Annotated in this window: 53 protein-coding genes, 1 tRNA gene, 2 rRNA genes and 1 pseudogene (1 of these 57 running past the window's edge); 24 read left to right on the plus strand and 33 right to left on the minus strand. The window is 65.6% G+C overall.

What is annotated here, in order from left to right; genetic code table 11:
- The first annotated feature begins 177 nt into the window (after nt 1–177).
- The 3 genes from H289_RS33085 (at nt 178) to H289_RS0118795 (ending at nt 3,546) form a co-directional block, all read left to right on the plus strand.
- Nucleotides 178–1,692: a DUF8370 family protein gene (locus H289_RS33085; protein ID WP_155944174.1), complete on the plus strand. Its 1,515-nt coding sequence runs from the start codon at nt 178–180 to the stop codon at nt 1,690–1,692.
- 610 nt (nt 1,693–2,302) lie between these two features.
- On the plus strand, nt 2,303–2,638 hold the full coding sequence (locus H289_RS0118790; RefSeq protein WP_020102362.1) for a hypothetical protein: 336 nt from the start codon (nt 2,303–2,305) through the stop codon (nt 2,636–2,638).
- An 8-nt stretch (nt 2,639–2,646) separates the two neighbouring features.
- Nucleotides 2,647–3,546: a hypothetical protein gene (locus tag H289_RS0118795; protein ID WP_020102363.1), complete on the plus strand. Its 900-nt coding sequence runs from the start codon at nt 2,647–2,649 to the stop codon at nt 3,544–3,546.
- A 27-nt stretch (nt 3,547–3,573) separates the two neighbouring features.
- Here the strand turns inward: H289_RS0118795 and H289_RS0118800 are convergent, their stop codons facing one another.
- Nucleotides 3,574–3,969 (minus strand): DUF4267 domain-containing protein, encoded by a 396-nt coding sequence (locus H289_RS0118800; protein WP_020102364.1) that lies wholly within the window; start codon nt 3,967–3,969, stop codon nt 3,574–3,576.
- Between the two features lie 211 nt (nt 3,970–4,180).
- Between H289_RS0118800 and H289_RS0118805 the strand changes: the two genes are divergently transcribed.
- Nucleotides 4,181–5,470: a DUF2786 domain-containing protein gene (locus tag H289_RS0118805; RefSeq protein ID WP_020102365.1), complete on the plus strand. Its 1,290-nt coding sequence runs from the start codon at nt 4,181–4,183 to the stop codon at nt 5,468–5,470.
- Between the two features lie 25 nt (nt 5,471–5,495).
- On the opposite strand, the gene H289_RS0118810 is transcribed toward H289_RS0118805, so the two are convergent.
- The gene (locus H289_RS0118810) at nt 5,496–6,914 is read right to left on the minus strand and encodes an SDR family NAD(P)-dependent oxidoreductase (RefSeq protein ID WP_020102366.1); all 1,419 of its coding nucleotides are present in this window, start codon (nt 6,912–6,914) and stop codon (nt 5,496–5,498) included.
- A gap of 99 nt (nt 6,915–7,013) precedes the next feature.
- Between H289_RS0118810 and H289_RS0118815 the strand changes: the two genes are divergently transcribed.
- Nucleotides 7,014–7,604, plus strand: a complete 591-nt coding sequence (locus H289_RS0118815; protein WP_020102367.1) for a TIGR03086 family metal-binding protein — start codon at nt 7,014–7,016, stop codon at nt 7,602–7,604.
- Nucleotides 7,605–7,653: 49 nt separating this feature from the next.
- On the opposite strand, the gene H289_RS0118820 is transcribed toward H289_RS0118815, so the two are convergent.
- From H289_RS0118820 to H289_RS0118845, 6 genes are all read right to left on the minus strand, one after another.
- Complete coding sequence (locus tag H289_RS0118820; RefSeq protein ID WP_020102368.1) at nt 7,654–7,854, minus strand: hypothetical protein; 201 nt, start codon at nt 7,852–7,854, stop codon at nt 7,654–7,656.
- A gap of 281 nt (nt 7,855–8,135) precedes the next feature.
- Entirely contained in the window at nt 8,136–8,798 is a 663-nt protein-coding gene (locus H289_RS0118825) for a DsbA family protein (RefSeq protein WP_020102369.1), read from the minus strand.
- 343 nt (nt 8,799–9,141) lie between these two features.
- The gene (locus H289_RS0118830) at nt 9,142–9,948 is read right to left on the minus strand and encodes a transglutaminase-like domain-containing protein (protein ID WP_029105432.1); all 807 of its coding nucleotides are present in this window, start codon (nt 9,946–9,948) and stop codon (nt 9,142–9,144) included.
- A 31-nt stretch (nt 9,949–9,979) separates the two neighbouring features.
- Entirely contained in the window at nt 9,980–10,699 is a 720-nt protein-coding gene (locus tag H289_RS0118835; protein ID WP_020102371.1) for an N-formylglutamate amidohydrolase, read from the minus strand.
- 7 nt (nt 10,700–10,706) lie between these two features.
- Entirely contained in the window at nt 10,707–11,435 is a 729-nt protein-coding gene (locus tag H289_RS33725; RefSeq protein ID WP_029105433.1) for a proteasome-type protease, read from the minus strand.
- Between the two features lie 330 nt (nt 11,436–11,765).
- On the minus strand, nt 11,766–12,641 hold the full coding sequence (locus H289_RS0118845) for a formylglycine-generating enzyme family protein (protein WP_020102373.1): 876 nt from the start codon (nt 12,639–12,641) through the stop codon (nt 11,766–11,768).
- Nucleotides 12,642–12,723: 82 nt separating this feature from the next.
- Between H289_RS0118845 and H289_RS0118850 the strand changes: the two genes are divergently transcribed.
- The gene (locus H289_RS0118850) at nt 12,724–13,587 is read left to right on the plus strand and encodes an NYN domain-containing protein (protein ID WP_020102374.1); all 864 of its coding nucleotides are present in this window, start codon (nt 12,724–12,726) and stop codon (nt 13,585–13,587) included.
- A 16-nt stretch (nt 13,588–13,603) separates the two neighbouring features.
- Here H289_RS0118850 and H289_RS0118855 read toward each other — a convergent pair whose 3' ends face one another.
- The 3 genes from H289_RS0118855 to H289_RS30830 are packed head-to-tail and all read right to left on the minus strand — an operon-like array spanning nt 13,604 to nt 17,237.
- Nucleotides 13,604–15,082 carry a glycoside hydrolase family 130 protein gene (locus H289_RS0118855; RefSeq protein ID WP_029105434.1) on the minus strand — a complete coding sequence of 493 codons (1,479 nt, stop codon included), beginning with the start codon at nt 15,080–15,082 and terminating at the stop codon, nt 13,604–13,606.
- The gene (locus tag H289_RS0118860; RefSeq protein ID WP_029105435.1) at nt 15,079–16,101 is read right to left on the minus strand and encodes a hypothetical protein; all 1,023 of its coding nucleotides are present in this window, start codon (nt 16,099–16,101) and stop codon (nt 15,079–15,081) included. The genes H289_RS0118855 and H289_RS0118860 overlap by 4 nt, the downstream gene beginning before the upstream one ends.
- Entirely contained in the window at nt 16,089–17,237 is a 1,149-nt protein-coding gene (locus H289_RS30830; RefSeq protein ID WP_231388059.1) for a glycosyltransferase, read from the minus strand. Before H289_RS30830 ends, H289_RS0118860 begins: the two co-directional genes overlap by 13 nt.
- Nucleotides 17,238–17,745: 508 nt before the next feature.
- On the opposite strand from H289_RS30830, the gene H289_RS33095 reads away from it, so the two are divergent.
- The gene (locus tag H289_RS33095; protein WP_155944176.1) at nt 17,746–17,910 is read left to right on the plus strand and encodes a hypothetical protein; all 165 of its coding nucleotides are present in this window, start codon (nt 17,746–17,748) and stop codon (nt 17,908–17,910) included.
- Between the two features lie 3 nt (nt 17,911–17,913).
- Here the strand turns inward: H289_RS33095 and H289_RS0118880 are convergent, their stop codons facing one another.
- Nucleotides 17,914–19,002 (minus strand): fatty acid desaturase family protein, encoded by a 1,089-nt coding sequence (locus H289_RS0118880; RefSeq protein WP_020102380.1) that lies wholly within the window; start codon nt 19,000–19,002, stop codon nt 17,914–17,916.
- A 230-nt stretch (nt 19,003–19,232) separates the two neighbouring features.
- Between H289_RS0118880 and H289_RS33900 the strand changes: the two genes are divergently transcribed.
- A complete protein-coding gene (locus H289_RS33900) occupies nt 19,233–19,364 on the plus strand; it encodes a hypothetical protein (RefSeq protein ID WP_110772214.1) in 132 nt (43 codons plus the stop codon).
- A gap of 507 nt (nt 19,365–19,871) precedes the next feature.
- Here the strand turns inward: H289_RS33900 and H289_RS0118895 are convergent.
- Nucleotides 19,872–19,954 (minus strand) — tRNA-Leu (locus tag H289_RS0118895).
- Between the two features lie 87 nt (nt 19,955–20,041).
- Between H289_RS0118895 and H289_RS0118900 the strand changes: the two genes are divergently transcribed.
- The 3 genes from H289_RS0118900 to H289_RS0118910 are packed head-to-tail and all read left to right on the plus strand — an operon-like array spanning nt 20,042 to nt 21,583.
- Complete coding sequence (locus H289_RS0118900) at nt 20,042–20,821, plus strand: helix-turn-helix domain-containing protein (protein WP_029105436.1); 780 nt, start codon at nt 20,042–20,044, stop codon at nt 20,819–20,821.
- Between the two features lie 46 nt (nt 20,822–20,867).
- Nucleotides 20,868–21,248 carry a hypothetical protein gene (locus H289_RS0118905; RefSeq protein WP_029105437.1) on the plus strand — a complete coding sequence of 127 codons (381 nt, stop codon included), beginning with the start codon at nt 20,868–20,870 and terminating at the stop codon, nt 21,246–21,248.
- Nucleotides 21,245–21,583 (plus strand): DUF3817 domain-containing protein, encoded by a 339-nt coding sequence (locus tag H289_RS0118910; RefSeq protein WP_020102385.1) that lies wholly within the window; start codon nt 21,245–21,247, stop codon nt 21,581–21,583. The genes H289_RS0118905 and H289_RS0118910 overlap by 4 nt, the downstream gene beginning before the upstream one ends.
- 83 nt (nt 21,584–21,666) lie before the next feature.
- Here the strand turns inward: H289_RS0118910 and H289_RS0118915 are convergent, their stop codons facing one another.
- Nucleotides 21,667–22,554 carry a haloalkane dehalogenase gene (locus H289_RS0118915; protein WP_020102386.1) on the minus strand — a complete coding sequence of 296 codons (888 nt, stop codon included), beginning with the start codon at nt 22,552–22,554 and terminating at the stop codon, nt 21,667–21,669.
- Between the two features lie 55 nt (nt 22,555–22,609).
- On the opposite strand from H289_RS0118915, the gene H289_RS0118920 reads away from it, so the two are divergent.
- Both H289_RS0118920 and H289_RS0118925 read left to right on the plus strand, forming a co-directional pair.
- Complete coding sequence (locus tag H289_RS0118920) at nt 22,610–23,206, plus strand: TetR/AcrR family transcriptional regulator (protein ID WP_020102387.1); 597 nt, start codon at nt 22,610–22,612, stop codon at nt 23,204–23,206.
- 98 nt (nt 23,207–23,304) lie between these two features.
- On the plus strand, nt 23,305–24,195 hold the full coding sequence (locus tag H289_RS0118925) for a sulfite exporter TauE/SafE family protein (protein WP_020102388.1): 891 nt from the start codon (nt 23,305–23,307) through the stop codon (nt 24,193–24,195).
- 8 nt (nt 24,196–24,203) lie between these two features.
- Here H289_RS0118925 and rdgB read toward each other — a convergent pair whose 3' ends face one another.
- The 7 genes from rdgB to clpS form a co-directional block, all read right to left on the minus strand.
- Complete coding sequence (gene rdgB, locus H289_RS0118930; protein WP_020102389.1) at nt 24,204–24,809, minus strand: RdgB/HAM1 family non-canonical purine NTP pyrophosphatase; 606 nt, start codon at nt 24,807–24,809, stop codon at nt 24,204–24,206.
- Nucleotides 24,802–25,584 (minus strand): ribonuclease PH, encoded by a 783-nt coding sequence (rph, locus tag H289_RS0118935; protein ID WP_029105438.1) that lies wholly within the window; start codon nt 25,582–25,584, stop codon nt 24,802–24,804. Before rph ends, rdgB begins: the two co-directional genes overlap by 8 nt.
- Nucleotides 25,585–25,623: 39 nt before the next feature.
- Nucleotides 25,624–26,391 carry a cyclic nucleotide-degrading phosphodiesterase gene (locus tag H289_RS0118940; protein WP_020102391.1) on the minus strand — a complete coding sequence of 256 codons (768 nt, stop codon included), beginning with the start codon at nt 26,389–26,391 and terminating at the stop codon, nt 25,624–25,626.
- 138 nt (nt 26,392–26,529) lie between these two features.
- Nucleotides 26,530–27,189: a rhomboid family intramembrane serine protease gene (locus H289_RS0118945; protein ID WP_020102392.1), complete on the minus strand. Its 660-nt coding sequence runs from the start codon at nt 27,187–27,189 to the stop codon at nt 26,530–26,532.
- A 57-nt stretch (nt 27,190–27,246) separates the two neighbouring features.
- Nucleotides 27,247–28,266 (minus strand): P1 family peptidase, encoded by a 1,020-nt coding sequence (locus H289_RS0118950; protein ID WP_020102393.1) that lies wholly within the window; start codon nt 28,264–28,266, stop codon nt 27,247–27,249.
- On the minus strand, nt 28,263–28,844 hold the full coding sequence (gene aosR / locus H289_RS0118955) for an oxidative stress transcriptional regulator AosR (RefSeq protein ID WP_020102394.1): 582 nt from the start codon (nt 28,842–28,844) through the stop codon (nt 28,263–28,265). The genes H289_RS0118950 and aosR overlap by 4 nt, the downstream gene beginning before the upstream one ends.
- A gap of 3 nt (nt 28,845–28,847) precedes the next feature.
- Nucleotides 28,848–29,159, minus strand: a complete 312-nt coding sequence (gene clpS, locus H289_RS30835) for an ATP-dependent Clp protease adapter ClpS (protein WP_020102395.1) — start codon at nt 29,157–29,159, stop codon at nt 28,848–28,850.
- 53 nt (nt 29,160–29,212) lie between these two features.
- On the opposite strand from clpS, the gene H289_RS0118965 reads away from it, so the two are divergent.
- Both H289_RS0118965 and H289_RS0118970 read left to right on the plus strand, forming a co-directional pair.
- Complete coding sequence (locus H289_RS0118965) at nt 29,213–30,490, plus strand: nicotinate phosphoribosyltransferase (protein WP_020102396.1); 1,278 nt, start codon at nt 29,213–29,215, stop codon at nt 30,488–30,490.
- Entirely contained in the window at nt 30,487–32,469 is a 1,983-nt protein-coding gene (locus tag H289_RS0118970; RefSeq protein WP_020102397.1) for an ATP-dependent DNA helicase, read from the plus strand. Before H289_RS0118965 ends, H289_RS0118970 begins: the two co-directional genes overlap by 4 nt.
- Nucleotides 32,470–32,616: 147 nt before the next feature.
- Here the strand turns inward: H289_RS0118970 and H289_RS0118975 are convergent, their stop codons facing one another.
- Complete coding sequence (locus H289_RS0118975) at nt 32,617–33,063, minus strand: MarR family winged helix-turn-helix transcriptional regulator (protein ID WP_020102398.1); 447 nt, start codon at nt 33,061–33,063, stop codon at nt 32,617–32,619.
- A 103-nt stretch (nt 33,064–33,166) separates the two neighbouring features.
- Here H289_RS0118975 and H289_RS0118980 point away from each other — a divergent pair, with 103 nt between their 5' ends.
- Nucleotides 33,167–34,381, plus strand: coding sequence for an FAD-dependent oxidoreductase (locus tag H289_RS0118980; protein WP_020102399.1), 1,215 nt, complete (start codon nt 33,167–33,169; stop codon nt 34,379–34,381).
- Here H289_RS0118980 and H289_RS0118985 read toward each other — a convergent pair.
- Together H289_RS0118985 and glgP are read right to left on the minus strand one after the other, a co-directional pair.
- Nucleotides 34,378–35,223, minus strand: coding sequence for a virginiamycin B lyase family protein (locus H289_RS0118985; RefSeq protein ID WP_020102400.1), 846 nt, complete (start codon nt 35,221–35,223; stop codon nt 34,378–34,380). The genes H289_RS0118980 and H289_RS0118985 overlap by 4 nt on opposite strands.
- On the minus strand, nt 35,220–37,838 hold the full coding sequence (gene glgP, locus H289_RS0118990; RefSeq protein WP_020102401.1) for an alpha-glucan family phosphorylase: 2,619 nt from the start codon (nt 37,836–37,838) through the stop codon (nt 35,220–35,222). The genes H289_RS0118985 and glgP overlap by 4 nt, the downstream gene beginning before the upstream one ends.
- Before the next feature lie 148 nt (nt 37,839–37,986).
- On the opposite strand from glgP, the gene H289_RS0118995 reads away from it, so the two are divergent.
- Together H289_RS0118995 and glgB are read left to right on the plus strand one after the other, a co-directional pair.
- The gene (locus tag H289_RS0118995) at nt 37,987–40,053 is read left to right on the plus strand and encodes an alpha-1,4-glucan--maltose-1-phosphate maltosyltransferase (RefSeq protein ID WP_020102402.1); all 2,067 of its coding nucleotides are present in this window, start codon (nt 37,987–37,989) and stop codon (nt 40,051–40,053) included.
- A complete protein-coding gene (gene glgB / locus H289_RS0119000) occupies nt 40,050–42,233 on the plus strand; it encodes a 1,4-alpha-glucan branching protein GlgB (RefSeq protein ID WP_020102403.1) in 2,184 nt (727 codons plus the stop codon). Before H289_RS0118995 ends, glgB begins: the two co-directional genes overlap by 4 nt.
- A gap of 74 nt (nt 42,234–42,307) precedes the next feature.
- Here the strand turns inward: glgB and H289_RS0119005 are convergent, their stop codons facing one another.
- Nucleotides 42,308–42,895 (minus strand): TetR/AcrR family transcriptional regulator, encoded by a 588-nt coding sequence (locus H289_RS0119005; protein WP_020102404.1) that lies wholly within the window; start codon nt 42,893–42,895, stop codon nt 42,308–42,310.
- A 43-nt stretch (nt 42,896–42,938) separates the two neighbouring features.
- Between H289_RS0119005 and H289_RS0119010 the strand changes: the two genes are divergently transcribed.
- Entirely contained in the window at nt 42,939–43,760 is an 822-nt protein-coding gene (locus H289_RS0119010; RefSeq protein ID WP_029105439.1) for an alpha/beta fold hydrolase, read from the plus strand.
- A 3-nt stretch (nt 43,761–43,763) separates the two neighbouring features.
- On the opposite strand, the gene H289_RS0119015 is transcribed toward H289_RS0119010, so the two are convergent.
- The 3 genes from H289_RS0119015 to H289_RS0119025 form a co-directional block, all read right to left on the minus strand.
- Nucleotides 43,764–44,651 carry a tetratricopeptide repeat protein gene (locus tag H289_RS0119015; protein ID WP_029105440.1) on the minus strand — a complete coding sequence of 296 codons (888 nt, stop codon included), beginning with the start codon at nt 44,649–44,651 and terminating at the stop codon, nt 43,764–43,766.
- Nucleotides 44,652–44,664: 13 nt separating this feature from the next.
- Complete coding sequence (locus H289_RS0119020) at nt 44,665–45,024, minus strand: DUF3817 domain-containing protein (protein WP_020102407.1); 360 nt, start codon at nt 45,022–45,024, stop codon at nt 44,665–44,667.
- A 63-nt stretch (nt 45,025–45,087) separates the two neighbouring features.
- Entirely contained in the window at nt 45,088–46,269 is a 1,182-nt protein-coding gene (locus H289_RS0119025) for an acetyl-CoA C-acetyltransferase (protein ID WP_029105441.1), read from the minus strand.
- Between the two features lie 83 nt (nt 46,270–46,352).
- Between H289_RS0119025 and mce the strand changes: the two genes are divergently transcribed.
- Nucleotides 46,353–46,826, plus strand: coding sequence for a methylmalonyl-CoA epimerase (mce, locus tag H289_RS0119030; RefSeq protein WP_020102409.1), 474 nt, complete (start codon nt 46,353–46,355; stop codon nt 46,824–46,826).
- A gap of 7 nt (nt 46,827–46,833) precedes the next feature.
- Here the strand turns inward: mce and H289_RS32525 are convergent, their stop codons facing one another.
- Complete coding sequence (locus H289_RS32525) at nt 46,834–47,121, minus strand: Rv1322 family protein (protein WP_081633469.1); 288 nt, start codon at nt 47,119–47,121, stop codon at nt 46,834–46,836.
- On the minus strand, nt 47,121–47,801 hold the full coding sequence (nucS, locus tag H289_RS0119035; RefSeq protein WP_020102410.1) for an endonuclease NucS: 681 nt from the start codon (nt 47,799–47,801) through the stop codon (nt 47,121–47,123). Before nucS ends, H289_RS32525 begins: the two co-directional genes overlap by 1 nt.
- A gap of 64 nt (nt 47,802–47,865) precedes the next feature.
- Here nucS and H289_RS30840 point away from each other — a divergent pair.
- Together H289_RS30840 and H289_RS0119045 are read left to right on the plus strand one after the other, a co-directional pair.
- Nucleotides 47,866–49,468, plus strand: a pseudogene (locus tag H289_RS30840) (adenylate/guanylate cyclase domain-containing protein).
- A gap of 43 nt (nt 49,469–49,511) precedes the next feature.
- A complete protein-coding gene (locus tag H289_RS0119045; protein ID WP_155944177.1) occupies nt 49,512–49,808 on the plus strand; it encodes a hypothetical protein in 297 nt (98 codons plus the stop codon).
- A 1-nt stretch (nt 49,809) separates the two neighbouring features.
- Here the strand turns inward: H289_RS0119045 and H289_RS33905 are convergent, their stop codons facing one another.
- Nucleotides 49,810–51,912 (minus strand): DUF1214 domain-containing protein, encoded by a 2,103-nt coding sequence (locus tag H289_RS33905; protein ID WP_081633470.1) that lies wholly within the window; start codon nt 51,910–51,912, stop codon nt 49,810–49,812.
- Nucleotides 51,913–52,072: 160 nt separating this feature from the next.
- On the opposite strand from H289_RS33905, the gene H289_RS0119055 reads away from it, so the two are divergent.
- Nucleotides 52,073–53,593 (plus strand): DNA-3-methyladenine glycosylase 2 family protein, encoded by a 1,521-nt coding sequence (locus H289_RS0119055; protein WP_020102415.1) that lies wholly within the window; start codon nt 52,073–52,075, stop codon nt 53,591–53,593.
- A complete protein-coding gene (locus H289_RS0119060) occupies nt 53,590–54,099 on the plus strand; it encodes a methylated-DNA--[protein]-cysteine S-methyltransferase (RefSeq protein ID WP_020102416.1) in 510 nt (169 codons plus the stop codon). Before H289_RS0119055 ends, H289_RS0119060 begins: the two co-directional genes overlap by 4 nt.
- Nucleotides 54,100–54,209: 110 nt before the next feature.
- On the opposite strand, the gene rrf is transcribed toward H289_RS0119060, so the two are convergent.
- Both rrf and H289_RS0119070 read right to left on the minus strand, forming a co-directional pair.
- Nucleotides 54,210–54,323 (minus strand): 5S ribosomal RNA (gene rrf, locus H289_RS0119065).
- A gap of 157 nt (nt 54,324–54,480) precedes the next feature.
- A 23S ribosomal RNA gene (locus H289_RS0119070) occupies nt 54,481–57,511 on the minus strand; it runs 78 nt beyond the window's last position.

The raw sequence follows: 57,511 nt of genomic DNA on the forward strand, positions 1-57,511 counted from the left end.
GAGTCTTCGGCACGCACATGGACGTCCCAAGCGATTAGATCCGCACCTGGCAGCACTGGCTCGCGGATGAGTTCGACTGGCGAGTCGGCAAGAACAAGCGCGTGAATACTTGACGTTAGCAGAGCGACTGCCTACGAGTGATTGCTACCGGCCGAGTTTGCGGTGAACCATCGCTTCTTGCTGAACACGGAGAGTCGTTTCGGCGGAAACCGCCAAATGCCTGTAGAACTACCATTTGTGGTAATTCGAGTCTCAGAGCTTTTCGACCTCGGCACTTCGCAAGGCGGGCTCGACTTTGTTGATGTTGACGTGACCGGCGATACGCCGGTCTACATCGAGCCTCTTGCTATCCGAACCCAACACGGCGAATGGTCCGATAGCTGCGTCGGCCTCTTGCAGAGCTATTTTGAAAGCCTGCTTGAAGCGATCAGGGCGGACGACGCCCGCCGAATCGAAGCTCTTCTGGTGCCAACATTTGAACCGAATGAGACCCACCTAGGCCAGAGTGTGGGCGAATCTAAGGGACGTGGACTTGGTCGGGGACGAAAAGCGGATAAACTCGTTGCTGCACTTCTTGGTAGCCGCGCCGTTCAGAGCGGACTGCTGACCGACCTGGAAGAAACGGTGCTTTTCGTGCCGGGCGTGGGGCGCGACACTATCAGCGATATAACCACCACCGTCATCAGAGGCCCTCTCATCAGGTACACACAAGAAGCGTGCACACTTTACGACATACCAATGGAGCAACAAGACAGCGGAATGGTGTGGTCGGCCTCAAAGAGGCAATGGGAAGGCACGCAATTGCGGTTGCCTAGGGCCAATGGTGACAAGCTGCTTTTAGTGCCTAGATCGATCGTCCGATTTGAGCCAATGCTTGACACTCACAAGTATTACCGAGGATACCTGCGGCCATATTTTGAGAACAACGAGCTTGACAACCCATCGTCACAGCTCGTGTCTGTCTTGAAAAATGGGCGTCGAAAAGTACACCTTGGCGAGCTAGATGACTTATTGGGCACCACAAAGCCCGCGATCGCGCTAAATACAGAAGCTTTTCCACGAGCACTATCCGACTATGTCAAGTCCGTCGATTTCACAACCTCACCGGCTCCCACGAGCACTGAGTATGAGGGAGCCCAGTTATCCGAAGAGGTCGACTATCTAGGGCTATACGAATCAGTGAAAGCAATATCACCAGGAAGACCGGGAGCTAGTTCTTACCACCGCGCCGTAGCGAGCCTGCTGTCGGCGCTCTTCGATGGGGTCCTGGGCAACCAACACCTCGAATTTCCACTACATGAAGGCCGGAAACGCCTCGACATCAAGTACGACAATGTTGCTAGCTCCGGCTTTTTTAGATGGCTCAGCCTACATCGCCAGTCAGCCATTGTTCCTGTGGAGTGCAAGAACTATTCGACTGACCCCGGAAACCCAGAAGTCGATCAGTTGGCGATGCGACTGTCCCCAAACCGGGGGCAAGTTGGCATGATGATCTGCCGAGAAATAAACGACCGCAAGATCCTAATGCAAAGGCAGCGCGATGTTCTAAACGATGGCCATGGGTTCATCCTCGTGTTGGACGATAGCGATCTATTTACTCTTGCACAGTTCGCTGAGGATAACCGCTACGAACCCGGTCCAACTCGGTTCAGTTTTCCGACATTGCGAGCCCAATTCGATCAACTCACATAGCTACTCAGATGCGTGCTGGTGCCGTCAGACATGGCGCTGCGGGGCGGTGTCAACGTTCACTTCAAATGCACGCGCCTCATACAGCCAGCGTTGCTTGCTCCCTGTGGCGCCCGGCCGCAGTAGCCTCGCCTGCCGCCGCAGCACGGCGACGTCGTCAACGTCATGAACTGCTGATTTCCACTTCCTGATGCCATCAACGTCAACAAACACCCAGGGTGGAGTTCCGCTTCAACGTCTAGATAGCTGGAGGTAACATCCGGCAGACGTGATGCAGACGAGGCGCACTTACGCGCGGCGAGCGCAAACTTTCCCGCCAGAAGATCGACCAACGTTTTCTCCAACCTCGCGCGAACGCGCGGTGGTTCAGATGCAGTCGGTCACACAGTCGACCGACCACCAATACTGGCCTACCGTGGAAATAGACATCACCGTCAGGACGGAACGACACGATGGCAGTCGGTAGAGCCACAATGAGCACGATCCCGGAACCGACAACCGGCGACCGTCTGCCCCCTCACACCGCAAACACACTGCCCAACAAGGCATTCCAACCCGATGCAACGACGCCCCGGCCACATCACCGCGCAACAACAACCAAGGAGGCACCACCATGGCTGATGCAGCATCGCTCCAGACCGACATCTCCGGCGTCACTGCCAACGGCATGCCCGAACCCTGGCGTGCCGTCCTGGCCCGTCACCCGCGCAACATCGGCGACATCGTCGACGACCCCAACCGGGGGCCGTGGAACTCCACCCACAACGGCCAGACCTACCAGGGCACCTTCGACGCCTTCGAACAGCAGGTGACCACCGCCGAGCAGATCGCCTGGGTCCACACCTTCAGCGACGGCATCACCCGCGACAGCGGTGACGTGCTCATCGAACTGATGGAGTTCGCCATCCAGTGGCGCAAGGCAAACGGGCTACCCACCACCGCGAAATGAGCTGAGCGATGACCACTTTCAGTGATATCGCCGCCAACATCTCCGGGGTCTTCCACGTCCGCCACGCGGTCCTGACCTTCGCCGGCACCTGGGCCGCACCCGGCACCGGCTACCCCTCCGACGTCGTCCACGCCGCCGACCCTGACCTCGTCTTCGAAGTCCCGATCCAAGCGCCGTGGTCCTTCGGCCCCATCCCGCCCGGCGCACCGCTCTCCCCCAGCTACGCCGAGTCGGTCCGGATCGCGGTCACCAACGCGACTCAATGGATCACCACGAATCCGAAGCAGACCTTCGCCCTCGGCGGCTACAGCCAGGGCGCCGAGGCCGCCTCCCGGGTTCTCGCCGAGATCATGACCGGCAGCCTGCAATGGGCCCGGCCCAACCTGATCGGCGGCTACACCTTCGGCAACCCGTGGCGCCTGACGGGCCACACCTTTCCCGGCGGCACCGACCCCGGCGGCCGGGGCATCGCCGTCACCAACCTGACCGGCGCGCAAATCCCCAAGGACGCCAACGGCATTGACACCTGGTGGGACTTCGCCAACCCCGGCGACCTCTACACCACAACCCCCAACAACCAGGCCGGCCGCGACATCACCGCCGTCTACAAGGCCGCGGTCCAACTCGGCATCAGCATCAACGCAGCCATCGCACTGATCGCCGGACTCACCGGCCAGGGCAGCCTCGCCCAGCAGGTGCTGGCGCTCGTCACCGACCCGATCGTCGGCGGCCCCGCCCTCGTCGAGGCCATCGACCGGGCCGTCGCCTTCTACGCGACCAACCCGCCGACCCTGCCGCACATCACCTACGAGTTCGTCGACGCGCTCCCCCACCAGAGTTCGGTGCAGGTGGCCACCAACCACCTCAACCAGATCGCCGCGGCCACGTCAGCACGGATGGCGGCATAACGAGGCACGCACTCCCAACCGCCGCAGTCAGGGCGTAGCCGCAGCCCCTGCACCGGTGCGCCGCCGCGTCGCACCCCACAACCCGACACCGATCCCGACGACCGCGCCGCCGAGCCCAATGTACTTCTGCGACGGCCTCATCTCGTGATGAACACCCATGCCGCCCAACAGATCTGCCGCATCCGCACCACCGGAGGCCAGGAACCAGCCTCGGGTGTCTCGGCCACGCAGTGCCGCCGAAGCGAGCAGCCCGCCGATCAGCGCATCGCGGTAACCCATTGAGTGCAGCAGCAGCCACGTTGATCCCGTCGGCTTCTCGGGGTCACCCCATAGCCGATTCGCCCGGGCCGGGTCGACGAGAAACGACACCCCCGACGCCAGGCGGATACCACCGACGACGAGCCCAACACGGTCGATCGACATGGTTCGCAGCGTAGGGCCTCAGGCTGCCGCGTGCGGGCACGTTGCTCCGGTCGTGTCCGTCGGTACACGCGCTCAGCAAGATCACCAGCTCCAGCGTTTCACCGCGTACGTGCGCCGCGCCGGCGACGCGGCCCGGTTGCACTGAACCACACTGCGGTGGTGTGCGCGGTAGTCGCGGCTACTTGTCGGACCGTTGCGCCAGACTCCCGGCATGAGCCGCCGTAACCGCCAGAAGCGCACCGCCAAGCACCACGACCGCCGCCGCACATCGCCCCGACGAGAACACCGGAGCACCGATCCCGGGTACGACCGGGCCGCCATCCTCGACCACCTCACCGCTGCCCTGTACAAATCTGCGCATTGCCCCGCCCACGACGCGAACTTCCACGCAGCGGAGCTACTGAACGAATTCCCAAGTCGGGCAAACGATCTCGACATTGCCGCCGAAGCGGCGCTGACCGATGCGATCGGCGTCGCGTGGCGGGTGGGTTGGTCACCCAACGATCTGCACGAGTTCGCCCGCCGCCGCCTCGACACTTCAGCAGCCGGATATTTGGCCGAGGCCGTCGTGCGCGAGTCCCGGCAGTATCCCGTCTCCACCTTGCACCCGCGATGGCGCGCCGAACTCGCCGCGTTGCCCGCGACAGTCGTGCCCGGCGCTTGGCAGCTACGGGACTGGGCGGACAGGAACGCCGTCGACCATCACGCGGCATTGACCGTCATGCTCAAGGTGCTGCGGTTCCTGGGAACCCTGCCGAAACTCCAACCGTTGCTGCCGTTGCCCGGCGAGCACCAGCATGCCGCGGTCGAGCCGAACACGGCCGACGCCAAAGCGCTCAGCCGGGTGCGCGCGCTGCTGGCCAAGGCTGAGGCCACCAACTTTCCCGAAGAAGCCGAAACCCTGTCAGCCAAGGCGCAAGAACTGATGAGCAGATACTCGCTGCACCACGCAATCCGCGACCACGAGCGTGGTCGCGCAGCCGAGGCGACCGCTCGACGAATCTGGATCGACAATCCCTACGTCATCGCCAAGTCAGCATTGGTACAGGCCGTGGCTACGGCCAATCGGTGTCGCATCGTATGCGCGGAGAAGGTCGGATTCGTCGCCGTCATCGGCGCCGACTGCGATCTGGAATTCGTTGAGCTGCTTTCTACTTCGCTCTTGGTCCAGGCCAACCGCGCGATGCTGGCGGTGGGCCGTACGACCACCGGCGCGCAAGCCCGGACCCGCTCGTTTCGCCAGTCATTTCTCCTCTCGTACGCCGCACGCATCGGTGAACGCCTCACCGCCACCTCTACGACGGCGGCCACCGAACTGGACCTCGACAGGCTCCTTCCGGTGCTGGCAGCGCGCAGCCAGGCAACCGATGACCTCACCGACAAGCTCTTCCCATCGACGATCCCTCGCATGATGTCGGCGTCCGACGGCGCCGGATGGTCAGCCGGGCGTATCGCCGCCGACCTTGCCCAGCTGGATGTGCGCCGCCCGATCGCGGGGTGAGCGGTGCTCGGCCCGACGGGTCTCGCTACCAAGGACTCTTCGCGTAGTCCTTCAAGAAGCACCCGTAGATGTCCTCGCCCAATTCGCCTCGCACAATCGGGTCATACACGCGCGCAGCACCATCCACCAGATCCAGCGGTGCGTGGAAGCCTTCCTCGGCCAGCCGCAGCTTGGTGGGATGCGGCCGTTCATCGGTGATCCAGCCGGTGTCGACGGCGGTCATGAGAATGCCGGCCTGCTCCAGCATCTCCCCCGCGCTGGTGCGGGTCAGCATGTTCAGCGCGGCCTTGGCCATGTTGGTGTGCGGATGCCCGGGCCCCTTGTAGCCGCGGCTGAACTGGCCTTCCATCGCCGACACGTTCACCACGTACTTGCGCCGCGCGGACGAAGCGGCAAGGGCCGGACGCAGCCGGCTCACCAGAATGAACGGCGCTGTCTGGTTGCACAGCTGCACCTCGAGGAGCTCCATCGCATCGACCTCGTGCACCCGTTGGGTCCAGCTGTTGATCGACGCGGTATCCGGCAGCAACCCGCCCGCGTCGATCGCGAGGCCGGCGGCAATCCGCTCCGGCGACGCGCTACGGGCCTGCAGCGCAAGCTCGGTCAGTGCGTGCGGGGCGGGATGCTCACCGAGACTGCCGGCCAGGGCGTGCGGATGCGCGTCGCTGACATGGTCGAAGGTGATGACGTCCACCAGCTCGGGCGGCGGGGTGCGCTCGGCCTCCACCAGCGCGGCGTACGAGCCCGGTGGGCGACGCACCGTCTGCGCCGCATTGTTGATCAGGATGTCCAGCGGCCCTTGCGCGGCCACCTCGTCGGCCAGCGCAACCACCTGGGCCGGGTCTCGCAGGTCGATGCCGACGACCCGCAGCCGGTGCAGCCAGTCGGCGCTGTCCTCCATCGCGGCGAAGCGGCGCACCGCGTCGTTGGGGAACCGGGTGGTGATCGTGGTGTGCGCGCCGTCGCGCAACAGCCGCAGCGCGATGTACATGCCGATCTTGGCGCGCCCACCGGTAAGCAGCGCGGTGCGCCCGGTCAGGTCGGTGCGGGCATCGCGCTTGGCCCGGTTGAACGCGGCGCAGTCGGGACACAGCTGGTGGTAGAAGGCGTCGACCACCGTGAAGTGGTTCTTGCAGATGTAGCAGTGCTGTGAGCGCAGCAGCGTGCCCGCGGTGGCGCCGACCGCGGTGGACACCAAGGGCAGGCCCTGCGTCTCGTCGTCGATGCGTCCCGGCGCACCCGTGGCGGTCGCGGCGATGACGGCGCGGTCAGCGGCCGCTACCTTGTCGCGCGCGGCGGCGCGGCGCTCCTTCTTCAGCTCCTTGAACATCGTCGCGGTGGCCTGGCGGACGGCCATGGCGTCGGGATGCTCGGGCGGCAGCGCGCTCACCTCAGACAGCACCTTCAGGCAGGTGCTGAGCTGGTCAGGATCGATCGCGGTCACCGTGGAAGGGTACGGGGACGGGGCCTGAACAGGCCAATTAGCGAACCGGCTCCCCCGATCGGTCGACCGATGTCGGTGCCTGCTCGTACCGTGGCCCATATGAGCGAAGACACGACCCCCGAGCTTGGCGTGTTGGCTGTCGAGGCCCTCGACCTGCTCACCGCCGCCGTCCGTGACGTTCCCGCCGAGCGCTGGGACGATCCGTCGATCCTGCAGGACTGGACCGTGCGTGAACTGGTCGCGCACGCAACCGGCAGCGCTACCCGAATCATCGTGCTCGCCGAGGACGGCGAGCTGTGGGACGGACCTTCGGAACCGTCGGACTGGATGTACGACAGCCCGGCAGATCAACTGAGCGCGTTGGGTATTCGCCTTCGCGAGGCCCTGCTCACCGCGGATCTCGATGCGCCGCGCAAGTCTCCACAAGGTGAAGTTCCGCTGCGCCGGGCACTGCTGTTCCCGATTGCTGATCTGGCTCTGCACACGTGGGATCTGCGCCAGTCCCTCGGCGAGCCGATCGAGCTGCCCGACGACCTGCTCACCTTGTCCGAGGGGCTGGTCCACTCGGTGCCGGAACAGATGCTCCGGCGCCCGGGGGCGTTCGGTCCGGAGCAACCCGCGCCGGCAGGTTGTTCGCCCACCACCAAGCTGTTGGCGTTCCTCGGCAGGCCTGTCAGCCCCGGTGCATAAGGCCGCCCCGTCGCGATGACAGGGGCGGCCTCAGCGGTGACGGAAAGTCTCAGCGGCGGTTGTGCTGGTGGTGGTGATGGATCGGGCTGCCCGGCTGCGGGTTGTTCTGCTGGTGCGGGAACGCGTGGTGCGTGCCGACGGGGCTGTTGGCAGTCGTGACGTCGGCGTGCGCGGTGGCGGCGCCCAGGAAGATGATGGCGGGCGCAGCGACGAGGGCGAATCCGGCAGCGATACGGCGGGTGATGGTCATGTCGACTCCTTTGTGCGGGAAGGCTTTTCAAGTTCTTTTCCGGTGTGTTCCGGTGTTGAACTAAGAATGCCGCGCACAGCTGTCGACCTGTATCCGCCGACCGGCCCTTCCGCCGGGTGAATCCCGTGTCCGCCGATCGGGGGAACCTCGCCCAGGCCAGCCCCTTGGGCGCGCAGGATCGTCGGTTCACCCGACCTGCGGAGAAACGCGTACGTTACGCACGAGGCCGGCGAAGAACGGAGCGGCCTACCGACGTGGGATCGTCGCTACTTAGCGAACCCTCAGGCCGGAATCCGACTCAGCCAGTCGTCGTCGTCGACGATCTGCCCATTGATCACGACCTGCGGCACCCCGGGATTCGGAAACTCGTGCAGGAGCGTGAGGTTGTTGGCCGCAATCGCCCGGGAGTCGTAGCCGACCGGCAAGCCGACCCGAATCAGGTCCTGAGCCGGCGGCGGCGCACCGACATCCCCCGCCAAGACAGCCAGCTGATCGTTGCTCAGGTCTGTCGGCCCGCCCTCTTTCGGCTGGTGTTCTTTCGAGAAAATCTGCTGCACGAAGCGCCACGCGACGTCACTCGATTTCGACTCGCCGGCCACGACGAACGCCGCGTAGATCGCCCGGCGATCGTATGTGCCACTCGCCGAATACTTTTCGAGGAAGTTCACCAGCCGTAGATTCACCCGAATTGCGCCGCTCTCGATACGACGGCCCAGCTCGTCGCCCTCTTTCCGGATCAGCTTGCCGCTGTACGGGCACAGCGGATCCAGGTACAGATCGACCTGCACCAGGGCGTTGGGGTCACCGATGGAGATGACGTCCCCCGCCGGTGCCGCGACCTCCGCACCCGCCGACCCGGCGATCGGGCCGCACAGCAGCGACACGACCACCGCTGCGACGGCGCCGAGCGCGCGGACAAACCGGGCCAGTCGTGTCCAATCCATACATCCATCATGCCGCGCCATCTAACGCGTTCCGTCCGTTTCCCGCAGGTCTGTCAGTTCGCTCGATGTCGGAGCCGACGTATGCATCCGGGTGTAATTGTGTCGTTGCGGCTCGCCGACATGGTCGGCGCAAATTGAAGCCGATGCGACCGGTGTCGACGGCACTCATCAAGATGTCGTCCTGCTCCAGCATCTCCCCCCGCACTGGTGCGGGTCAGCATGTTCAGCGCGGCCTTGGCAGCGAACTCACCTCGGACAGCACCCGCCGGCATGTGCTGAGCTGGTCGGGATCGATCGCGGCCACCGTGCAACGGCCCGGGGGCGTTAGCGCGTCGCGCGTCGTCTATGCCACTTGGTCTGTCCAGACCCGGAAGCTCGTCAACGTGTTGGCGCCGAACGCGTTGCTCAGCGCTACGTCGGCGGCGTCACGGCCACGCGCGATCAACACCCGGCCGATACGCGGCACGTTGTTACGCGCGTCGAACGTGTACCAGTGCCCGTCGAGAAACACCTCGAACCAGGCGGCGAAATCCATTGGCCCATAAGGCGGTGCCATGCCGATGTCGCCGAGATACCCGGTGCAGTAACGCGTCGGGATATTCATGCAGCGGCAGAAGGCGACGGCAAGGTGGGTGAAATCGCGGCAGACACCGACACGTCCGGTGAAGGCCTCCAACGCCGTGCGGGTGCTGTCCGCCTGCATGTAGTCGAAGGTGATGTGGCGGTGCACGTAGTCGCAGATGGCCTGAACGCGATCCCAGCCTGGTGGTGTCTGCCCGAACAGATCCCACGCCGTCTGTGACAGCCGATCGGTATCGCAGTACCGGCTGCCGAGCAGGAAGATGAGCGTCTCATCGGGCAGGTCCGGGACCGGCGTCTGGCGCGCCCCTGGGACCAGGACATCAGGGAGCCCACTGTCCCTGATGATCGCGTCGCCCCGGACACGGGTGGATCCCTTCGGCGCGACGATGCGGGTGCACCAGTTGCCGAAATCGTCACGATAGATCTTCATCGGCACCGGCGGGTCGACCAGCAACGCGTCGCGACCGATGAGATCGGAGACGCGGGTGAAGTGGACGTTGAGATTGAAGATGATCGGGGTTGGGTTCGGGCACTCGAAGACCATCTCGAAGCCGACATTGATTTTCACGCTGTCTCCGTTCTCGCTGTTGGTGTGTGGTTCACGCGGGCGGGTCCGGCAGGGCTGCTCGAGCCGTGTCCAGGGCATCGATCAGCACGGCACGCAGCGCTGCCCAGGGCCGCCGGCCGGCGACCACGATGCGCTGGTTGATCTCCAGTTCGACGCCGACGTACTCGCTTGGCCCAAAGCGCTTGCGCAGGTGCGACGTCAGGCCGTCCCCCTTACCCGCGTAGGGATAATTCCGGCGCACACGGAGTTCCGGGCGAAGAGCAGCGAGCGACGCCTGCCAACGCATGCTCACCTGGACCTCTCCGCGCCGACGAGGGTCGTAGAGCAACCCGACATCGGCTCGGCGCACCACCCCGTCCAGTTCTGGGGTGAAGCTGTGGCAGGAGAGATGAATCACCCGCTGACTGCGCGAAATAGATTGTTTGACAACGTTTTCCACCGTGTCGCGGTACGGGCGGTAATACTGCTCGATGATCTGCGATCTGGCCTCCTTCGATGCGGCCCGCGTCAACGGCGAAAAGAGCTGCGGGTGCCCGATCGACCGGTTCAGATCGACCAGGAGGCGGCTGGTGGTCGATGCGACCAGCGGTGCCCGGCTAGCGGCTGCGAGCGCTTCCGCCATGACCAGCGCACCAGGGTCCCAACCCCGATGGGAGTCCAGCAGCGCCCGATGTTCTGCAAAGAGCGGTCCGAACGGCGCGGGTATGTCATTACCCCCGTGTTCGCAGGTGATGAGCAGGAAATCCGCCACGACGCAGTCACCAACGGAGATCGGGTAGCCTGCTGAACACGGTCCGGGTGCCCTCACTCCACGCCTCCCTGACAGCTGTGAAATAGGGGTCGCCTTCGTCGAATCGGCGCCGCCACGGCACGCGCAGGCTGTCCCGTTCATAGCTGATCAAATCGATCGGCATACCCACCGACAGGTTGCTCCGCATCGTCGAATCAAAGGAAACCAGAACGCATTTCGTGGCGTCAGCCAACGATGTCTGGGGCACGAGCACGCGGTCGAGGATCGGCTTGCCGTACTTCGTCTCACCGGTCTGCAGGAACATCGTGTCGGTGCCGGCTTCGATGAAGTTGCCCTCGGCGTAGATGCGGAAGAGTCGCATCGGCTCACCGGCGAGCTGACCGCCGACGATGAACGAGGCGTTGAAGCCGGCCGGGTTGCTGTCCAGGTAGCCCGCGTCACGCTCGTCGACCTCGCGCATGGCGTCCGATACCAACCGGGCGACGTCGAACATCGTCGTCGCACCAAGCAGGTTGGTCGTCGCGGGGCCGTCGGCACAACGCTGCCGCAACACGCTGATGATGGCCTGGGTGCCGGCCAGGTTTCCCGAACTCAGCAGCGCGATCACCCGATCGCCTGGCGTCTCGAACACCGTCACCTTGCAGAACTTGGCGAAGTTGTCGACGCCCGCGTTGGTGCGGGAATCAGCCGCGAAGATGATCCCGTCGTCGAGCAGCACGCCGATGCAATACGTCACGGTAAGTGCCTGCTGCACATCTGAATTCCCCGATGTTAGGACGGGTGAATCTGACTCGTGGCAGACGCAGGCGCAGTTCGAGTCAAGTTGTGATCCGGCTCGACGCCGTCGATTCTTCCACTCTACGCTGCGTGGAACATATCCGCGCGTCGCAGCCGAGCAGGTGCAGTGACGTCGGTCGCTTCACACCACGCGGGACCTACACTCCCAGCCGCCCGACAACCGGTCCAGCAGGTTCTGACTGACCCGTCGAGCCCGGCGAACCGCACGGTCTTGCCCCGTGTCTAGACCGGGGCTATACAGCGGCGTTTGAGCGCCGCTTTCGCCACCTCAGTCGGCGATGCAGCGGAAGCCGATGTGCGACGTCGCGCTGTCCTGCGACTGCGACGACCGCGCCGCGGGCCGGTAGCGATGGCAGTACTCCGGCGCGCACAGGTGTGAGCCGCCCTTGAGGGTCTGCATCACCGACGGGTCACCACCAGGCGGCGGACAGCAGCCGGACACTTCCGGAGTGCCGCTGTGCCGCGGCGTGTACCGGGTGGTGGTCCACTCCCACACATTGCCGATCATGTCGAGCAGGCCAAAACCGTTGGGAGGGAATGTGCCTACCGGTGACGTCCCGATCCAGCCTCGTGCGCCGGTGTTGTGATACGGGAACCGGCCCTGCCACGTGTTGGCCATCAGCTGCCCATCCGGGCGTACCTCGTCGCCCCAGGCGTAGGCCGTGGTCGCGCCCGCCCGCGCGGCGTACTCCCACTGCTCTTCGGTGGGCAGCCGCCGGCCCGCCCACGCCGCGTACGCCGCGGCGTCCGGGTAGGCGACCTGCACCACCGGATGGTCGAGGCGGTCAGCGATCGACGACTCGGGCCCGAACGGATGTTGCCAACTCGCCCCGGGCACCCACGCCCACCACTGCCGCCAATTGCGCAGATCGACCGGGCCGGCAGTGGGGTGGAACACCAACGCCCCGGGAACGAGCTCGTCAGCGGGGACGCCGGGGAATGCGGCCGGGTCCAGCTGTTGCTCGGCGACGGTGACATATCCGGTCTCCGCGACGAATTCGGCGAACTGACCGATGGTGACCGGGTGCCGTTCGATCGAGAACGGTGCGACGGTCACCTCATGCACCGGTGCTTCCTCGGGGTAGAAGTCCTGTGAACCCATGCGGTACGACCCGCCGGGGAGGGCAGCGAGTTCCGTGAGCATTCCGACAGGTTAACCAGCCGACGAACGGTGCGCCTGCAAGGTTTCGCGTCACAAGGCTGCGCCGATAGACCAGACTGGGACCATGACGGATACCACCGCCACCCGAGTCGCGGTGTACCTCGACTTCGACAACATAGTCATTTCCCGCTACGACCAGGTCCACGGCCGCAATTCGTTTCAGAAGGACAAGGCCAAGGGACTCGAACCCGACAAGCTGACCCAGGCCACCGTCGACGTCGGCGCGGTGCTCGACTTCGCGTCGTCGTTCGGGACCCTGGTGCTCACCCGGGCGTACGCGGACTGGTCGGCCGTCGTCAACGCGGGCTACCGCCAGCAGCTGGTGGGCCGCGCCGTCGACCTCGTGCAGCTCTTCCCCGCCGCGGCGTACGGCAAGAACGGCGCCGACATCCGTCTGGCGGTGGACGCCGTCGAGGACATGTTCCGGCTGCCCGACCTCACCCACGTCGTCATCGCCGCGGGCGACTCCGACTACATTCCGCTGGCTCAGCGCTGCAAGCGCCTCGGCCGGTATGTGGTCGGCATCGGAGTGGCGGGCTCCTCCAGCCGCGCGCTCGCCGCCGCCTGCGACGAATTCGTCACCTACGACTCGCTGCCCGGCGTCCCCGCGCTCGAACCGTCCACAGATCCGGCGCCGCCACGACGCTCCCGCCGCAAGACCGAGCCAGACGAACCCGAACTGCCCGACCCCCAGACTTCCGCCACCGCCCTCCTGACGCGTGCGCTGCAGATCGGGCTGGAGAAGGACGACGTCGAGTGGCTGCACAACTCCGCGGTCAAGGCGCAGATGAAGCGCATGGACCCGTCGTTCAGCGAAAAGTCCTTGGGGTTCAAGTCTTTCAGTGATTTCCTGCGCTCGCGCACTGATGTCGTCGAGTTGGACGAGAGCTCGACGACCCGCATGGTGCGGTTGCGCAGCGCGCAATGATGCCGCCGTGAGCGTCCTACAGCCGCAGGACCGCCAGCAGCTCTGACAGTGTCACCGTGGCGAAACCGATCGCGGCATCGCCGATCCCGTACGGCAGCACCAGGGTGTCGGCGTGCACCAACCCGCCGCACGAATACACCACGTTCGGCACATAGCCGTCCTGCTCATCAGCTTCCGGGCTCAACAGCGGCTCGGGCAGCCGGCCGATGATCCGGGTGGGGTCATCCAGGTCGAGGAGTATCGCGCCGATCGAGTACGTGCGCATCGGGCCGACACCGTGGGTGAGTACGAGCCACCCCGCATCGGTCTCGATGGGCGCGCCACAATTGCCCAATTGCAGTGTCTCCCAGGACTCTGTCGGGCGCTGGCAGGGCACGGCATCAGACCACACCGACAGCCGGTCGGAATACGCCACCGTGTTCGATTCCCGATCCGACCGCGACATCGCCGCGAACCTGCCGGAAATCCGGCGAGGAAACAATGCCAAACCCTTGTTGGCGGCCGCCGCACCGACCATGGGTGCCGAGGTGAACGATCGGAAATCGTTGGTAGTCAACAGCTGCTGGCGGATTTGCGATCCGCTGTACGCCGTGTAGGTGGCGTAGTAGGTGACGGCGCCGTCGTCATCCGTGAAGCGGACGAAACGTGCGTCCTCCATACCGGCCGCCTCGGCGTTGGTGGCCGGCCACAGCACATGCTCGGAAATACCTGTGTCTGAACCGAATTCGACGGCATACGACCGATCGGCGATCGACCGGATCAACGCGATGGTCTCCGCCGCGTGCTTGCGGGTGCTGCGGTGCAGATACAGCCTGTCGAACTGCTCGTCGAGGTCGGTGCGCGTGAACTGGTCGCCGAGCGCGTCGAGTACGTAGTCGGCGACCTCGCCGGCATCGTCCAGGCGCTCCAGTTCGCTGCGGAAGACGGCGGCGTCGAGCAATGTCGGCACCACCGTCCCGACGGTGGCGAACGGCCCCACGTCGTCGATCGTCACGCAGCCCGCATGGTCGACGGTGCCGGTGCGAAAGCCGATCGAGGAGCGATGCCCCTCGCCGATCCCCCGCACACTCATCACAAATCGCAGGCTGCCCGCCGCCACGCCCGTTTGATCCGGATGTGCGACGATGCTCGGATTGCACAGTGCCGCACCCTCGATGGCAAACTCGCTCGTAAATGTGGCTCCCAACAGCAACATTCGGGCCTCAGAGATCGCAAACCCGGGCTTCAGCCGGTCAGCGAGCTCACGTGCGTTGCGCCGGAACGTTCCCGCCAGATCACGATGCCGCCGCTCGAATCGAAAGGCGACGCTGTCGAGCGCCGCCCGCACGTCGGCCTCGCGCAAGGCCAGTACTCGCGCCAGCACCGCACCGGCCCGGGACTCCTGGAGCTCGAATCCTTCCTGCCCCGGGACGAACAGCCGGGCGATGACGCGTGCACGATCTGCTGTCAACCGCTGCGGGCGCCGGGTGGCCAATCTTCGACGCACCGAAGTCATTGCGTCACAGCGACCAGGCGTCGCGCCTGCTGAAAAGTGGACAGCACCGCGAGCGTCGACTCAGCGCCCTGATTGAGGTTGATCCCGTCGGCATGCAGCCCGTCGAACCCGCCGCCGGTTGCCGAATCCCACATCACCGCGCCGACGTCGTTGGCGCCCTGGAACCAGGCCGCAGCCACCCGCACGGTGCTCGTCCAGATGGCACTGGCATCAACGCTTGCCGCGCGGGCACATGCATCGGCCAAGGCGGCAACCTCGACGGGTTGCTGATCGAAGGCCGGGCGCGGTTCCCCCGCAGCCCAACCGCCGGCCGGGCACACCGACAGATGCCCGTCGACGGTCTCGCAATCGATCAACCATTCCAGAAGATCAAGACCGCGCTGGCACAGCGCCGAGTCGCCGCGTGCATCCCCCGCGGCGATCATCGCCTCGGGCAACAACGCGTTCACGTACGTCAGTCGTTCCTCGGGCCACTGCCAATCGACTTTACCGCTCTGCGCCGCAACACCTTCCGCGTAGTCATCGATGAGCCGGCGTGCCCCGACATGATCGGGGTCGACGCTGAGCAGCTCCGCGGCGCCCAGTGCCGCGAACGCCATCGCGCGAGGCCAGACGGACCGGCCACGGGCAGCCCGTTCGAACTGCACCACCGACAAACTGCGGACCAAGCCGAGGTCGCTGTGCGCGGCGGCCGTGCCCAGTGCCCATAGGCATCGGCCCCAGCAGTCCTCGAAGGTGAAGTCGTCGGTCCAACGACCGTTGCGGTCCAACCGATTACGGCAACCGCCCGAGAACGCCTGTGCGCCATCGAGGAACTTCACGGCCAGTCGGGCCAGCACATGCACATCATCGTCGGCATTCGGCTCGCGGCTGGCGACCACCAGGACTCGCGCCATGTCGTCGGTGCAGTAGCCGTGCTCGGGCCGCGGCTGGGTGCCGCAGGCGTGCTCGAAGGTGCCGTGCCGATCTGTCATGGCCAGCAGGTGGTCGAACTTCGGTTCCGGCACTACCCCAGCCACGTGGGCTCCGGACGTCTTCTCAGAATTCGTTGTGCCACAGATTGATACGATTTCGCCACGACCGGCCACGACATCGACGGCGCGAGCCGCCGGGCCTCGGCCGCCATGGAACCGGCCAACCGGGGCTGGGTCAGCACAGAATGCAGAGCCGACCGCATCGCGTCGGGGTCGTCATGGCCGACGACGATCCCCGCTCCTGTGGACAGCAACTCGATGGCGTGCGGGAACGCCGTCGCGACGACCGGCCGACCGCAGGCGATGGCGTCAACCAAGACGCCGGAGGTGGCTTGGTCGGTGGAGTCGTAAGGCAGCACCACGACCGCCGCGGACATCATCAGAGCGATCAGGGACGCCACATCGCGGTAACCAGCGTCGAACTGGACCGCGCGGCCCACCCCGGCACGCTGTGCTCGCGCGGCGCAGGCCTCACGGTAGGCCTCGCCGTCGGCGGCAAGCACCCGAGGATGGGTCTGGCCGGCGATCAGATAGCGGGGCTGGCCGTTGAGGCCGTGCAGTGCGCTCATCGCATCGATGACGCGCTCGATCCCCTTTCCCGGCCCCAGCAGGCCCCAGGTCAGCAGCGTCGGGCGCCCGGTACGGCCCGTGTGGAGACCGCTGGGCATGGTCGCCCCGTGCGGGATCGTGGCGATCTTCCGCAGATCGACATCGAAACCGTGACGCAGTTGCCCCCTGGCCGAGTCGGACATCACGACCACCTGATCGGCGAGCGCCACCACCTCCTCCAGCACAGCACGCTGGTGCCGGGTGGGATTCTTGGGAATCGTGTGGGCAACCACGATCGACGGGATTCGCAGACCGCCGATGATGTCCAGGACTTCGTCGCCGTCAGCGCCGCCGTAGATTCCGTACTCGTGCTGGATCACCGCGACGTCGCTCTGGTTGAGCAGATCCACTGCTGCTGCGACTGACGCCGGTGATCCGTTGGTCAGTTCACCGATCACTCGGCTATCGCTGGCGCAGGCCCCATCCGCAACACGCACCACACTGACGTCGGCGCCGTTGACGGCCAGGCCGTGGCTCAGCGCGGCGCTGAATGTCGCAAGTCCGCATCGTGTCGGTGGAAATGTGCTGAGAATCCCGAAACTTGGCGAGCCGGCACGCGTGTACTTCCGCACCGCCTCATCTGAATACTGAAGACTGAGTTGCGATTTCACGGCAGTCCCGTCGCGTAATGGTCACCGATGGGTCCGGCGCGAGCTGCTGCTCGGGGAATGCAACGGCAAGAAGCTGACTTGACTACGCCAGGGGCTGGCTGGTTCCCAACCTTTCCCACGCTACACCCCGGACCTATGCGACGCGCGACGAACAACGCGCCGCCGCGTCGGTTGATGCACGCCAACGGGTGTAGAGTGAACGTTACAGAACGTCAGTTGTTGCACGCCTACGTATCGGTGGTCCTCGGCGCCTTCGGATCATCACGGCCAACAACTCGCCGACATGCCCTTCTGGGCGGCCGAATGCCAAAACCGAAGGCACATCACGTTTTTCATCGAGACGTTTGTTGCCGCCACCACTCAACGGGGCCAACGAAATTCGACGGTGTCGATGGAACCGAACCTGAACTTCAGCGCGCGCTCGCGCGCTGTGCTCATGCTGACGATAGAGAGATAGACCATGAATGTTGTGAAAACAATTGCGCGGAAAGCCGATAGCGCCTGGGAGGGCACCAAGAGCTACTTCGGCTTCGGCATCGACAGCAGTGGCACCTTGAACGATGACCACGCACACCAAGCCGCCTCCGATGCCGGACAGGCGCGGACCAAGATCAAAGCCGTGTTCGACCGCTGACCGCTATCCACGGATGGCGGCCCAGCCCTTGTCGGGCAGCGCCAGCCGGAAGTTGGTCCGCAGGGTCTGCAGGTACTGCGTAATGAGCGAGCCCGTGGTGTAGGGCAGGTCGTACTTGTCACACAAGTGACGAACTCGGACGCTGATCTGCGCGTACCGATTGCTCGGCAGGTCGGGGAACAGGTGGTGCTCGATCTGGTAACACAGGTTTCCGCTCGAAAATGCCAGTATCCGACCGGCTTTGAAGTTCGCGGCACCCAGCATCTGACGCAGATACCACTCCGCCCTGGTCTCGGACTGCAGGACCTCCGGGGCAAACGTCTGCACACCGTCGGGAAAGTGCCCGCAGAAGATCACCACGTACGACCAGAGGTTGCGCAACAGGTTGGCCGCGGCATTGGCGGTCAGCGTTCGCCGCCAGCGGCGCAGGCTGAGCGCAGGCACGGCAACGTAGTCCTTCGTGATCTGCCGGGCGATCTTGATCAGCATCGACTTCTTCGCAGCCCGCTTACCGTCCTGGCTGCCGGCCCGCTCCGTTTCGGTGTGATAGCCGTGACGGGCGATTCCCCATTCGAAGGTCAGGGCCAACAATAGATTTTGCAGCGGTTGCCATAGATATGCGGGCTTCCACGGTTGGTCACGGGTCACCCTCAACACCCCGAACCCGAGGTCGTCATCCACGCCGACCACATTGGTGAACACATGATGGCGATAGTTGTGCGAGTACCGCCACTGCGCGGACACACCCACCATGTCCCACTCCCAGGCGCTGGAATGGATCTCCGGATCGTTCATCCAGTCCCATTGGCCGTGGCTGACGTTGTGCCCAATCTCCATATTCTCAACGGCTTTCGCGTACGCCAACGCCACGACCCCCACCGCCCAACCGGCCCTGGATCGACTCCCGGCAATCTGCAGCCGAGCGCCGACGTCCAGAATCCGCTGAAACGCGATGGCGCGCCGGATGTAGGCGGCGTCCTTGGCGCCGAGGGACTCCTCGACGTCGGCGCGGATGGTGTCCAGTTCAAGACCGAACGACTCGACGTCTGCTGGAGACAGACTTGCATACGCGGCAATATCATTGATTGACAAAAGAATTCCGGTCCGTTTACGCGCGTGGCAACGAGGCTCGGCCACATAGGGTGCGTGTCACCTCCAGCCTAGGCCCCCTTTCGAAACGGCGCCACGTCGCAGTGTTGCCGCGCAACGCTCGGATACGCCGATGGCGCCGCGACTCGACTGCGCGCATTGCGTGGCCGTCCGCGGTACGCGTAGGGTCTGGTAATTGGGACCACCCAGGCCCCCGAACAAAGGGGCGTGTCATGTCTGACAAATCTCCGCGACAGAGCATGACCAAGAAGACCGGCAAGTCGCTCAAAGAGAAACGTGCAGAGAAGCGCGCCAAGACCGACCAGGCGCCGACCGACGGCGTACTGCATTCCAAGAAGCACTGAAGTACGTATCAGCTAAGCGGCACAACGCTTTCCGTAGGGCACACTGAGGTCTGCGATCCCGGTCGTGGTTCGCTGCCGTCTGCCATTCTGGACGAAAGTGGTTGTTTTCCAGCTAGTTTCGGCTGCCGACGGTGCGCATTGACTAATTCGGTTGGCATGTCGCCGGCGCGCCTCGGCCGGGACTTTGTCAGCATCGGCGTGGCGGGGATCGTCCAACCTGCCGCGTACGAACTGCCCACCGTGGGGTTCGGCGAGTGCCGCCACCGGCGGATAGGCCGAGAGCTCGCGGCGGCTTCCTGTGCGCAACACGCGTACAGGAAGCCGGCATCGTGAGCGCCTTGCTCTCAAGACAGCGCTCGGGCGCTGGACTCACGGCGAGAAGTCCGCTTTCGACGGCTCGGCGCATGTCGATGAAAAGCGTTATTGGTGAATCAGCCAGATAAGAGGCATAACCCCGGCGCAAACGCCGGGGTGCTGCCCAAGTCGAATACTCGACTCACACAAGAGTGCGGGCGGTGGGACTCGAACCCACACGTTCTTTCGAACACGGGCACCTAAAACCCGGGCGTCTGCCATTCCGCCACGCCCGCAACACCAAAGAGAATAGCGCCCCAGCACAGCCCAGAACTTGTCGGACCGTCGTCATAAGTTGAATGCAACGTACGACCGGGGGTCCCATGCGCAACTTCGACGAGTTCGACCAGGTTCAAACGCTCCTTGCGACCGGTATGAATGACTGCGCCATCGCAAGAGCGACGGGAATACCACGAACCACGGTGCGCGACTGGAGGCGCAGACCCGGCGTCTGGCGCCGACAAGCGGCCTGCGACTCGACCTGCGGCGTCGACCACGACTTCGCAGCTCTACCGCCAGCTGAGTACAGCTACCTGCTCGGGTTGTACCTAGGAGATGGCTGCATCTCCGACGCGCTCCGCGGCGTGTGGCGACTCCGAATCACGCTCGACAAGAAGTACCCGGCCATCATCGATCGCTGCCGGGAGGCGATCGGCGCCGTCATCCCAGGCAAGCAAGCCGGGGTGATACAGCGGAAAGGTTGTGTCGAGGTGTACGTCTGCTCCAAGCACTGGCCGTGCTTGTTTCCTCAGCACGGCCCCGGCAAAAAGCACACCCGGACGATCGCGCTGCAACCATGGCAGCAGGCCGTCGTCAACCAAGCCACCGAAGAATTCGTCCTAGGCCTGATCCACAGCGACGGCTGCCGCGTCGTCGCCAACGATCGCGGCGTCATGAGCGTCCGCTATCACTTCACAAACCTGTCCGAAGACATCGTCAATCTGTTCACCGGCGCGCTGGACCAACTCGGCATTCACTGGCGGCGGTCGTCGAAAAAGCAGCTTTCGATCTACCGCAAGGCAGACACCGCTCGCCTGGACGAATTCATCGGCCCCAAGTCGCGACCCGTGCCGTGGCCATGCATCGAACCTCGGGCGTCCTAGCAGGCACGAATCGCAAACCCAAACCCCCGCGCGGTACCGTTGCCATATGTCCACTACACGGCGTAGGAGGCCGGCGCTCATCGTGCTGGTGACCGTCGCTGCCCTGGGCTGCATGGCCCTGGCCTGGTGGCAATGGTCGCGGTTCCAGTCGAGCGCCGGCACCTTCCAGAACCTGGGCTACGCCCTGCAGTGGCCGATGTTCGGCGCCTTCTGCTTCTACGGCTACTACAAGTTCGTGCGCTACGAAGAAGCTCCACCCGAGCAGCAGCCCAAGAACGAGCCCACCGAAATCCCAGAGGGCCTGCTCCCCGAGCGCCCAAAGGCCGCCAAAGGCGCCATCGACGACACCGACCCCGACACCGCGAGATACAACGCCTACCTGGCCGAACTGGCCGAGAACGACAAACAGGACAGGACCACCACATGACCGAGTCGCAGCCGACCACCCTGTCGAAAGACACCATCCGCAAGGCACTGACGGCCTACCGCGTGATGGCCTGGGCGACCGGTATCTGGCTCATCGCTCTCTGCTACGAGCTGGTCGCGCACTACATCTTCAACGACGCCAGCCTGAACTGGATCGGCATCGTCCACGGCTGGGTCTACTTCGCCTACCTGCTCTGCACGTTCAACCTGGCGGTCAAGGTCCGCTGGCCGCTCGGCCAGACCATCGGCGTCCTGTTCGCCGGCACCGTCCCGCTCGTCGGCATCATCGTCGAGCACTTCCGCACCGAAGACGTGAAGAAGCGCTTCGACCTCTGACGTTATGCGCCGAGAGTGGGCGAAGTGTCCGCGAATCACGCGCGACAGTGGTCATTTCCCCACGCTCGGCGGCCAGACTGCCGTCAACCCAGTCGCTTGAGCACCTCGACTGCCAACTGCTCGCCGCGGTCCTCCTGGAGGAAGTGCGACGCCCCTTCGATCCGCACCTGCTCGTCGACCGTCGGGATCAGGTCGACGAACGCCTCGCCCGCGCGCGGATACGGGAACACCGGGTCCTGGTCGGAGAACGCGACCAATGCCGGCTTCTCCCACCGCGACAGCGCGTCGGTGACGGCCTTCATTTCCGTCGCGCCCGCGGCGTCCTCCGTGATCGGCACCAACAGCGGGAACTGCGCGGCGCCAGCCTTCGACTCCACGGTCGGGAACGGCGCGTCGTACGCCGCGACGATGTCGTTCGGGAGTTCGGTCGTCGTCGCCCCCTGAATCACGAAGCCGACAGGCAGGTCTGGGTTGGCCTCCGCGAACGCGCGCCACGCCATGAAACCCTTGGACACCCGGCCGGTGAACAGCCCGGTATTGAAAATCGCCAGTGCGCCAACCTGATCCGCGTTCTCGGTGGCCCAGCGCAAGCCGATCGGCCCGCCCCAGTCCTGCACCACCGCCGTGGCGTCCGTCAAACCCAGGCCGCCCAGCACCCGGGTGACCAACTCGACGTGCCGGTCGTAGCTGTACCACTGGCGATCGGTGGGCTTGTCCGAGCGGCCGAAGCCCGCGTAGTCGGGCACGATCACCCGGTGCCCCGCCTCGACGAACGGGCCAATCATCTTGCGGTACAGGTACGCCCACGTCGGCTCGCCGTGGAAACAGACGATGGGCTTGCCGTCCCGCGGCCCCTCGTCGAGATAGTGCAGACGCAACCCGTCGACGTCGACGTAGTTGGGGGCGAAGTCGTAGCCCGGCAGATTCGCAAAGCGGTCGTCGGGCGTACGGAAGACCTCAGCGGTAGTCATGTCGTCAACTTGCCACTTGTTGACCGACCGGTCAACTACTAATTACGATTCTCAGGTGCCCCGAAGTTCTGACGCCCGCGACCGCCTGGTCGCAACTGCCGCACGCCTGTTCCTCGAACGCAGCTACCAAGCCGTCGGCGTCGACGAACTCTGCCGCGCGACCGACATCAAGAAGGGCAGCTTCTACCACTACTTCTCGTCGAAATCGGAACTCGCGAAAGCCGTTGTCGACTTACACGCCAACGCATTTCAGCGCCAGCTGACCGGCTCCCCCACCGCGTCGCCGGCCGACAAGCTGCATGCCATCCCCGACGCGATCGGCGCCATTCAGTCGGCGCTGGAAGCCCAATTCGGCCGCGCGGTGGGCTGCCCGTTCGGCAACTTCGCCGCCGAACTGTCCACCACCGACGACGATCTGCGCGAGCATCTGGCGCACACCCTCAAGGCGATGGAACACCACATGGCGGTCATCGCCACCGAGGCCGCAGCGGCCGGAGCACTGCGCCCGGGCACCGATCCGCAGCAGCTCGCGCACGCCCTGCTCGCCCAGTATCAGGGCATCATCCTGCTGGCGAAGCTCAACGATTCCGGCGTCGCACACCTGGCCCCCGCGCTACACGACTTCATCGACGGGTACCTGGTCACTCCATAGCCCCAGCCGACACCTTCGTCCCCGCTCACCGAAAACTCATTTGTCTACTCCTCAGACAAGTGCGATAGTTCGTCGAGCCAATCCGAAGGAGAATCCGCATGCCCGCCGACCACGCCGACCGCCCTGCCCCGCCGAACACTGCCGTCACACGAGGCGGACTACCCGCCGAACTCGGCGTCGGAACCATCGGTGGAGTGATCGGCGGCCTGTTCGGTGGCGGCAGCGGCGTCTTCTACGTCCCGGCCCTGGAGCATCTGACCGCTCTGCCCCGCACAACCCTGCACGGGACGGCTGCCGCGGCCAACACCGCCGTCGTCGCGGTCGGCGCACTGACGTTCGCCCTGGTCGGCGGCCACATCGACTGGCACGCCGGCACCGGCATGCTGGTCGGCGGGACGATCGGCGGCCTGTTCGGCGCCAAGCTGCTCATGAAGGTTTCCCACGCCACCCTGCGCTGGCTGTTCGTCGCGGTGCTCTTGTTGTCGGCACTCAAGCTCGCCCTGAACATCGCCGGCGTCCACATGGTGCAGGGCGGCGCGGTGTTTTCCACCGCCGTGATCCAGAGCTGGTTCTACATCGCACCCGTCTCGCTGGCCTGCGGACTGCTGATCGGCGCTTGGGCCGCAGCAGTCGGCCTGGGCGGCGGGCTACTGGCCGTGCCCACCCTGATGTTGTTGTTCGGCTGCGACCTGCACACGGCAATCGGCACGTCGCTGCTGATGTTCGTCCCGAACTCGATCGTCGGATGGATCATGCACGCCCGCCAGGGCACCGCGTCACCCCGGCTGAGCCTGACCCTCAACCTCGGCGCGCTTCCGGGTGCGATCGCGGGCGCAGTGCTGGCCATGGTCCTGAACGCCACAGCGCTGTCGGCGACGTACGCCGCCTTCTGCCTTTTCGTCGCGGTCCGTGAACTGGTCCGGATGTATCGCGCACGATCAGCACAGGTTGAGGCCGCACCTCAGGACAGCTTCGCCGAGGTGCCGTGAGACGGGAACTAACCCGCAGCCAGCTCCCGCAGCGCCGGCACCAACTGCGCAAGCGCCCGCCCGCGGTGCGACGCCGCATCCTTCTGCTGCGGCGTCAGCTCCGCCGCCGACACCGAACCACCGGCGGGCACGAAGATCGGGTCGTAACCGAAACCGCCCGAACCCCGCGGCTCCCGCGCGATGACGCCCGGCCATTCACCCCGCACCACCACAGAACCCGACGACGAAACCAGCGCGCAGCACGACACGAACGCCGCACCACGACGCTCGTCCGGCACGTCCTGAATCTGGCCCAACAACAGCGAAAGGTTCGCCGCGTCATCCCCGTGCCGGCCGGCCCACCGGGCCGACAGCACCCCGGGCATGCCGTTCAGCGCATCGACCGAAACGCCGGAATCGTCTGCAACACAAGGGATTCCGGTCGCATTGAATCCGTCAACAGCCTTTGCCAACGCGTTCTCTTCAAACGTAGCGCCGGTTTCAGGCGCCTCTGGATACTCGGGCACATCGGCCAGCGACAACAACGTCAGGCCCGTAATACCGGCGGCGTCCAACACCCGCTGCAACTCCACAAGCTTCTTGGCATTGCGCGAAGCGACGAGAAGCTCAGGCACCAAACGCCTTCTTGGCCGGCGCGGTCGACTCGGGCAGCACACCCGGGTACGGCAGCTCCAGCGCCTCACGCTGCAGCGCGAACAACTGGTCGCAGGCAGCCAGCGCGGCATCGAGCAGCTTGTCCAGCGTCGAGCGCGGGAACGTCGCGCCTTCGCCGGTGCCCTGCACCTCGACGAGGGTCCCGGTGTCGGTGGCGACGACGTTCATGTCGACCTCGGCGCGCGAGTCCTCGGTGTAGGGCAGGTCCGTGCGGACCCGGCCGTCGACCACACCGACCGACACGGCGGCGATGGCACACGACAGCGGACGCGGATCCTTGAGGCGTCCAGCAGCGGCCAGGTACGTGACGGCATCGGCCAGCGCCACATACGCACCGGTGATCGCCGCGGTACGGGTACCGCCGTCGGCCTGCAGCACGTCGCAGTCGATGGCGATGGTGTTCTCGCCCAGCGCGCTGAGGTCGATGCACGCGCGCAGCGAGCGGCCGATCAACCGGCTTATCTCCTGGGTCCGTCCACCGACACGGCCCTTCACCGACTCGCGGTCGGAGCGGTCATGCGTGGCGGCCGGCAGCATCGCGTATTCGGCGGTCAGCCAGCCCAGTCCGGAACCCTTGCGCCAGCGCGGCACACCTTCGGATACCGAAGCGGTGCACATGACCCGCGTCTCGCCGAACTCCACCAATACCGACCCTGCCGGGTGCTTTGTGAATCCTCGGGTGATCTTTACCGGGCGGAGTTCGTCGTCAAGGCGACCGTCTTCTCGTCTGGACACCCGACAACCCTAGCGGGCCGCCGTGAGCGCGGCGGCGAGTTACCGGCGGGTGATGTCGAACGACTCGTTGCAGACGACGCCGTGCACGGGTCCGTCGAACTCGGCTTTGGCCTCGCTGATGACGTCCTCGCGGGACGTCCACGGCGGGATGTGCGTCAGCAGCAGCTCTTTGACCCCGGCTTCGCGGGCGGCGCGTCCGGCCTCGGTGCCGGACAGATGCAGCTTCGGCGGACGGTCGGGCGAGTCGGTCCACGACGCCTCGCACAGGAACACATCGGCGCCACGGGCCAGGTCGATCAACGCGTCGCAGTAGCCCGTATCCGCGGAGTAGACGAGCGTCGCGCCGGACGGATCGGTGAAGCGCATGCCGTAGGACTCGGTCGGGTGGCACACCAGTCGCGGCGTCACGGTCAGCGAGCCGATCTCGACGTCCTGACCGTCAACCCAGACCTGGATATCGAAGATGTCGGTGATGTCGTCGATCTCGCCGCCCTCGGGCGACGACGCCGCTCCGAGCCGGTGCCAGGTGGCCGCCGGGCCGAACAACAGCGCGCGACCGACCGGAGGATTCGGGTGATACCGACGCCAGACGAACAGGCCCGGCAAGTCCAAACAATGGTCGGCATGCAGATGTGACAGCAATATATTTACGGCGCCCGGATCAGCATGACGCTGCAGTGCGCCGAGTACGCCTCCACCGAAGTCGATAACCATCGGTGTGGTGTCCGGAGCGGTCAGCAGATAGCCCGAGGCCGGAGAATCCGGCCCACCCACGCTGCCGGAGCAACCGAGAATGGTGAGGCGCACACCCCTAGCTTGCCACGTCAACACGTCCTGCGACGAAAAGACGGCACCTTTGGGCGTCCAGTTTCTCGATTGGTTCCGAAAGCGATACCGATCACGCTTCCGGCAACACCGCGTGCGGCGAATTCGAAATTCAGCAAATTACGTCGGAATCGACGGCAGGGCCGAACCCTTACGCCGTTCGCGCGCTTCCCTTTCCGGACTGCTCAGCAAATAAGCGGCGAGTACGCCCGCGATGCCGCCGCACAGATGGCCCTGCCACGACACCCCGAATGTCCCCGGCAACGCTCCCCACAGCACACCGCCGTAGACGAACAACACGATGATGCCGACCACGATCTGCCACGCGTGCCGAGTGAAAAACCCGAACACGATGAGGAACGTCAGCCAACCGAAGATCAGCCCGGACGCCCCGATGTGGACGGACTCCACACCGCGCGGCGCGCCGATGTTGCCGATCAGCCAGGTACCGAAGCCACCGAGAATCCAGATGATCAGCGTCGCTCCGAGGAAGCGGCCCATGCCCGCGAGCGTCACCAGGAACCCGAGCACGAGGGCCGGGCCGGTGTTCGCGATCAGGTGCGCCCAGTCGGCGTGCAACAGCGGCGCCCACAAGATGCCCCAGAGCCCGTCGGTCTCCAGTGGCCGGATGCCGTCCTGATTCAGCTCCTGGTTGTGTAGCGCGTCCCAGCCTTCGATGAGCCACAGCAACGCGACGAAGCTGACGATCGTGACGCCGCCGACCTTCCACGTCGCAGGCGGCTTCGGCTTCGACGGTGTGGGCGACAGGTCGTACGTCATGCGCGCTCCGCTCCGCTACTCGCTGGCGTCATAGACCCAGGTTACCGGCGCAGCGCCTTATCCGAAGGCTCCCGGCAGCAGGTCGCGATAGGTCGGGATTTCGGCGATCGACTCGGCGGCCAGCACCCCGACCATGACGGCCGTCGCGAGCGCGTCGGCGGCGGCCGCCCCGATCTCGGAGATGAGTCGCGTCTCGGGGTTCATCTGCTCGGGCGTCGCGGGGTCCGGCTCGATGTGCACGCGGCCCGTCGCGAGTGCGAAGACGGTGTCGCCGTCGACGGCGGTGTGCGCCGGACGGATGGTGTGGGCAAGCCCGTTGTGGGCGGCGACGGCCACCTTCTTGCATCCCGCCGGGCTGAGGGCGGCGTCGGTCGCGACGACGGCGATGGTCGTGTTGAGCGGCTTCGGGTTCTTCACCCGCGTCGCATATGCCTCGATCTGGTCAGGCGGCGGAGGCTGCAGCCCGAAGCGCGCGATCTGGTCGGCCGACCATGGCAGGCCGGTCTGCGGGTCGACGACGTGGCCCGCCGCGTTGACGATGACGAGCGCGCCGACGGTGACGCCGTTGTCGAGCGTCACCGACGCCGTGCCGAGACCGCCTTTGAGCGCGCCGGCCCGCGCGCCCGCACCCGCGCCGACATTGCCGGTCGGCACCTCGGTGCCGGCATGGGCCGCTGCTTGGTATCCGAACTCGGCCGTCGGCCGGTTCGCCCATGCGCCGACCGGAAGGTCGAAGATCACCGCGCCCGGCACGATGGGCACCCGCCCGCCGGGCATCTTCACCCCGCGGTCGTGCTCCTCCAGCCAGGTCATGACGCCGTCGGCGGCGGCAAGCCCGAACGCGCTGCCGCCGGTGAGCACGATCGCGTCGACGTGCTGCACGCTGTTGGACGGGTCGAGCAGGTCGGTCTCGCGGGTGCCGGGCGCTCCTCCGCGGACGTCGACCGCGCCGATGGTTCCCGGCGGGGCGAGGACGACGGTGGTGCCGGTGGCCCAGCCGCCGCCCAGGCTGGCGTCTTCGATGCGGTCGTGATTGCCGACCAGGATGCCGGCGACGTCGGTGATGGAGCCCGTCACCGCTCGTCCAGCAGGCTCAGCACCAGGTACTCCTGCAGATACGTCAGCCACTGATAGACCTCCAGATGCCCGGCCATCGGGTGGTCCGGCGAAAGATGTTGCGGCCCATCGGGTCCGATGTCGAGCATCGTGCCGAGCGCCAGCCGGACGTCGTTGATCGCGGCGGCCCAGGCTTCGGCCTGTTGCTCGGTCAGCTCGAATTTTCCGGCCGGGTCCGGCAGTGAATCCAGGAGGCGTTGGGCGGCTTGCCGTTTGGCGTCGACGATGGTGGGTTCGTGCAGGCTGCGCAGGGCACCGTTGAGGCTCTCACCGGCGGCGCGACCATCCGGATGCGTGGCCGGATCGTGGTAGAAGTCCGGCAGCAGCCGGCGCATGGTGTCGTCGCCGGGCGCCTGTGACGGCCCGATCTTCATGCCGGTCAGTTCGGCGAGTTCGTCACGCGGTGAGGAGGATTCGCGGTCGTCGAGCATCTCGATGAGCGAGCCGACCAGGTTGCGCAACATCGTGACCTCGTGCGCTTCCAAACCGGACTTGATCCGCACGCCCGACGACGTGTTGACCCGCTTCCACTTGCGCACCGCTCAGCGGTCCTGCTGCATGGTTGCCCACAGGCCGGCTGCGTGCAGTTTGGTGACGTCGACCTCCATCGACTCCCGGCTGCCCGCCGAGACGACGGCCCTGCCCTCGGTGTGCACCTGCATCATCAACTCGGTGGCACGCATCTCGCTGTAACCGAAAAGCTTCTGGAAGACGTACGTCACGTAGGTCATCAAATTCACCGGGTCGTCCCAGACGATGGTCACCCACGGACTGTCCAGGCCGGCCACCTCTTCGACATCAGTCGCCGGGCTCGTCCGCGCGACAACCGTCGACGAGCTGGCACCCAGAACCATGAGCCCAGAATAGCCGGGTGGTTGCCGCTCGCAGAACCAGTACGGTGAGGTCTGTGACCGCCGCGTTGCTGACCGACAAATACGAGCTCACCATGCTCGCTGCCGCCCTGCGCGACGGCACCGCACATCGCCGCGCGTCATTCGAAGTGTTTGCCAGGCGACTGCCCTTCGGGCGCCGATACGGCGTGGTCGCCGGGACCGCGCGGTTCCTCTCGGCCCTCGCCGACTTCCGGTTCGACGACGCCGCACTGGCATCCCTGGACTTCCTGGATGCCGAGACGCTGCGCTGGCTGGCCGACTACGAGTTCCGCGGCGACATCGACGGCTACCCCGAAGGTGAGCTGTATTTTCCGGATTCTCCCGTGCTGTCTATCCACGGCACGTTCGCCGAGTGCGTGATCCTCGAGACCCTCGTACTGTCGATCTTCAATCACGACACCGCGATCGCCTCGGCCGCGGCCCGTATGGTCAGCGCCTCGAGCGGCCGGCCACTCATCGAGATGGGCTCGCGGCGCACGCACGAGCAGGCTGCCGTCGCGGCCGCGCGGGCCGCGTACATCGCCGGCTTCTTCGCCTCATCGAACCTGGAGGCACAGCGGACCTACGGCGTCCCAGCGCTCGGCACGAGCGCGCATGCCTTCACCTTGGTGCACACCGCGACGAGCGGCCCCGACGAGGTTGCCGCGTTCCGCGCCCAGGTCGACGCGTTGGGCGTCGGGACGACGCTGTTGGTGGACACCTACGACATCACCCAGGGCGTGGCCAACGCCGTCGCCGTGGCCGGACCCGAGCTCGGTGCCGTGCGCATCGACTCCGGCGACCTCGGCGTCATGGCCCGCCAGGTCCGCGACCAGCTCGACGGCCTGGGCGCGCCCAAGACCCGCATCGTGGTGTCCGGCGACCTCGACGAGTACTCGATCGCCGGGCTGGCGGCTGCGCCGGTCGACGTCTACGGCGTGGGTACATCGGTGGTCACGGGCTCCGGCGCGCCGACCGCGTCGATGGTCTACAAGCTCGTCGAGGTCGACGGCATGCCCGTGGCAAAACGCAGCAGCCACAAGGAATCTCACGGTGGCCGGAAGGCGGCCCTGCGGCTGGCGAAGGACTCCGGAACCATCGTCGAGGAAGTGGTACACCCCGCCGACTCGGCTCCCACGGACGACGGCCGGGTGCTGACGGTGCCGCTGGTCCGTTCGGGCTCGGTCGTGTACGACTCGTCGCTGGCCGACGCCCGCGCGCGCGTCGCGGCCGGCCTGCACAGCCTGCCGTGGGACGGACTCAAGCTCTCCGCCGGCGAACCCGCCATCCCGACCCGACTGGTGGGCGCGTGACGACCGACGTCTCCGCGCTGCTGTCCATCGCGGTATCCGCCCTCGGCGGCGCCGAACGCAGCGGCCAGATCGAGATGGCCAAGGCTGTCGGCGACGCCTTCGACAAGGGCGAGCACCTGGCCGTCCAGGCCGGGACCGGCACCGGAAAGTCGTTGGCGTACCTCGTCCCGTCGATCGCGCACGCCGTCGCATCGAATCAGCCGGTGGTGGTGTCGACGGCGACCATCGCGTTGCAACGCCAGTTGGTGGACCGCGACCTACCCCGCCTGGCCGACGCCCTGGCCCCGCACCTGCCCCGCCGACCCGAGTTCGCGTTGCTCAAAGGACGCGGAAATTACCTGTGCCTCAACAAGGTTCACAGCGGCGCTTCCGCCGAGGAGGACCTCCCACAAGAGGAACTGTTCAACCCCGTCGCCGCGTCGGCACTGGGCCGCGACGTCAAGCGGCTCATCGAGTGGTCGTCGGACACCGAGAGCGGTGACCGCGACGAGGTGGTGCCCGGCGTGCTGGACCGGGCCTGGTCGCAGGTCAGCGTCGGCGCGCGCGAGTGCATTGGCGCCACCCGGTGCCCTTACGGCACAGACTGTTTCGCCGAGAAGGCCCGCGCGAAGGCCGGCGCGGTCGACGTCATCGTCACCAACCACGCGCTGCTGGCCATCGACGCCATCTCCGAGGTCAACGTCCTGCCCGAGCACCAGCTGCTGGTGGTCGACGAGGCCCACGAGCTGGTGGACCGCGTAACCAGCGTGGCCACCGGCGAGCTGTCCGCGACGTCCATGGCCGTGGCGCTCCGACGGGCCGCCCGCTTGGTGGAACCCGAACTGGCAGAACGCCTCGAGGCCGCCATCGCCACATTGGGTTCGGCCATCCACGACATGGAACCGGGCCGCATCGATGTGCTTGACGACGAGCTGGCGACCTACCTGACGGTGGTCCGTGACTCGACGGACAAAGTGAAGATGGCGATCGACACGGCGCCCTCGGATCCCACCGCGGCGGCCGCGCGCAGCGAGGCCGTCACCGCGCTGGCCGATCTGAGTGATACCGCGTCGCGCATCATCGACTCGTTCGTGCCGGCCATCCCCGACCGCTACGACGTGGTGTGGCTGGATCGCGACGAGTCCAGGGGCACAGTGCGATACATCCTGCGCGTCGCTCCGTTGTCGGTGGCCGGGCTGCTGCGCGGCCGGTTGTTCGGTGAGGTGACCGCGGTGCTGACGTCCGCGACGCTGACCATCGGCGGCCGCTTCGAGTCGATGGCCCGGGCGTGGGGCTTGTCGGTGCCCGAAGACAGCACCGCGACGCCGCCGAAGTGGAAGGGCATGGACGTGGGATCGCCCTTCTCCCATGCCAAGTCGGGCATTCTCTACGTCGCCAAGCACCTGCCGCCGCCGGGCCGCGACGCCGCTCCGCAGGAACAGCTCGACGAAATCTACGAGCTGATCACGGCCGCCGGCGGACGCACCCTCGGACTGTTCTCGTCGATGCGTGCCGCCAAGGCCGCCGCCGAGATCATGCGCGAGCGCCTGGACACCCCGGTGCTCTGCCAGGGCGACGACTCGACGTCAACCCTGGTGCGCCGCTTCACCGACGACGCCGAGACCTCGTTGTTCGGGACACTGTCGCTGTGGCAGGGCGTCGACGTGCCGGGGCCGTCGCTGTCGCTGGTGATCATCGACAGAATTCCGTTCCCCCGCCCCGATGATCCGCTGTTGACCGCGCGGCAGCGGGCCATCGCGGCGCGCGGCGGCAACGGATTCATGGCCGTCGCGGCATCGCACGCGGCGCTGCTGCTGGCGCAGGGCGCCGGGCGACTGCTGCGCAGCGTCAACGACCGCGGCGTCATCGCCATCCTGGACTCCCGCATGGCGACGGCGCGCTACGGCGGGTTCCTGCAGTCGTCACTGCCGCCGTACTGGTCGACCACCGACCCGGTCCGGGTGCGCAGCGCGCTGGAGCGGTTGGCTGCGTCGAGCTGACGGCACTCCCGTCCGCTCTCCCCAACATGTCGCGCCCGGACCTGTCAGTAATGGCTGACATCGTCAGCATGTGGTGACACTGTCAGCACATGCTGACGGGTCCAGGCGCGACATGTCCCAGACGGCGCCGACACGCCCGAAAGCCGGTCAGATCCCCCGCAGCCGCGCGACATGCTCGCGCTGCAATTCCGCTGCCCGCGTGAGGAATTCGGTGATCAGTTCCAGTTGTTCGGCGCTGTAGCGGTTCAGCAGGGTGCGTCGCCCGTCGTCCACCAGCGGGCCGATCAGCGCGAAAGCACGCTCCCGCGCGGTGTCGGTGGCATGGACCAGGAGTTTGCGCCGGTCACTGGGGTGCGCCGAGCGCGTCACGTAGCCGACCTTCTCCAAGCGGTCGAGCATCGTCGTGGCGCTGCCGGTCGTGAGGCCCAACCGGTCGGCCAGCTCGCGCGGAGTAACACCAGCGCCTTCCTGGATCAGAATCTCCAGGCACCGCGCATCGGTTGTGTTGATGCCGAGCAGGCGCGCGACCTCGCGGTCGAAGTCGTCGACCGCGGCCTGGTAGTCCTGCACCGCCGCACCCAAGCGGTCAGCCACCGGATTTTCGCTTGACAATCGAGCGATCCGCCTTTCATTCTATTGCTTGACAATCAAGCTATCTGATGGTCGAGACATCTGGGCACGAACCGAGGAACCACGCATGACCGAAGCACTCATCATCGGCGCCGGAGTCGCCGGCCCGGTGCTGGCCATCGCGCTGCAGCGGGTGGGTATCGACGCCCACATCTACGAACGCTCCCCCTCCGGCGCGGACCTGCGCGGAGCCTGGCTGAACTTCCAGGCCAACGGCATGGACGCGCTGCGCGCCGTCGACGCGGCCGGCCCGCTCGAGAACCTGGGCTACCCGAACGACACCATCAGTTTCATGACCGGCACCGGCAAGAGGCTGGGCCGCATCCCGATGGCCGCACAGCGCCCGGACGGGCAGCTGTCGGTCATGATGCGTCGCGCCGACCTCTACCGCGAACTCAACACACTGGCCGCGGCACGTGGCGCTCGATACAGCTACGGCAAGGAATTCGTCTCCGCCACAACAGTTTCCGATGGCCGCGTCCAGGCTCAGTTCGCCGATGGCAGCAGCGCAACCGGTGATCTGCTCGTCGGCTGCGACGGCATCCACTCCACGGTCCGCAGCACGATCGACCCGGCGGCACGCGCACCGCGCTACGTGCCGGTGCTCAATGTCGGCGGCTACATCCCCGACTTCACCGTCGACGTGCCGCCGCGGGAATTCCGGATGCAGTTCGGCACCCGCTGCTTCTTCGCCTGGTTCCCCACCCCCGATGGCGGCACCGTCTGGTTCGCCAATCCTCCGATGGCGCGCGAACCAGAACGCGGCGCATTGTCCGACATGACGGACGCCGACTGGCGAAACTGGCTGCACCAGTTGATGTCCGGCGACGTCGGGCCGGCGCACGACATCATCGACGCCGCACCCGGTCCGATGGTGGGGTGGGCCACGTACGACCTGCCGGTGGTGCACCGGTGGCACAACCACCGCAACCAGATCATCATCGGCGACGCCGCCCATGCCACCGCACCATCCGCCGGGCAGGGCGCGTCGATGTCCGTCGAGGACGCCGTGGTTCTCGCACAGTGCCTGCGCGATTGCCCTGATATTCCAACGGCATTCACGACGTTCGAGTCGCTGCGCCGGCACCGGGTCGAGAAAATCGTTCGTCACGGGCACCGGTCGGCCAACAGCAAGGCCGCGGGCCCGGTGGGACGGTTCCTACGTGACCTGATGCTGCCGGTGGTGTTCCGGCAGGCCGCGAAAGACGGTGGCCGCTCGATGATGTGGCTTCAGGGGCACCACATCGATTTCGATACGACCATCGAGCGAGCACCCGCTTAGACGGGCAGCCGCACCACGAACCCGGACTCCAGCGCCACCCACAGCGCACCATCACGGTCGACTGCCAGCCCGTGCGGCTCGGAGCCCGGCGGCAGTTCGAAGCTGGACACCTCACCATCGGCGGTCACCCGCGCAATAGCATCGGCGCCCCACAGGCTCACCCACACTCCGTCGGCTTCATCGGCCACCACTGCATGCGGCTTGCCCGGCAGATCCAGCTCCTGGATGGCGTCGTTCAGCGGAATGCGGCCCAGCTTGTCCGCACCAATTGCGGTGAACCACACCGCGTCATCGTGGGTCGCGCAGATGCCGACCGGCCCTGCCGACGGGGTCGGCGTCGGCCGCACCGAGAGCTTGCCGGCGACCGTCAGTCTGCCGATCGCGGACTTCTGATTCAACGTGAACCACAGCGCGCCGTCACCACCGGCGGTGATCATCGACGGCATCCCGCCCGGCGCGGCGACCACCTCGACCGTGCCGTCGGCATCCACCCGGCCGATCGTCCCGGCGTCCATGGCGGTGAACCACACCGCGTCGTCAGGTCCGACGGCGATGCCGAACGGTGCACTGCCCGTATCCAATTCGACGAACGACACGGCTCCGTCACCGGTGATCCGGCCCAGCCGATCGGTACCCGAGCACGTGAACCAGACGGCCCCGTCGGGCCCCGCGCAGACCTGCATCGGCCGGCTGTCGGCACCGACGTCGAACCGCCGCACCTCACCCCGGGCATCGATCCGGGCCACCGCACCCGCCGACACCAACGTCACCCAAATCGCGCCATCCGGGCCGGCCGCCAGCGCGTACGGTCCACCATCGACCGCAACAGTCAGTGCACTCACGCCAGCGTGACCAGCCCGAGCTCGTTGTCGGCGGCCAGTAATGCGTTGTGCGGTAACACTCGTACGGTGTATCCGACGGGGCCGGCCACCGGCAGCGGGATGGTCGCCGAGAACACCTCGACGCCGCCCTCTCCGGAACCCGTGTGCGCCATCGGCACGGTCACCGGCTCCACCAACTGGTCACCGGCGTCGACACGACCCAGAACCGCCTGCACCACAACCTCATCGGTGCGCAATCCGGCCAGCTGGACGGTGGCGGTCAACGACAGCTCCGAACCCAGCAGCGGCGTATCGGGCAGCCCGTAGCTGTCCACCTCGGCGATCTGAATCTTCGGCCAGGCCCCGGTCACGCGCTGCCGATAGGCCGCCAGTGAGCGGGCCGCGCCGAAAGGCACGCCGTCGATCGGCTCCACCGTGCGCCGGAACGACTGTGCCGCAGGGCCGTAGTACTTCTCGGTGTAGTCGCGCACCATGCGCGATGCCAGCACCTTCGGCCCCAGCGACTGCAGCGTGTGCCGCACCATCTCGACCCACCGCGTCGGGACGCCGTGCTCGTTGCGCTCGTAGAACTTCGGCGCCACCGAGTTCTGCATGAGGTCGTACAGCGCCGCGGCCTCCAGGTCGTCGCGACGCGCCTCATCGGTGACGCCGTCGGCAGTCGGGATTTCCCAACCGTTTTCGCCGTCGTACCACTCATCCCACCAACCGTCGCGAATCGACAGGTTCAGCCCACCATTGAGCGCGCTCTTCATGCCCGACGTGCCACACGCCTCCAACGGACGCAGCGGGTTGTTGAGCCACACATCGCAGCCCCAGTACAGCAGCCGCGCCATCGACATGTCGTAGTCCGGCAGGAAGGCGATCCGGTGCCGCACCTCGGGCCGGTCGGCGAACTTCACGACCTGCTGGATCAGCGCCTTGCCACCGTCGTCGGCCGGATGCGACTTACCGGCGACGATCAGCTGCACCGGCCGAGACTCATCGAGCAGCAGTTGCTCCAGCCGCTCCGGGTCACGCAGCATCAACGTCAGCCGCTTGTACGTCGGTACGCGTCGGGCGAACCCGATGGTCAGCACCGAAGGATCGAAAGCCGTTGCAATCCAGCCCAGTTCAGCCTCCGTGGCACCACGCTCGAGCCACGAGCGCCGCAGCCGGGCGCGCACATCGGCGATGAGCATCTCGCGCAGCTGGGAGCGGATCCACCACAGGTGACCGGGATCGACGTCGTGCAACCGCTGCCACAACTGCGGTTCCCCGGCCGCCTGATCGATGGCCTCCATGCCCTCGACACCGACGAGTTCTCGGCCCAGCTCCAGCCATTTCGGCGCCGCCCAGGTCGGTGCGTGCACGCCGTTGGTGATCGATCCGATGGGCACTTCGGCCTGGTCGAAGCCCGGCCACAGTTCGTTGAACATGCCGCGACTGACCCGGCCGTGCAACAGCGACACCCCGTTGGCCCGCTGGGCGAGCCGTAAACCCATGTGCGCCATGTTGAATTTGTCCGGGTCGTCCTCGGCACCGAACGCGACCACTCGGTACAGCGGCACCTCGGGCAGCAGCGGCGAGGCGACGGTGTCGTCGAAGTAGCGGCGCACCATCTCCACCGGGAACCGGTCGATACCGGCCGGCACCGGCGTGTGCGTGGTGAACACCGTCGACGCGCGGACCACCGTCAGCGCGGTCTCGAAGTCCAGTCCCGATCCGCTGATGTACTCCCGAATACGTTCCACACCAAGGAAACCCGCGTGGCCTTCGTTCATGTGGTAAACCTCGGGCGCTTGGATGCCCTCGATCTCGGTGAACGCCCGGATCGCGCGGATGCCACCGATGCCGGCGAGCAGCTCCTGCTTGATCCGGTGCTCCTGGTCGCCGCCGTACAGCCGGTCGGTCACCGAACGCAGCTCGTGCTCGTTCTCCGGGATGTCAGAGTCGAGAAGCAGCAACGGAACTCGCCCGACCTGCGCCACCCACACCCGGGCCCGCAGCACCTGCGATTCCGGCAGGTTCAGCGACACCAGCGCCGGCTGGCCGTCGGCACCGGTCAGCAGCCGCAGCGGCAGGCCCTGCGGATCGAACGACGGATAGTTCTCGTTCTGCCAGCCGTCTGCCGTCAGCGATTGCTTGAAGTAGCCGGACCGGTAGTACAGCCCCACCGCGATCAAAGGCAGGCCGAGATCCGACGCCGACTTGAGGTGGTCGCCCGCGAGGATGCCCAGACCGCCCGAGTAGTTCGGCAGCACTTCCGCCACGCCGAACTCCATGGAGAAGTACGCGATGCCCTTCGGCATCGCGGGGCCGCCGTCCTCAGCGAGGTCGGCCTGCTCCTGGTACCACAACGGCCGGGTCAGATAGCTGTCCAGATCAGCGGCCCGGTGGTTCACCCGGCCGACGAAGTCGTCGTCTGCCGCCAGTTCGTCGAGCCGCGCGGGGCTGACCGCGCCCAGCAATGCCACCGGGTCGGCGCCGACCTGCTCCCACAACACCGGATCGATTTCCGCGAACAACTCCTGAGTCGGCGTGTGCCAGGACCAGCGCAGGTTGATGGACAGCCGCTCCAGGGCGGTCAGGCGTTCGGGCAGGTGGGCACGGACGGTGAACCGACGAAGGGCTTTCACACGAGCCAACCTTACTGACATTTCGTGCTCATGTGCGGTCAGTTCGGTGACAGCCCAGCGCTCATCCAACTGGTCACTGCCCTTCAAGTGTCACGGACTACTACGGTGGGTATGGGTAACCCCGTAGTCCCGGGTAAGGAGTGATTTGGTGGCCGGTCGGATCGAGATCGACGACGTCGCACCAGTGGTGTCCGCAGGCCGATACCCCGCCAAGGCCGTGGTCGGCGAAGTGGTTCCGATCAGCGCGACCGTGTGGCGCGAAGGTCACGACGCCGTCGCCGCAAGCCTGGTGGTGCGCTATCACGGCCCTGTCTACCCGCAGCTCGCCGAAACCCCGCCGGGTGCGACGCCGACGCCGGCCCCGCCGCGGGCGAAGGTCAAGCCGACCCGGCTGCCCATGGCGCCGGGCTTCACGCCTGACGTCTTCCACGGCCAGTTCACCCCGGACGCTGTCGGCCTGTGGACGTACCGTGTCGACGGCTGGGGCGATCCGATCGCGACGTGGCGACATGCCATCACCGTCAAGCTCGAAGCCGGCCAGAGCGAGGCCGAACTGACCAACGACCTGCTGATCGGTGCAACCCTCCTGGAGCGCGCCGCCACCGCGGTCCCCCAGGGCGACCGCGCCCCGCTACTCACTGCCGCGCGGCGGCTCCGGGAACCGGGCGACCCGTACGTCCGCGCCGGGGCGGCGCTGGCGCCCGACGTGACCGACCTGCTGCGCAAGTATCCGTTGCGCGAATTGGTCACGCGCGGAGAGCAATACGGCATCTGGGTCGACCGGTCACGGGCCCGGTTCAGCGCCTGGTACGAGCTCTTCCCCCGCTCCACCGGCGGCTGGGATGCCGACGGCAAGCCGGTGCACGGCACGTTCTCGACGACCGCGAAAGCCATTCCGCGCGTAGCCGCAATGGGTTTCGACGTCCTGTACCTGCCACCGGTGCATCCGATCGGCAAGGTGCACCGCAAGGGCCCGAACAACAATGTGACCGCGGCGCCCGGCGACGTCGGCTCCCCGTGGGCCATCGGCAGCGACGAAGGCGGCCACGACGCGGTGCACCCGGACCTGGGCACCATTGACGAGTTCGACGACATGGTGGCCGCAGCCCGCGAAAACGGGCTTGAGGTGGCGCTCGACCTGGCGCTGCAATGCGCGCCGGATCACCCGTGGGCCAAGGACCATCCCGAGTGGTTCACCGTGTTGCCCGACGGCACCATCGCGTACGCCGAGAACCCGCCGAAGAAGTACCAGGACATCTATCCGCTGAACTTCGACAACGACCCGGCGGGCATCTACGACGAGGTGCTGCGCGTCGTCAAGTTCTGGATGTCGCACGGCGTCAAGATCTTCCGGGTCGACAACCCGCACACCAAGCCGGCGAACTTCTGGGCCTGGCTCATTGCCCAGGCCAAGAACATCGACCCCGATGTGCTGTTCCTGTCGGAGGCGTTCACCCGCCCGGCGCGGCTCTACGGGCTCGCGAAACTCGGCTTCACGCAGTCGTATACGTACTTCACCTGGCGCACCGCCAAGTGGGAGATCACCGAGTTCGGCCAGGAGATCGCCAAGTACGCCGACTTCTACCGGCCCAACCTGTTCGTCAACACCCCGGACATCCTGCATGCGAGCCTGCAGCACGGCGGCCCCGGCATGTTCGCGATCCGCGCGGTGCTGGCTGCCACGCTGAGTTCCTCGTGGGGTGTCTACTCCGGCTACGAGCTGTTCGAGCACCAAGCCGTCCGCGAGGGCAGCGAGGAGTATCTGGACTCCGAGAAATACCAATTGCGGCCACGGGATTTCGACGCGGCGCTGGCCGGCGGTCGGTCCCTTGAGCCGCTGCTGACCCGGCTCAACGAGATCCGCCGAGTACACCCGGCACTGAGCCAATTACGGACCATCAAGTTCCATCACGTCGACAACGATGCGTTGTTGGCGTACAGCAAGTTCGACCCCGTTACCGGTGACACCGTCCTTGTGGTGTTGACGCTCAACCCATTCGGCCCCGAGCAGGCAACGCTCTGGCTGGACATGGGTGCCCTCGGCATGGAGGACCACGACCGGTTCTGGGTACGAGACGAGATCACCGGTGAGGAATATCAATGGGGCGCAGCAAATTACGTGCGACTGGACCCGAGCAAAGCGGTCGCGCACATACTGAACATGCCGCAAATTCCGTACGACAAACGGCTGACTCTCCTGCGGAGACAACCGTGACCAGCCACCTCCGTCCACCCGTCGCCGACCTGGCCCGCCTGCTGGCCGGCGAGCACCACGATCCGCATTCCATCCTGGGTGCTCACGAGTACGGCAAGCGCACCGTCATCCGGGCGCTGCGGCCGCACGCGACCGGGGTCACGGTGCTCATCGGCAAGAAGCGCTACCCGATGGAAGCCATCGAGGGCGGTCTGTTCGCGGTCGAGGTGCCGTTCAACAATCTGGCCGACTACCGCTTCGAGGTCGAGTACCCGGACGACGTCGTGCACACGACGGCCGATCCCTACCGCTTCCTGCCGACGCTCGGCGACATGGACCTGCACCTGCTGTCCGAGGGCCGACATGAGCGGCTGTGGGAAATCCTTGGTGCACAACCCCGTTCGTTCACGACGCCCGACGGCGTAGTCGAGGGCTTCTCGTTCGCGGTATGGGCCCCGAACGCCAAGGGCGTCAACCTGATCGGCGACTTCAACCACTGGGACGGCAGCGAGGCACCGATGCGGGCACTCGGCTCGTCCGGGGTGTGGGAACTGTTCTGGCCCGGATTCGAAGTCGGCAGCCTGTACAAGTTCCGGATCCACGGCGGCAACGGCACCAACGGCGCCGTCACCGATCGCGCCGATCCGATGGCCTTCAGCACCGAGGTGCCGCCGCTGACCGCGTCGAAAACCTTTGTCAGTTCCCATGTCTGGCAGGACGACGCGTGGATGGCGGCCCGCGCCGAGCTCAACCCGATCTTCGAGCCCATGAGCACCTACGAGGTGCACCTGATGTCCTGGCGCCCCGGGCTGACCTACCGCGAGCTGGCCGTCGAGCTCACCGAATACGTGGTGGCGCAGGGCTTCACGCACGTCGAGCTGCTCCCCGTGGCCGAGCACCCCTTCGGAGGATCCTGGGGATACCAGGTGACGTCGTACTACGCGCCGACGTCACGGCTCGGCAACCCTGACGATTTCCGGTATCTGGTCGACACGCTGCACCAGGCCGGCATCGGCGTCATCGTCGACTGGGTTCCCGCGCACTTCCCCAAGGACTCGTGGGCGCTGGGCCGCTTCGACGGCACGCCGCTGTACGAGCACGCCGACCCCCGTCGCGGCGAGCAACTCGACTGGGGCACCTACGTTTTCGACTTCGGTCGCAACGAGGTCCGCAACTTCCTGGTGGCCAACGCACTGTACTGGCTGGAGGAATTCCACGTCGACGGTCTCCGCGTCGACGCCGTCGCCTCCATGCTGTACCTCGACTACTCGCGTCCCGAAGGCGGTTGGACTCCCAACATCTACGGCGGCCGGGAGAACCTGGAGGCGGTGCAGTTCCTGCAGGAGATGAACGCCACCGTCCACAAGCTGGTCCCCGGCATCGTCACCATCGCCGAGGAATCGACCTCGTGGCCCGGCGTCACCCGCCCGACAAACCTTGGCGGCCTTGGCTTCTCGATGAAGTGGAACATGGGGTGGATGAACGACACCCTGGACTACATCAGTCATGATCCGGTTCACCGCAGCTACCACCACCACGAGATGACGTTCTCGATGCTGTACGCCTACAGCGAGCACTACGTGCTGCCGATCAGCCACGACGAAGTCGTGCACGGCAAGGGCACGCTGTGGACCCGGATGCCCGGCGGCGACCACGCCAAGGCGGCCGGCCTCCGTCAGCTGCTGGCCTACCAGTGGGCGCACCCGGGCAAGCAATTGCTGTTCATGGGACAGGAATTCGGCCAGCGCGCCGAATGGTCCGAGGAACGCGGGCTCGACTGGTTCCAGCTCGGCGAGCACAGCTTCTCCACCGGCGTGCAGCAACTGGTCCGCGACATCAACGGCATCTACCGGGACAACCGCGCGCTGTGGTCCCGCGACAGCAGCCCCGAGGGCTACTCGTGGATCGACGCCAACGACTCCAACAACAACGTGCTGAGCTTCCTGCGGTTCGGTGACGACGGATCAGCCATCGCGTGCGTCTTCAACTTCTCGGGCAGCGAGCATGCGCAGTACCGGCTGGGCCTGCCCCACGCCGGGACTTGGCAGGAGCTGCTGAACACCGACGCGACCGTCTACCACGGCGCCGGCGCGGGCAACATGGGCTCGGTCGAGGCCACCAACGAGCCCTGGCACGGCCGTCCGGCCTCCGCAGTCCTGGTCCTCCCGCCGCTGTCGGCGCTCTGGCTCAAGCCCGCCTGAGAGTTCCCTCCGCGAGGAGACGTAAAACTGTCGATTTCTGGGCGAAATCGACAGTTTTACGTCTGCTCGCGAGACTAGGTACGCAGCCCGTCGAGGAGGCGGCGCACCGCGGCACCGATGTCGCGGCGTGCGCGAACCGGATCGGGCGCGCCCGCGATCGCGGCCACGGCTTGATTGCTGAGCCCCATCAGCAGCACCGCGAGCGGTGAAATCGGCTGCGGCGCAAGAACACCCTGCTCCAGCAGGCTGACGAGACCGGCCTCGATATTGGCCAGCGTGTACCGGGCATTGCGCTCCTGCCATTTCTGCCAGCCGAGCGCCGCGGGCGCATCGACCACGCGGATGCGCTGCAGCGGCGCGTCGACCGCGGTGTCCAGCACGGCATCCCAGCCGGCGAGGAACACCGACCACGCATCCTCGCCGCGTTCGGCCGCCGCGGCGGCAGCCGAACGAACCCGAGCGCTCACCACCTGGTCGGCGCGGTCGAAGACCTCCTCGAAGAGCGCTTCCTTGTCCGCGAAATGGTGATAGAGCGAGCCACGGGTGACGCCGCTGCGTCGGACGATCTCCTCGGTACCCGTCTGGTGATAGCCCTGCTCGCCGAACAACTCGGTCGCGACTGCGACGAGCCGCTCCCGCGAATCCCCCTTGACGGTGACCATACAGGTTGTATGGTATCAGCATACAACCTGTATGGAGGTCGCGATGACGACACTCGACATCCATGTCCCGACCTGCCTCGGAGAGCTGCACGTACGTCGCACCGGGACAGGGCCTGCCGCCGTCTTGTGGCACAGCCTCTGGGTGGACTCGCGCAGTTGGGGTCCACTCGTCGACACCCTTGCCGCCCAGCGACAGGTGGTGACCATCGACGGACCCGGATACGGCACGAGCAGCCCCATCCACCGGGATTTCACCCTCGACGAATGCGCAAGTGCCGCAGGCGAAGTGATCGACGCACTCGGCTTCGACGCCGTCGACTGGATCGGCAACGCCTGGGGCGGACACGTCGGCATCACACTGGCGGCGACCCAACCGCACCGGCTGCGCAGCCTGACCACCGTCGCCGCACCGCTCCTGCCCGTCAGCCGGCGGCAGCGCTGGACCCAGACGTACCCGCTCGCCGCGGCCTACCGGCTGCTCGGACCCAATCCCCTGCTGACCAAGATGCTGTTCGACGTACTCCTCGGTGGCGCCGCCGTCGCACGTACGGAGCGGGCAGCCGAGCTCAAAGCCGCATTCCGCGCGATGGACCGCGAATCAGCAAGGCGCACAATCCGATACATGCACAGTTGGCATGCGCTGACCGATCAGCTCGCCGCCGTCACCGTCCCGACGCTGCTGATGACCGGCGATCTCGGCGATCAGCACTGGAGCCCCACTGATGCCCGCGCCGCGGCCGCCACCATGCCCGACGCGCGCGTCGTCGCCCTCACCGGCTCCGGACACGTCGGCCCGCTGTTGGTCGACACCGACGCCATCGCCGAGGCCGTCACGAACTTCTGGGCCTCCGTGCCGGCGCTGTGATGCCTAGTAGAGCGCGTTGGCGAGGTTGCGCCGGCCCGCGATGACCTCGGGGTCGGCCGGGTCGAACAGGTCGAACAACTCGATGAGCCGGGTCCGCACGCGGGTGCGGTCGTCGCCCGAGGTCTTCTTGACGAGCGCGATGAGCCGGTTGAACGCGCCGTCGACGTCGCGCTGGAAGAGCTGCACGTCGGCGGCGGCGAAGGCCAGGTCGATGTCGTCGGGCGAGGCGTCGGCGAGACGCACGGCCTCGGGGCGCTGCGCGGACGCGCGCTGCAGGAACGCGATCTGCTGTACGGCGCCCTTGGCCTCGACGTGCGCCGGGTCGGCGTCGAGGATCGCCTGGTACGCGGCCAAGGCGCCGTCGAAATCGCCGCTGTCGAGGAACTCGCGGGCCTGCGCGAGCGCGGGGTCGACCTGCTCCTCCTCGCCTTCGGCGCCGCCACCGAGCTTGCCGGCGGTCGCCTGCAACAGCGAGTCCACCCAGCGCCGCAGCTGATCCGCCGGCTGGCCGCCTTCGAAGCTCGTGATCGGCTGCCCACCGGCGAGCGCGACGACCGTCGGGACACCCTGGATGCCGAACATCTGGGCAATGCGCGGCGTGGTGTCGACGTTCACGGTGCCGAACGACCACTTGCCACCGTCCTCGGCGGCCAACGCGGACAGCGTCTGCCCCAGCTGAACACTCGAGTCGCTGCGCGGCGACCACAGCAGCACGACGACCGGCACCTCGCCGGAACGAATCAACACCTCGGCTTCGAGATTGGCCTCGGTGATCTCGATGCCACCAGGCGCGCCACCGGCAGCGGCAGCACCTTCGGCAGGACGGTTTTTGAGCGCGGAGAGGTCCACCGCGCCAGCCAGCGCGGGACCGATGGGACGCGGACGAGTCACGCTCTCCAGTCTGTCACGCGACGGCCGACGGCTCCGGTTCACCCTCGGCGGCACGGGCCTCGACAGCCAGCGCACCGCTTCGTTCGGCCCACCGCAGGAACACCACGCTGGCCAGCGGCACGATGCTCGCCAGCGCTGCCGACACCCAGGTGAGCAGCGACCAGCGTGCGGCCCGGCCGACGACCAGTCCGGTGGCCAGGAAGGCCAGGAACACCACGCCGTGGACCATGCCGAAGATGTGCACGCCGACCTCGGTGCGGGGCGTACCGACGTACTTGAAGTACATGCCGATCAGCAGCCCGACCCAGCTGACGGCCTCGGCCATCGCGATCAGACGAAACCAGCCCGCCACCCGGGACACCACAGCGCTCATGGCGCCATTGTGCCCGAGTGACGGGCTGACTACTACGAGGCGTAGTTCACACCTCGCGGAAAACTAAGGACGACGCAGGATCAGGGCGTCACCCTGACCGCCGGCGCCACACAGCGCCGCGACGGCGTAACCCGAACCCTTGCGGGCCAGCTCCAGCGCCGCGTGCAGCGTGATGCGGGCGCCGGACATGCCGATCGGGTGGCCGATGGCGATGGCGCCACCGTTGACATTGACCTTGGCGCCGTCGACGCCCAGCTCCTTGGTCGAGGCCAGCGACACCGCCGCGAAGGCCTCGTTGATCTCGATGACGTCGAGCTGGTCGACGGTGATGCCCTCGCGCTCGACGGCCTTCTTGATGGCGTTGGCCGGCTGGCTCTGCAGCGTCGAGTCCGGGCCGGCGACGACGCCGTGCGCACCGATCTCGCACAGCCAGGTCAGACCCAGCGACTCGGCCTTCTCCTTGCTCATGACCACGACGGCACACGCGCCGTCAGAGATCTGCGACGACGAACCCGCGGTGATGGTGCCGTCCTTGCGGAACGCCGGCTTCAGGCCGCCCAGCGACTCGGCGGTGGTGTTGCCCCGGATGCCCTCGTCCTCGGCGAACTCGATCGGGTCGCCCTTGCGCTGCGGGATGGACACCGCAACGACCTCGTCGGCAAAGACGCCGTCCTTCCACGCGGCCGCGGCCTTCTGGTGCGACTGCGCGGCGAATTCGTCCTGCTCGGCGCGGGTGAACTTGTCCTGATCGTTGCGCTGCTCGGTCAGGGCGCCCATCGGCTGGTCGGTGAAGACGTCGTGCAGGCCGTCGTACGCCAGGTGATCCAGCGCGGTGACATTGCCGTACTTGTAGCCCTCACGGCTCTTGGGCAGCAGGTGCGGGGCCTGGCTCATGGACTCCTGGCCACCGGCCACCACGACCTCGAACTCACCGGCACGAATCAGCTGGTCAGCAAGGGCGATGGCGTCGATACCCGACAGGCACATCTTGTTGATGGTCAGCGCCGGGACGTCCCACGGGATGCCCGCGCCGACGGCGGACTGGCGCGCAGGCATCTGGCCCGCACCGGCCGTCAGGACCTGGCCCATGATCACGTAATCGACCTGCGAAGCCTCGACGCCGGCCTTCTCGAGCGCGCCCTTGATCGCGACAGCGCCCAGGTCGCTACCCGAGAAATCCTTCAGCGAACCCATCAACTTGCCCACCGGAGTGCGGGCTCCGGCAACAATTACCGAGGTCGTCATTTCCATCCTCCAACAAATCTGTAACGGCTAATGTGGCCGATCACACAGGCGCAAATTCGGTCGTATCAGGTTACCTTTACGTTATGACCACCGAACACGTCGATGCCCGTCCGGCGCTGGCCAGCGCCCTCGTGACCGCTATTGATCACGTCGGTATCGCCGTGCCGGATCTGGACGCCGCGATTCGGTGGTACCACGACCACCTCGGCATGATCGTCCTGCACGAAGAGGTCAACGAGGACCAGGGCGTCCGTGAGGCCATGCTCTCCGTCCGTGGCGCGCCCGTCGGCAGCGCCCAGATTCAGCTGCTGGCCCCGCTCGACGAAAAATCGACCATCGCCAAGTTCATCGACACCCGCGGCCCCGGCCTGCAGCAGCTGGCCTACCGGACCAGCGACATCGATGCCCTGTCCGAGCGCCTGCGCGCCGACGGCGTCCGCCTGCTGTACGAAGCGCCGCGCCGCGGCACCGCCAACTCGCGCATCAACTTCATCCACCCGAAGGATGCCGGCGGCGTGCTGATCGAGCTGGTCGAGCCGGCCGCCGAAGCACACTGAGCCTGAACTAGGACCACCTTCGCGTCGGTCCCCGGTTTCCCCGATTCGCCCAGCACGGCGTGTGCCAATGCCGGCGGTCTTCGGCGTCGTCGACTCTTAGTACCACCACATGCGCTGTGCCCGGCCGGATTTCGTGATCGCATCCCGGGCACCGATAGGTCTTGACCGCGCGGGAACCGGCGACGGCCCGCACCTCGTAGTCGTACCCGTCAGGCCCGGTCTCCACCCGGCGCGACGACAGCCCGAGCAGCGGCGGCGGTTCCCGCCGAGGCCGCTCCGGACGTCGCCGAGGCATCAGAACAACCGGAACTCGTCGTTGTCCATGCCGCGCATCTTGTCGTAGTCCAAAGTGACGCAACGGATTCCACGGTCCGTGGCGAGTGTGCGCGCCTGCGGCTTGATCTGCTGAGCGGCGAACACCCCGGCCACCGGCGCCAGCACGCTGTCCCGGTTGAGCAGATCGAGGTACCGCGTCAGCTGCTCGACACCGTCGATCTCACCGCGCCGCTTGATCTCCACCGCAACCGACGCACCGGTCTCGTCGCGGCATAACAGGTCCACCGGACCGATCGGCGTCGGGTATTCGCGGCGCACCAACGTGTAGCCGACGCCCAGCAGCTCGACGTGCTCGGCGAGCAGCTCCTGCAGGTGCGCCTCCACACCGTCCTTCACCAGACCGGGATCGACCCCGAGCTCGTGGCTGGAGTCGTGCTCGATGTCCTCGACCGTGATCCGCAGCTGCTCACCAGCCTTGTTCTCGACGACCCAGACCAGAGCCGAGACGCCGTCCACCGGCGCCTCCTCGACGGTCCAGCACGGCGGCGTCATCCAGTTCAGCGGCTTGTAGGCGCGGTCGTCGGCGTGCACACTCACCGATCCGTCCGCCTTGAACAACAGGAGACGACGGGCCGACGGCAGATGTGCGGTCAAACGTCCGACGTAGTCAACGGTGCACTGGGCGATCACGAGACGCACCCGACCCACCTTAGGGGTATTGAATCCCGGTCCGGACTCGCCCCACGAACTAGGCTGACGACCAATGACTGCGGACCAGACCGGGACGACGCGCCTGGCACGGATACGGGAAGCCATCACCCCGCGTAGCAGCCTGCAGGCCACACCCGAATACGGATCGTGGATTCTGGGCCGCGTTTCCGAGACTCAGCGCCGGCGACGCATCCGCATCCAACTCATCCTCACCACCTTCGTGATCGTCGCGAACATGATCGGCGTCGGCGTCTCGATCCTCATCGAGACGGTGCTGTTCCCGACCCCCAACGTCTTCCGGGCCGATGTCTGGTGGATCACCACGATCGTGGCGCCCGCGTACATCGTGGTCGCCTTCCTCGTCGGCGTGGTGTGGGCGACCAACAGGGTGATCCAGAGCGTGCGCTGGGCCATCGAAGAACGCACCCCGACTATCGAGGACCAGCGCAACACCTTCCGCGCCCCCCGGCCAGCTGACGCGAGTGCTCCTGTCCCTGTGGGGCCTCGGCGCGGTACTGCTGACGACGCTCTACGCATTGCACGACACCCAGTTCATCCCCAAACTGCTGCTGGGCGTCACCTTCCCCGGCATCGTCGTATCCACCAGCTGCAACCTGTACACCGAGTTCGCGCTGCGCCCCGTTGCCGCCGACGCCCTTCAGGCCGGACGACCGCCGTCACGGCTGGCGCCGGGGATCATGGGCCGGACCATGGTCGTGTGGGCGTTCGGTTCCGGCGTGCCGATGCTGGGCGTGCTGCTGGCCGCGGTCTTCGCGCTGACGCAAAGCACGCTCACCCCAACCCAATTCGCGTTCGCCGTGCTGGTGCTCGCGGTGTTCGCGTTGGTGTTCGGCGCGTTGTTGATGTGGATCGTGTCGTGGCTGACTGCCAGCCCGATTCGCATTGTGCGACAAGCACTCAGCCGGGTTGAGCAAGGCGACCTGACCACGGATCTGGTGGTCTTCGACGGCACCGAACTGGGTCAGCTGCAACGCGGATTCAACTCGATGGTGCACGGGCTGCGCGAACGCGAACGAGTGCGCGACCTGTTCGGCCGGCACGTGGGACGTGAGGTCGCTGCGCTTGCCGAGCAGGAGAAGCCACAACTCGGCGGCGAAGAACGCCACGCGGCGGTGATCTTCGTCGACGTCATCGGCTCGACCCAACTGGTGACCAGCCGCCCGGCCGTCGAGGTCGTCGCCCTGCTGAACCGCTTCTTCGCCGTCATCGTCGACGAGGTGGACCGGCACCACGGGTTCGTCAACAAATTCGAAGGCGACGCGGTGCTGGCGGTCTTCGGGGCGCCGGTGTCGTTGCAGTGCACCGAGGGTGACGCCCTGGCAGCCGCCCGGGCCATCGCCTCGCGACTGCGCGACGAAGTGCCCGAACTGCAGGCCGGACTCGGCGTCGCCGCCGGCACCGTGGTGGCCGGCAACGTCGGGGCCAAGGAACGGTTCGAGTACACCGTGATCGGCGAGCCCGTCAATGCGGCGGCCCGACTGTGCGAACTCGCCAAGTCCGTGCCGGGGCATCTCGCGGCCGCCGCCGACATGCTCGACGCGGTCAGCGAATCCGAAAGAGCGCACTGGGCTTTGGGCGACACCGTGACACTGCGCGGGCTCTCCGAAACGACGCAGTTGGCGATCCTGGCCTGAAATTCACATCTGCTTCACACAGATCCGGAGGATCATGGTGATCATGAAGCGATCTCCCGTCATGGCCGCTGCCGCCGGTGCGCTCGCTGTGTCGGTCGCGCTCGCTCCGCAGGCTACGGCTGACCCCACCCTCGACACCGGGGGCTCGGCGGCCGACGTCATCAACAATCTCCAAGCCGAGGGCTACCTCGTCCAGATCAACTGGACCAACGGTTTCGACGTCAAGCCGCTCAACATCTGCTGGGTCACGGGCGTGAACAACCCCGGCAACTTCAAACCGGGCGGCCCGGTGGCCGCGACCGTCTACGTCGACGTGCAGTGCCCGAACCACGAATGGTGAATCACGCCTGAGGGTAGGGCGCGAAGCGCTTCTCGTATCCGGCCTTCCGCTCATCGAGTGCCGCTTGGCGTTGCGCCGCAGTGACATACACCGTCCCGGCCGGCAGCACCGTACCGAGGTCACTGAGCGCCACCACCTGTGAACTCACCTTCGGCAGATTGGTACCGGTGGTGTCGATGTCCTGGAAGCGGATCGAGATGGTCCCCTGGTTGAGGCCACCGGTGGACACCCAGTTCGCCACACCGGGATCGGTCGGCGACACCACGATGGTGTAGCTGCCGTCCGCGTTGGCCACCGACTGCGCGATGTTCAGACTGGTCTGCTGATCCCAGTAGTTCTTGGTGATGGTCCAGTCGTTGGTCACCGGCACAACGAAGTAACCGGCGTCGCCGGGCTTGATGGTCAGCACCAGCGCCTGGTCATCGGCCAACTGGAAGTACCCCGGGCTCTGCACCTGGGTCGACAGGAACGTCGCGTTGCTCTCGGGATCGGTGAAGACGTTGGGCGGCTTCGTCTTTCCCGATGAATCCTTCGTCGCGACGTCCATGTACTGCGGTTCCATCCGCAGCCCGAGCGCGAGGATCACCGACGCTTCCAAGCCCTGCAGGAACCGCGGCATCACCGGCAGCGGCGGGACCAGCGAGACGAGGTTGGTCAGGAACGGGTTGCCGGAGACGGCCGGTCCCAGACCCGGGATGTCGAACCCGCCGATCTGCGCGAACAGGCTGTTTCGGGGGCCGCTCACCCGCTCGATGGACAGGCTCATCGGGTCCTGAGTGTTCCAGTCCGACAGGGTGTTCCGCGCGACGATCAACGTGGTGTCGGTCGGGATCTGCAGATGGTTGGTCTGGCCCGGCTCGGCCGGACGCGAACTCACCGTCACGGTGAAGGAGCCGTCCGGGTTGACCTGCATGTCCTTGGCATTGAGCACCGCGGCCGTCTTGCCGCCGAGGCCCGTCAGCACGCTGAACGTCGTCTCCGCCGGGCGCTCCCCCGGCCCGAACTTCCCGCTGATCACGTACGTCGACGTCGAGTTGACCGCCATCATCCGGTAGATGGTGTCCGGGTTGTCGTAGAGGATCCGCGTGCCGGTGATCGCTTGACCGAACCAATTATGCGGCGGCATAACCATTTCCAGCACCGTCGGCCGCATCGGGTTGAGCAACTGGTATTCCATGGCGGCCTGCTGGGCGTATTCGTCGACCGCCTGGTTCAGCTGGTCCAAATTCGCCTGGTCGGGCCCGCCGACCTGCGAGTACTGCTGCTTGGCGTTCAGCTGGAACGCAAACTTGATGATCGCCTTCATGATCTGCATCGGCAGCGTCTTCACTATGGCGGTGGCTGTCCGCTCGGCGGCCAGCTGCTGCGATGTACCGAGCACCGTGGGCACGCTCTGCAGCGACGACGGCGCGGCCGCCAATGATGTTGTCGCGGAGGTGGATGCGTTCTCACGGCGGGTGACGCCGAGAAGCGCGGACAACGCGGCGTTCTGCAGCGGCGCGACGGGGTTCCCGGACGCGTTCGCCGTCCCGTTCAGGCCCACTGCCGACAGCGCATGCGACACCGCCGCGGTAGCGGCAGCCACCGGAGCGCCGAGCGCCGCCACCGGCGCGACCGCATACACCCGCGGTGCGGAGCCCACCGGAGCGTCGGCCTTCGCCGTCACGGCGACCTGCACCTTCGCCGGCTTCTGAGCCGCCGTCACGGTCGGCGTGGTGGCGACCGTCTTGGTCGTGGGCTTGGTGTCGGGCTCGGATGCCTTGCCGGTGTCGGCCGTGTCCTTGGCAGCCGACGGCTTCTCCGTGTCCGTCTGCGCCGCGGGCCGCTTCGACGACTTCTTCCCCGGGTTCACGCCCGAGCGCTTGGTGCCTTTGTCCTTCTTCGGCTTGTTCGTGTCGGCCTTGTCCCGGTCGCTCTTGGCCGGGCTCTCGCTCTTGGGATGACTGTCCGACGACGCCCCCGCGGCGTCACTCGGTGCGGCGAAGGCGATGCCGGGGCTACTCGCCACCGCCACGCCGATCCCCAGGGCGACCGCCAACGTACCCACCCGGCCGACGAATCTGGCTGCGCCAGTTGACAACTGCTCACGACCGCTGATTGGCATGTGACTCCCCTGAACCCCGACTAGAACGCGTTCCAGTTATAACAGGGCAACGGTCGCACGTCAGCCATTTACGAGACAAATGATTAAATATGTCTCGCCGGCCACGTTGATGTCGATTTTCCGCTAGTGCTCGGGTCTGCCGCATGCCATTGTCGAAGACATGTACGACGACTTCGACCGCTGCTACCGGGCAGTCCAATCCAAGGACGCCCGGTTCGACGGTTGGTTCGTCACGGCCGTCCTCACCACGGGCATCTATTGCCGCCCCAGTTGCCCTGTCCGGCCTCCGTTCGCCCGCAACGTCCGCTTCTACCCGACCGCCGCAGCAGCGCAGCGGGCCGGCTTCCGGGCCTGCAAACGCTGTCGGCCCGACGCATCGCCGGGGTCACCGGAGTGGAACATCCGCACCGACGTCGTCGCCCGTGCCATGCGACTGATCGCCGACGGCACCGTCGACCGCGAGGGAGTCACGGGGCTGGCCGCCAGGCTCGGCTACACCACCCGGCAACTCGAGCGACTGCTCCAGGCCGAGGTGGGCGCGAACCCGTTGGCGCTCGCCCGAGCCCAGCGGAGCCAGACCGCGCGGGTACTCATCGAGACCACCACACTGCCGTTCGGTGATGTCGCGTTCGCCGCGGGCTTTTCCAGCATCCGCCAGTTCAACGACACCATTCGTGAAGTTTGCGCACTCACACCGACCGAACTCCGGCAACGGGCACAGGCGCGCTTCGAACCCAACGAATCCCCCGGCACCGGAACGCTTTCCGTCCGGCTGCCCGTGCGTACGCCTTTCGCCTACGAGGGGGTGTTCGGCCACCTGGCGGCCGGCGCGGTGCCCGGCGTCGAAGAGGTATGCGACGGCACGTTCCGACGTACCCTGCGGCTCCCCAACGGCACCGGCATCGTCGGGCTCTCGCCGAGTGTGGACCATGTGCAGTGCACGCTGATCCTCGACGACTTCCGCGATCTGGCCACCGCCATCGCCCGGTGCCGGCGGCTCCTCGACCTCGATGCCGACCCCGAGGCCGTCATCGACGTCCTCAAGACCGACCAGCACCTGGCGCCCATCGTCGCCAAAGCGCCCGGGCAACGCATCCCGCGCACGGTCGACGAGAACGAGTTGGCACTACGAGTGGTGATCGGCCAGCAGGTGTCCATGAAGGCCGCAGCGACGCACACACGCCGGTTGGCGCTGGCATACGGCACGACGATCAACGACCCGGCGGAAACCCTCACGCATGTCTTCCCGTCCGTCACGCAATTGGCCGAGATCGATCCGAGCCACCTGGCCTTCCCCGAGTCCCGCCGACGCACGCTTGTCACGCTGATCGACGCACTCGCTGCCGGCACCCTGGAGCTCGACGCCGGATCGGATTGGTTGCAGGCCCGAGCTCAGTTGGCCGAACTACCGGGCATCGGACCATGGACTGCCGAGGTGATCGCGATGCGGGGACTCGGCGATCCCGATGCCTTTCCGGCCAGCGACCTCGGCGTTCAGGCCGCGGCCAAACAAGCTGGGCTGCCGGATAATTCACGTCGATTGATCGAGCACAGTGCGCACTGGCGCCCATGGCGCGCCTACGCCACCCAACACCTGTGGACCTCTCTGGATCACGCGGTCAACCAGTGGCCGCCGCTGACCACCAGCTCAACGCAATCACCACAACAGGAGCAGGCATGACCGCCACGTTGCAGACCAGGACCATGCAGAGTCCGGTCGGAACCATCACGATCGCCGGTCGCGACGGGCGCATCCGGCACCTGCGGATGGACGATCAGACGTATGAGCCGAGCCATGACGGCTGGGAACCCGATGAGTCGGCGTTTCCGGAGGCCGTCGATCAACTCACCGCGTACTTCGCCGGCGAACTCCAGGAATTCGATCTGGAGCTCGACCTCGTCGGCACCGAATTCCAGCGCCGTGTCTGGGGTGCGTTGTTGACCATTCCCTACGGCGAAACGCGTTCGTATGGCGAAATCGCCTTGCAGGTCGGATCACCGGGCGCTTCTCGGGCCGTCGGATTGGCGAATGGGCACAATCCCGTCGGCATCATCGTCCCGTGCCATCGGGTAATCGGGGCCAATGGCAGCCTGACCGGATATGGCGGCGGATTGGGCCGTAAGAAGCTGCTGCTCGATCTGGAAAAGAGCCGATCAGGAGCCGAAGAGCCGACGCTGTTCGACTGACGGAATGGCATTTCGGCGCCGTATATTGTCGCGGCGCCGAAATGCAAAAGCGTCCTGAACGCAAAATGCCTCAGCCCCCCGATTTTCATCGGGGGGCTGAGGTAATTTGTGTTCGGCGGTGTCCTACTTTTCCGCCCGTGCAGGGCAGTATCATCGGCGCTGGCAGGCTTAGCTTCCGGGTTCGGGATGGGACCGGGCGTTTCCCTGCCGCTGTTGCCGCCGTAACTCTATTCATTTTACGCCTCCACCAGCCTGTTGGCACCTTTGGGGGTGTTATTTGGTGGTGGGGTGTGGTCTGTTTGATTCTTTTTGTGGTGTGGTTGCGGGCACGGTTGATGTGCAATGTTGTGCGTCTTGTTTACACACATGGGTTTTTTGGGTGTGTGTAAGTTTTCGGCCGGTTAGTGCCAGTTCCCTAAACCCATTGCTGGGTGTGCAGGTCTGGTCTATCGATCCCGTGGTCTGCGGGGGGCCTTATCCCTCTAAAAGGGTGAGAAACCTGGTCTTGGAAGAGGTTTCCCGCTTAGATGCTTTCAGCGGTTATCCTGTCCGAACGTAGCTATCCAGCGGTGCCCCTGGTGGGACAACTGGTAGACCAGAGGTTCGTCCGTCCCGGTCCTCTCGTACTAGGGACAGGTTTCCTCAAGTTTCTGACGCGCGCGGCGGATAGAGACCGAACTGTCTCACGACGTTCTAAACCCAGCTCGCGTGCCGCTTTAATGGGCGAACAGCCCAACCCTTGGGACCTGCTCCAGCCCCAGGATGCGACGAGCCGACATCGAGGTGCCAAACCATCCCGTCGATATGGACTCTTGGGGAAGATCAGCCTGTTATCCCCGGGGTACCTTTTATCCGTTGAGCGACACCCCTTCCACTCGGGGGTGCCGGATCACTAGTCCCGACTTTCGTCCCTGCTCGACTTGTAGGTCTCGCAGTCAAGCTCCCTTGTGCACTTACACTCAACACCTGATTGCCGTCCAGGTTGAGGGAACCTTTGGGCGCCTCCGTTACATTTTAGGAGGCAACCGCCCCAGTTAAACTACCCACCAGGCACTGTCCCTGGACCGGATATACGGTCCGAGGTTAGAAGCCCAATACGATCAGAGTGGTATTTCAACAACGACTCCACACACACTGGCGTGTGCGCTTCACAGTCTCCCACCTATCCTACACAAACCGTACCGAACTCCAATACCAAGTTGTAGTGAAGGTCCCGGGGTCTTTTCGTCCTGCCGCGCGTAACGAGCATCTTTACTCGTAGTGCAATTTCGCCGAGTCTATGGTTGAGACAGTTGAGAAGTCGTTACGCCATTCGTGCAGGTCGGAACTTACCCGACAAGGAATTTCGCTACCTTAGGATGGTTATAGTTACCACCGCCGTTTACTGGGGCTTAAATTCTCCGCTTCACCCCCGAAGGAGTTAACAGGTCCTCTTAACCTTCCAGCACCGGGCAGGCGTCAGTCCGTATACATCGTCTTGCGACTTCGCACGGACCTGTGTTTTTAGTAAACAGTCGCTTCTCACTGGTTTGTGCCACCCCCTCCCGCTACCCACCGCAAGGGTGTTGACGGTATGGAGGTCCCCCTTCTCCCGAAGTTACGGGGGCATTTTGCCGAGTTCCTTAACCATAGTTAACTCGTACGCCTTAGTATTCTCTACCTGACCACCTGTGTTGGTTTGGGGTACGGGCCATGTGTGCACTCGCTAGAGGCTTTTCTTGGCAGCATAGGATCACCGAATTCGCCTCACTCGGCTATGCATCACCTCTCAGACACATGAACGACGGATTTGCCTATCGTTCGTCCTACAGGCTTACCCCGGTATTACCACTGACCGGTACGGCTACCTTCCTGCGTCACCCCATCGCTTGACTACTACCCACCAGGGTCCCACGCAGCCGGCAACACGTGATCCCCGAAAGGATCATCACGTGCCATTTGGATGGTTAGCACAATGGATTCATCACGGACGCACACACACGGGTACGGGAATATCAACCCGTTGTCCATCGACTACGCCTGTCGGCCTCGCCTTAGGTCCCGACTCACCCTGGGCGGACTGGCCTGCCCCAGGAACCCTTGGTCTTTCGGCGGGCAAGGTTCTCACTTGCCTATTCGCTACTCATGCCTGCATTCTCACTCCCACACCCTCCACAACTCGATCACTCGGCTGCTTCACCGGATGCAGGACGCTCCCCTACCCATCCTTGCGGATGCCGCGACTTCGGCGGTGTGCTTGAGCCCCGCTACATTATCGGCGCACAATCACTTGACCAGTGAGCTATTACGCACTCTTTCAAGGGTGGCTGCTTCTAAGCCAACCTCCTGGTTGTCTTCGCGACTGCACATCCTTTTCCACTTAGCACACGCTTAGGGGCCTTAGTCGGCGATCTGGGCTGTTTCCCTCTCGACGCACGGAGCTTATCCCCCGCCGTCTCACTGCCACGCTTTTGTCTTACCGGCATTCGGAGTTTGGCTGACGTCAGTAACCTGGTGAGGCCCATCGGCCATCCAGTAGCTCTACCTCCGGCAAGAAACACGCAACGCTGCACCTAAATGCATTTCGGGGAGAACCAGCTATCACGGAGTTTGATTGGCCTTTCACCCCTACCCACAGCTCATCCCCTCAGTCTTCAACCTAAGTGGGTTCGGGCCTCCACGCGGTCTTACCCGCGCTTCACCCTGGCCATGGGTAGATCACTCCGCTTCGGGTCCAGAACATGCCACTACACCACTTGCGTGGATACGCCCTATTCAGACTCGCTTTCGCTACGGCTACCCCCCACGGGTTAACCTCGCGACATGTCCCTGACTCGCAGGCTCATTCTTCAAAAGGCACGCCATCACCCCACGTAAACGAGGGCTCTGACGGATTGTAGGCACACGGTTTCAGGTACTATTTCACTCCCCTCCCGGGGTACTTTTCACCATTCCCTCACGGTACTAATCCGCTATCGGTCATCAGAAGGTATTTAGGCTTACCGAGTGGTCTCGGCAGATTCACAGCAGATTTCACGGGCCCGCTGCTACTCGGGAACACCATCAAGGCAGACATCGGGTTTTCACGTACGGGACTCTCACCCTCTACGGCAGGCCATCCCAAGCCACTTCCGTTAACCACGACATTTTCTTACTGCCCTCCAGAGGGATAGCCCTGGAAAGATAGGTCCCACAACCCCGCACACACAACCCCTACCCGGTATCACATGCATACGGTTTAGCCTCATCCGCTTTCGCTCGCCACTACTCACGGAATCACAATTGTTTTCTCTTCCTACGGGTACTGAGATGTTTCACTTCCCCGCGTTACCTCCCACACCCTATATATTCAGGCGTGGGTAACACGACATCACTCGTGCTGGGTTTCCCCATTCGGACATCCTCGGATCAACGCTCGGTTGGCAGCTCCCCG

This window comes from Mycobacterium sp. 360MFTsu5.1, from assembly GCF_000383495.1.
In the GTDB taxonomy this organism is placed as follows: Bacteria; Actinomycetota; Actinomycetes; order Mycobacteriales; family Mycobacteriaceae; genus Mycobacterium; species Mycobacterium mucogenicum_B.

What these genes read in the sequence shown, in the direction of transcription:
- H289_RS0118790 (WP_020102362.1), top strand. Translation starts at nt 2,303, where the DNA reads ATGGCTGATGCAGCATCGCTCCAGACCGACATCTCCGGCGTCACTGCC.
- H289_RS0118795 (WP_020102363.1), top strand. Translation starts at nt 2,647, where the DNA reads ATGACCACTTTCAGTGATATCGCCGCCAACATCTCCGGGGTCTTCCAC.
- H289_RS0118800 (WP_020102364.1), bottom strand. Translation starts at nt 3,969, where the DNA reads ATGTCGATCGACCGTGTTGGGCTCGTCGTCGGTGGTATCCGCCTGGCG.
- H289_RS0118805 (WP_020102365.1), top strand. Translation starts at nt 4,181, where the DNA reads ATGAGCCGCCGTAACCGCCAGAAGCGCACCGCCAAGCACCACGACCGC.
- H289_RS0118815 (WP_020102367.1), top strand. Translation starts at nt 7,014, where the DNA reads ATGAGCGAAGACACGACCCCCGAGCTTGGCGTGTTGGCTGTCGAGGCC.
- H289_RS0118820 (WP_020102368.1), bottom strand. Translation starts at nt 7,854, where the DNA reads ATGACCATCACCCGCCGTATCGCTGCCGGATTCGCCCTCGTCGCTGCG.
- H289_RS0118825 (WP_020102369.1), bottom strand. Translation starts at nt 8,798, where the DNA reads ATGGATTGGACACGACTGGCCCGGTTTGTCCGCGCGCTCGGCGCCGTC.
- H289_RS0118845 (WP_020102373.1), bottom strand. Translation starts at nt 12,641, where the DNA reads ATGCTCACGGAACTCGCTGCCCTCCCCGGCGGGTCGTACCGCATGGGT.
- H289_RS0118850 (WP_020102374.1), top strand. Translation starts at nt 12,724, where the DNA reads ATGACGGATACCACCGCCACCCGAGTCGCGGTGTACCTCGACTTCGAC.
- H289_RS0118855 (WP_029105434.1), bottom strand. Translation starts at nt 15,082, where the DNA reads ATGACTTCGGTGCGTCGAAGATTGGCCACCCGGCGCCCGCAGCGGTTG.
- H289_RS33900 (WP_110772214.1), top strand. Translation starts at nt 19,233, where the DNA reads ATGTCTGACAAATCTCCGCGACAGAGCATGACCAAGAAGACCGGCAAG.
- H289_RS0118900 (WP_029105436.1), top strand. Translation starts at nt 20,042, where the DNA reads ATGCGCAACTTCGACGAGTTCGACCAGGTTCAAACGCTCCTTGCGACC.
- H289_RS0118905 (WP_029105437.1), top strand. Translation starts at nt 20,868, where the DNA reads ATGTCCACTACACGGCGTAGGAGGCCGGCGCTCATCGTGCTGGTGACC.
- H289_RS0118910 (WP_020102385.1), top strand. Translation starts at nt 21,245, where the DNA reads ATGACCGAGTCGCAGCCGACCACCCTGTCGAAAGACACCATCCGCAAG.
- H289_RS0118915 (WP_020102386.1), bottom strand. Translation starts at nt 22,554, where the DNA reads ATGACTACCGCTGAGGTCTTCCGTACGCCCGACGACCGCTTTGCGAAT.
- H289_RS0118925 (WP_020102388.1), top strand. Translation starts at nt 23,305, where the DNA reads ATGCCCGCCGACCACGCCGACCGCCCTGCCCCGCCGAACACTGCCGTC.
- H289_RS0118945 (WP_020102392.1), bottom strand. Translation starts at nt 27,189, where the DNA reads ATGACGTACGACCTGTCGCCCACACCGTCGAAGCCGAAGCCGCCTGCG.
- clpS (WP_020102395.1), bottom strand. Translation starts at nt 29,159, where the DNA reads ATGGTTCTGGGTGCCAGCTCGTCGACGGTTGTCGCGCGGACGAGCCCG.
- H289_RS0118980 (WP_020102399.1), top strand. Translation starts at nt 33,167, where the DNA reads ATGACCGAAGCACTCATCATCGGCGCCGGAGTCGCCGGCCCGGTGCTG.
- H289_RS0119005 (WP_020102404.1), bottom strand. Translation starts at nt 42,895, where the DNA reads ATGGTCACCGTCAAGGGGGATTCGCGGGAGCGGCTCGTCGCAGTCGCG.
- H289_RS0119010 (WP_029105439.1), top strand. Translation starts at nt 42,939, where the DNA reads ATGACGACACTCGACATCCATGTCCCGACCTGCCTCGGAGAGCTGCAC.
- H289_RS0119020 (WP_020102407.1), bottom strand. Translation starts at nt 45,024, where the DNA reads ATGAGCGCTGTGGTGTCCCGGGTGGCGGGCTGGTTTCGTCTGATCGCG.
- H289_RS0119025 (WP_029105441.1), bottom strand. Translation starts at nt 46,269, where the DNA reads ATGACGACCTCGGTAATTGTTGCCGGAGCCCGCACTCCGGTGGGCAAG.
- mce (WP_020102409.1), top strand. Translation starts at nt 46,353, where the DNA reads ATGACCACCGAACACGTCGATGCCCGTCCGGCGCTGGCCAGCGCCCTC.
- H289_RS32525 (WP_081633469.1), bottom strand. Translation starts at nt 47,121, where the DNA reads ATGCCTCGGCGACGTCCGGAGCGGCCTCGGCGGGAACCGCCGCCGCTG.
- H289_RS0119045 (WP_155944177.1), top strand. Translation starts at nt 49,512, where the DNA reads ATGAAGCGATCTCCCGTCATGGCCGCTGCCGCCGGTGCGCTCGCTGTG.
- H289_RS33905 (WP_081633470.1), bottom strand. Translation starts at nt 51,912, where the DNA reads ATGCCAATCAGCGGTCGTGAGCAGTTGTCAACTGGCGCAGCCAGATTC.
- H289_RS0119055 (WP_020102415.1), top strand. Translation starts at nt 52,073, where the DNA reads ATGTACGACGACTTCGACCGCTGCTACCGGGCAGTCCAATCCAAGGAC.
- H289_RS0119060 (WP_020102416.1), top strand. Translation starts at nt 53,590, where the DNA reads ATGACCGCCACGTTGCAGACCAGGACCATGCAGAGTCCGGTCGGAACC.